The following is a 57,671-nucleotide window of genomic DNA, read 5'->3' as shown; positions in this document are numbered from 1 at the left end:
CTGGTATTACAGGAAAAGTTGTCCGATCTTCCTGAATGGCTTCAGATTGTGGTGAAGGATATTCGTCTTCATGGTGAAGCAGAGTTAGCCGTTAAGGTTGATGAGTATGGCGATCCTCGAAAATACGGGAATTATATTGAACATTGGCGCATCCGGGTAATTGAATTGCATGCAATGTAAATAATTTCAGTAAAAATTTACGTTACTTTTAAAATATAGCTCGCATGGCCGAGAGAGTGAGTGGGGCATCAATTGTATAATTATTTTAGTGTTTATTTATGTAGAGATATTAATTGTTCGGGAAAGAGGAGGAAATATGATGGATGACACCAGAGGTACCTATTTGCCGGTTTATGTGGCAACTGAGAATAATTATTTTTCTCAGGGGGGGTTTTTCTCCTTGAGGAGTTATTTGAGGATGAGTTTAGCGGCAATATTACCGTATCCTTAGTCAAAAAATTGCAGGAAGCCGATCTCATTGTGCAAGTGCAATCTCCTGGGGAAAAAGCCTTTGACTGGGTCGATTGTCAACGATTTCGCGCCCACAATGACTATAAATTTAAGCTCCCCAAGAAAAAGTGGTTAAGCGTTTATCCACGTAGTGAACACTATGATAAAAACTTTCATTGCCCGGTTGTTAGTTCAGTTCTCGCGATGAGGAACTCAGTGGCGACCATCCGGCGAAAGCTGTTCATGCTGTTTTTCGCCGATCTCATGTGCGGGCCTCCGGACTTACGTAAACCAAATTGTAATAAATGTCCTGGCCCCTACCAGTTGACATGGCGTGAACAGCTAATGCTAGGCTATTTGAGCCAGGGCTTAGGCCACGATGAAATTTCTCGCAAAATGGGCTGTAGTATTAAGGCGCTCAGTGGCTATCGACGCTCGATTATGCGGAAAGTCAATATCACCAGATACAGTGATTTCGTTTCGTGGCTGGGTACCAAATCGGTTTCTGATAAATATGCTGAGGTTGTTAATAATCACGAACGTGATGCGGATGAAGATCAGCTAATATGGAAAACCACGTTGTCCGGTGATATGGAGAGACAGCTCGATGATAAAGAGCGAGCTTTACAAAGTATAAAACGCTTGACCAAAAAACGGTTACGAAAAAGCGAACTGGATGATGAGGTATGGCTGACAACGCGAGAAATAGCCAATGAGATGGATATCAGTATCTACAGCATGCGTTATTTATTATGCCAGATGGAATCAAACGGTAAAGTGATCAGTATCAAAACCGGAAAAGGGAGAAGTCATACTCTCCGCTGGAAGCTGGCAAGTTAATTCTTGTCCAGGACAACTGTCTCGGCTAATAAGCAGGGACGAAAATGAATATTAATAATGGGTGGGGTGCAAATTTAGGAATGTTCATCATGCCATTTCTGAAAATGGATCTCCCCCTTAAAAACGCATATGTACAGATAGACATAAAATGTAAATTATCTGCTAGATGAAATAACTCTGGTCCTGTAAGTGATACGACAGGTGAAAGTATGAAACTTAAATTAACGTCTTTTCTGGGTATTCTACTGTTTACCGGAAGCCAGCATTCAGCTCAGGCTGCATTATCTGTGGAACGCTCCCGGGTTATTTTCAATGAAGGGGAGAAATCTGTCGGATTGAGCGTGAAAAATAATAATACGCAGGATCCCTATCTCGCCCAGGGGTGGATGGAAAACGAGAAAGAAGAAAAAATAAACGGCCCTCTGATGGTTTTACCGCCCGTACAGCGTATTGAGCCCGACGGTAGAACGATGATCAGGGTACAGCAGGTTGCGGATGCCTCTTCACTGCCCAACGACAGAGAAAGCGTATTCTGGCTTAACTTACGCGAGATCCCACCAAAATCCGACAAACCTAACGTTCTGATGCTGGCTATGCAGACGCGAATGAAAGTGTTCTGGCGACCAAAGGGGATTAAGGTTGATCCCCTGCTTGATGCGGTGCCCGGCGTAGAAACGCTGACCCTCGCTCGTAAGGGGGACCGCTATGAGGTTAATAATCCGACACCGTACCATTTTTCATTTGTTGAAGCGCGTGACAGCCTGAACGGAAAAGCGCTGGACGATTTCGAGCCCGTGATGGTTTCTCCAAAAGATAAAGCGGCGCTGACGCTACCCACCTTGCGGTTGGGAAATAATCCGACGCTGATGTTTATTAATGATTATGGCAGCGCGCGATTATTACCGTTTACCTGCACCGGGACGCTGTGCCGGGCGGGAAAAGTGGCACTACCAAAGGAAGGCTGATATGACGCGCCAACACTCAATAACATCCCGAGCGTATCTGATGATGGCTGGAGCCTTACTGTTTTTTTCCGGCGGACAGGCGAAGGCCGCTGAAGGAGATACCACCACTATCACCGTCAACGGCACCCTGATCGATGGGCCGCAGTGCGTTATTGACGGTAACAACACCGTAGACGTGAAGTTTGGTGATGATCTGATTACTCGTCTGGTAGACGGAGTGAATTATAAGAAAGAGATTCAATATGGCCTCACCTGTACTGGCCTGAACAGTAATGCCCTCAAACTGACGATTCGAGGGTCTCTGGCGAGTTTTGGCAGCGGTCTTTTGTTGACCAGTAAAGGGGGCCTGGGCATACGGCTGTACAGCGGAAGTGCCGGCACCACGCTCATGACTCCCGGCAATTATGTCAACTTCAATGGCACAGCCAATAAACCCAGGCTGTGGGCCGTACCCGTGGCTCAGAATAACGCCACGCTTACCGCAGGTCCGTTTTTCGGCACAGGCACCATGGTCATTGACTACCAGTGACGCGAGAGGAGAGAGACATAGTGACCCCCATAAATCTGCGTGGCCTGGTGCTTCCCCTTACGTTGTGCTTTGGCACCAGCGCGCTGGCCGACGCAACGGTTAACTTTAGCGGCACCTTAATAGAAGCGCCTCCGTGCGTGGTACATAACAATAACGTTATCACCGTCAACTTTGGCAACGAGGTGATGACCACCCGTATCGACGGGACGCAATACCGGAAGCTGATTGATTTCGATTTAGATTGCTCCATGGCGGTATCGTCAAAACAGAAAGTGCGCATAACGGGGACAGCGGCAAGCTTTGACAGCACGGCGCTGGCGGGAGGTCAAAGCGGGCTGGGCATCGCCCTGTACAATGGTGATACCCGCCTTAACGTTGGCACCTGGCTAAATTTCACCGACCCCAATATCCCCAAGCTTTACGCCGCCCCCATCAAACAAAGCGGAGTGACTCTGAGCGGTGGGCCGTTCAGGGTCATGGCTTCGCTTGTCGTGGAGTATCAGTAAATGGCGCAGGGAAACAACATGATGAAATTGAGCGGATATGCCCCCTTGCTGTTGGTCGGCCTGATGATGACGTCATCTCTTCAGGCGGCAGACCCGGAAAACCTCGAGTTTATCGGCACTCTGGTGACGCCACCGGCTTGCTCAATAAGCGAAGGCGGCCCTGTGTATGTGGATTTCGGTGATGTCCGAATAAAAAAAATCGTGGAGGGAAAATACCGTGAAACCGTTCCACTAACCCTGAAATGTGAAGACAGCACCCTTGCATGGCAGCTGCGGCTTAGCGTACGCGGTAACGCGGCCGGGTTTGATGCCGACAATGCCACCGTGGTGACCCCTGAGCAGGCCAATCTTGGCGTGAAAATCTACCAGAACGGCCAGCCGTTTAAGCTGGGCGAGGCCATCAACATCAATAGCGTGACGCTGCCGAGTATTGAAGCTCTCCTTGTTCAGCGCAACGGGGTGGAGTTGGTGGAAGGATTATTTAGCGCCACCGCAACCCTGCGGGCCGAATACCAGTAACGCTATTTTATGCACAGGAGAGTGCAGGTGAAGAAAAAGCTATTTCAGGCAGCCTTAGCGGCAGCCATGATCGTGCCGGTTTCTGTACCCGTGTACGGTGAAAACTATCGGTGGAAAACGGTCACCGCAGTAAGGTTGGTACCTTTCGGTACGGGTACTGAGTGGATTATCACCACAGGTGATATTACCGTGAGTTCAGGTAGCGTCAGCCTGGATACACCAGCGAACTTAGGCAGTAATGGCGGGCTTTTGGTTGCAAATGCGCTGACTGCGAATGGCGACTTTTGGGGGACATCGGATGTTGCCACGAGTTATCCTCCGCCCGGCGTCCCGTATAAGGGAACCTGGCGAGAAGTGCTTAACGCGAGCGTCGATAGCGTCAGAAATCAAATTTCCATCCGAAATTATAGTGTAGTGGGAGGCTCTTCCACCGTCTGCTTTGGATACACGCTTCGTGAAGCTAATGGTAACTTCAATTTTTCCGACCTTGTTTATCCGCCGGGAGCCGGTAGCGGTATAAACTGCATGACGGCGCCACCGCTAAACGAGTGGTGCGCCATGTCTGTGCCTCAGGTAACGCTAAGTTTCGGTACGCTAATGCTTGACCAGGCGGCGGGCAAAACGGCTGATAGTACGGTGGGCGTTTCCTGCACGTCTTCCTCGGTGAGCTATGTGTTAAAGCTACAAACAGGCAATACCTATATCCCGCTCAGCAACGGCATGCGTGCCAATCTGGGACTTGGGGCAGCTAACTCAGCGCCGGGTAATACCACCTATTCCGGATCTCAGTCCTCGCTACGGTTAAGAGGAACGCTGGCTGGGACGCCAACCTCAACCGGCGCCTTCAACGGAACCGGCGTGATGATGGTGGTTTATAACTAATCATGGCCGCCTCGATACCGGTACGCTAAGGAGCACAACCCTGTACGTACCGAAGCGGTCTACACCCGCTCAATCCTTGCCGGCAGCCCCTGACGCACCGCCGCGCCGGAGACCCAGTCCAGCCAGGTATTGCTGACCTCGCGGGTTGGGTCGGCAAATCCCAAATCGTTAAGGTTAATGCCGGCTTTAATCTGCGCAGCGAACGGCATGGGCTCACCGTCGAGGGTGTGCCGCGCCGCGCCCATTTCGCGATGCCCGTAGCCGTGTTCAATCGCGATGACGCCGGGCATTACGCCACTTAACAGGCTAATGACGGCTTCAACCTCGCCGCCGGGCGTGGAAATTCGTACGCGGTCGCCGTGCGCCAGGCCGTAGCGCTGGCCGTCCAGCGGATTCAGCGCCACCAGATTGGTCGGCTTAAGATGATGCAGGCGCGGGATCACCGTCGAGGCGCTGGCCATGGTATTGGATTTAAACGAGATCAGCTTCAGCGGCCACTGCTGTCGCGGGAAAAGCGCTTCGATAGCGCGTCCGTCGGACAATCTGGCCGGATACCATGCCGGGCAGCCGCTGTAGCGCTCGCCGGTGATGGCGTGGCGGTGGGCGGCAACCTCCGCGTTCCAGATCTGCAGCGGTTTTTCCCACAATTGACCGACGCGATTCTCCGCGCGACCGCTTGTGTCCGGCGCGAAGCGCCCGCCGCGGGAGTAGACAAAGGCTACCCGGCTCACTTCGTCCGCTTTCAGGGTCTGGTTGATAACCGGCAGAATACGCTGCACCCCGGTCAGCGTCAGATCCTCGCTAATGGCTTCGGCAACCGGCGCGTTACCCATAAATGCAATGTTCGCGGCCATGCGCAGGTAATAGTCCTCAGCCCGGTGGAGTGGATAGCGGTTACCCTGAGCATCGGTAATGGCGTTTTCGCCAAATCCTGGCAGATTAAGACGCTTCGCCACCGCAATGCAAAATGCTTCCATTGACGCAGGCTCACCGTCAGCGGTTTTTGCGGTGGCGGCAGGGACGACCGGCCAGCGGGCGGTGGTGGCCTTACTGGCGACGCCGGCCCACGGCGCGCTGAATCCCCAGCTTTCGAAATTATGCGTATCCGGAACGATATAGTCGGCCAGGGCGGTGGTTTCATTCATAAATGCGTCAATGGCGATAAACAGCGGCAGCCGCTGCGGATCCTTTAGCTTTTCTTCCGCAACCGCGCGTAGCCCGGGCACGCCGTACAGCGGGTTGGTCATATTGGAAATCCACGCTTTCAGCGGATAGGGATAGCCTTCGAGCGCCGAGGTCAGCAGCTCGGTCAGCTGTCCTGCGACGAACGGATACCACGGGGCTCTGGCCGGGTAGGGGGAGACGCCCGCCGCCGCCTTGCTGCGATACTCTTCGGAGGATTCATACGCGGTTTTGCTGCGCGCGATGCTGAGCCCTTTCGGCTTCACTTTACCGGCAAAGCTCTCCAGGTTGTAACGCGGGCCGTCTGTCGCGCCGTTGAATTTGCCGCCGCCGACAAACACGCCGCCTTCCAGGCTGAGATTACCGATTAGCGCATTAAGCATCATGACCGCCCAGGCGCTGTAAAATCCGTTGCCGGCCATCATGCCGCCGTGGGTAATGACCGCGGCTTTACGACCATGACGGGTAAAGGCATCCGCCAGCGCCGCGATCTTATCTTCCGCGACGCCGCACTGCTGGCTGTACTGTGTCAGGGTGAGCTTTTCAGCGGACTCTTTCAGCAGCTGGAAGCCGCTTTTGACCGTCACGCTGCGCCCGTCCGGCAGGGTTAGCTGGCGCGTTACAAAGAGCGCGCCGCGCGGGCAGCCGCTGGCGGCGACAACGTCACCGCTTTCGTTAACCACCACCGGTTCGCTGGCGCCCTCCGCATTCAGGTGAGCAAGGGTTAAATGCTGTCCGGCCAGCTCCGGCTGGTCATCGGTGATGACCAGGTGTGTCGCATTGGTCCAGCTCTTTTCAGCGGCCTGCCGCATCGCCTGCGCGCCCGGTAGCGCCAGGTAATCGGCGTTGTAGCGCCGGTTTTCGATAATCCAGCGAATCATCGCCATTGCCAGCGCCGAATCGCTCCCGGGGATCACCGGCAGCCAGTGCCCGCGATCGTCTGCCATCACCGTGGTGAGCGGCAGCGCCGGCGCGACCACCACATACTGAAAGCCATTGCGCAGGCGGGCGCTGGCGAGCTGCCTGGCCTGGCGTTTAAAGGGGTTGCCTGACTGGGCGGGCGACGTTCCCATAAACATGGCGAACTCAACGTTATCCCAGTCGGGCTTCACATGCGGGTTTTTATCCAGATCGCCCATTAAGGCGCCGGAGCCCGCGCGATAGGCCAGCCCGCAGTAGGAACCATGTGCGCCGAAGTTTTTACTGCCGAAGCTGTTCAGCGCAAAACGGCGTAAAAAGGTATCGCGCCCATCGTCGCTGGTGTTGGTGACCAGTAGCTGGTTGGTTTTTGGGCCGAATCCCGGATGCCGCGGGTCAACGGGGGCGATCGGATCGTGAATCGCGCGCAGACCATCAACGTGCCCCTCGCCAAACAGATCGCCGCCTTCAACCACCTCTTTCACCAGTTGTTCAAAGCTGATGCGCTGCCATTTCCCTTCGCCGCGTTTACCCGCGCGCTTCATCGGCTCAAGGAGCCGCAGCGGGCTATAGAGTCCCTCGAGCTGCGTGGCGCCGCGCGCGCAGGCGGTAGAGCGGGCATCAAGTCCGCTTTCACCCGCCAGCTGCGCCATGGCGGTTGAAAAAGGAATGGAAGAGTCGAGGTGGTGCTCATGAGAAAGCGGGTGATAAGGGTTGCCGGCAATGCGCAGTACCTCGCCTTTCTCGCTATCCACCCGCACCCGAACGCCGCACTGCGTCCAGCAGCCAAAACATTGGGTCATCGAGATAACCTGCCGAGAATTTTGTTGCCAGCCGGTATTTGCATTGGCTTCCGGGATCAGCGCATTAGCGAAAATACGATCGCGGGTCACTTTACCGGATGTACCGCTGAGCAGGCCGTCAAGGGCGCGCTTTGCCACCTCGCGATAGCTCAGGGCGAAAGACGCCAGACCGCCTGCGGCGAGGCCGACTTTGAGCCACTGACGACGGGTTAAATTAGCCATGTTGCCTTCTCCTTGCGAGTCCGTTTACGGTTTCACGGACAATAATGAGCAGCGCAATCCACAGGCCGAATGTGCCAAGGATAGCGAGCCAGCCGTCGGTACCGACCGGCAGGGTATAGGGATTAAACTGGGCATTAAATTTGGGGATGGTTTGCCCCTGAATCAGCAGCGTCCAGCGCATCAGCCAGCTCAGCGCCATGGCGCTGACGGTCAGCAGGGCGCGAACGGGCAGCGTCAGTGGATAACGCAGGGCAAGCGCGCAAAAGATCAATGAAATAAGCCAGCATGCCAGCCAGCCGATCGCGTAATGACGAGCTGAAGGCGAAATGACCAGCCACTGACGAATAGCCGAGCCGGAAAGGGTATCACCGCTGACCCAGATCGCCACGATGACGGCCAGCAGCATAAGCGCTGAGAGCTGCCATATCGCCAACTGCCTTTGGCATTGAAAATCATTGCGTACCGCGACAATCAGCAGGGCGAAAAAGGTTTGCAGCGCGCTAAAGAACATCGCCAGCACAAAGGCGTAGCTGAACCAGACCGGGCGGGCCTGAACCACGGAGACTTCGCGTCCGGTGTAAAGCAGCAGCCCCGTCGCGGTAAGCGCGCTGGCCAGCGCCAGCCATTTTGTGACGCTGTCACTTCTATTGCGCAGCAGACCTAACTGCCGTACCGCAAACCACAGGCCCAGAAAGAGGGTGAATAGCGGCAGAAACAGCGCCCCCCAGGGCATCCACGACCAGGGCGTGGGATAGGCGTAAAAGTGCCAGAAGCGGGCGGTTTGATGCAGGTCCGCCGTCAGCGCCAGCGGCGCGGTAATCGCGCAGGTCAGAGCAATCAGCAGCGTCAGCCGTTCCAGTTTCGCATCGTGTCTTTTGCGCCAGTGAAGCAGGCAGCCAAACAGCGCCGCGCAGGCGGCAATGCCGATGAAAAAGAAATACTGCACCGCCCACGGCAGCCAGCTCACCTCCTGCGGACGGGCCAGCACTTCCTCAATGATCATGGTTTGGCTCATTCATACCTCCTGCCAGAGCACGGGTTGGGCATGTCCCATCAGCGGGGTAACAAACGCCTCGTCCAGTCCGAGATAGAAAACGTGGGGGACGGTACCGTTTTCCGGCTTCAGCACCTTGATGGCGTCATGGTGCAGGGCGAGCGTCTGCGAGATACGGCTTTGACGGTCCTGGATATCGCCGACGATCCGCGCGCCGCCGACGCAGGACTCGACGCAGGCGGGGAGCAGCCCGGCTTCCAGGCGATGAACGCAGAAGGTGCACTTATCGGCGGTTTGTGTCTCATGGTTGATAAAACGCGCGTCATAGGGGCAGGCCTGGACGCAGTAGGCGCAGCCGACGCAGCGGGTGTTATCCACCACCACAATGCCATCCTGGCGCTGAAAGGTGGCCTGCACCGGGCAGACCGGCACGCAGGGCGGGTTATCACAATGGTTGCACAGCCGCGGTAGCAGGACGTTGGTGACCCGATCGCCCAACTGCACCTGATACTGATTGACGTGAGTACGAAACGCCCCCTGCGGCGTCTGATTTTCGATTGCGCAACTGACGGTGCAGGCCTGGCAGCCGATGCAGCGTCGCAGGTCAACCAGCATGGCATAGCGATGACCGGAGGCGCCTTCGCGGCGGGCCGGCGAAAAGGGAAATTTCGCCTCCGCCAGCGGCACCAGAGACGCGCCGGCGGTGAGAACGCCCAGCTGCGCCAGAAACTGTCGTTTACTGCTGTCCATATTTTTCCCTCGCGCAGCAATAACGAAACATTTGTCACGTCATTGTTTTGCATGTGATGAATAAACAATGTTGATGATTTACAGTGTAAAAATCGCGGCGGGGTCAGCTCTATTGTGGTTAACCACATACCCGGCGGGTTGTTGATCTAAAACAACATAATGAACAGGGATAATCGGGTGAGAGCGAAAAATGTGCAGCGTCTGGCGCTGCTGGTGACGGCGTTCCTGCTGAACAGCAGCGGGTGGGCGGCGTCGTGGAATATCGGCGTTCTGGCCATGCGCGGCGAGGTCTTAACCCGCAGCCACTGGCAGCCGCTGGAGGTGATGCTCAATCAGCAGCTAACGGATCAGCAGTTTCACATTCAGCCCCTCGATCTGCAGCAGATGCAGGAGGCGGTCAATAACGGCTCGGTGCAGTTTGTGGTGACCAATCCGGCGCAGTTTGTCCAGCTGAATAGTCATTCTTCGCTGCGCTGGCTGGCCTCTTTGCGCTCTTCGCTCGGGACAAGCAACGTTATCGGCAGCGTCATTTTGACTCGTCGCGACAGCGGTATTGCGTCGCCGGCCGACCTGATCGGCAAAACGGTAGGGGCCATCGATCCTCAGGCCTTCGGCGGCTATTTATTGGGATACAAGGCGCTGAGCGATGCCGGGCTGCGGCCGGAACGCGATCTGCATCTGCGTTTTAGCGGATTCCCCGCGGATGCGCTGATCTATCTGCTGCGTGAACGGGCAGTGCAGGCGGCGATTGTTCCGGTGTGCCTGCTGGAAAAAATGGCTGATGAGGGACTGGTAAATAAAGCCGATTTTACCGCGGTCATCGAGCGGCCGGCGGCGATACCTTGTCTAACCAGTACCCCGCTGTATCCCGACTGGTCGTTTGCCGCGCTGCCGGCGGTGAGCGACGCGCTGGCGGATCGCGTGACCCGCGCCTTGCTCAATGCCCCGGATAACGCCGTCTTTCACTGGGGAGCGCCCGCTTCGACCCGTCAGGTGGAAGCGTTGCTGAGCGAAGTTCAACAGCACCCTCAGCAGCGACGGCTGTGGCTGGAGATGAAAAGCTGGCTTATCCAGCACCGGTTAATCATGGGCTGCATCGGGCTGGCGCTGCTGTTGCTGACGCTGAATTATATCTGGGTGATGCTGCTGGTGCGGCGGCGCGGCAGGCAGCTTGAACGCAACGCTATCCGGCTGCGCGAGCAGGAGCTGGCGCTGCAAACGGCAAGACAGATGAGCGTATTGGGTGAGATGACCTCAGGCTTTGCCCACGAGTTAAATCAGCCGCTGTCGGCCATCCGCCACTATGCGCAGGGTTGTACGATCCGTTTGCAGAAACAGGATCCGCAGCATCCCTTACTGCCCGCGCTGGGCCACATCGATCAACAGGCTCAGCGCGGGGCGGAAACGCTGCGCAATCTGCGCCATTGGGTCAGCCAGGCGCACGGGGAGCCAGGACGAGCGGAGACCTGGGAACATATCAGCGTTCGTCAGGCTATTGACCATGTCTGGCAGTGGCTGCGAATGCCGCAGCAGTTTCCCGGGCTGTTGCTCAACAGCGATGTCGATCGCCCGTTAACGCTCGTCTTACCGCCGGTTCTGCTTGAACAGGTGCTGGCGAATCTGATCCTCAATGCGGCGCAGGCCGGGGCGAAGATGCTGTGGATTGATGCCGTTCGCGATGCCGGAGGCGTGAAGATCGTCCTGCAGGATAACGGCGGTGGTATCGCCGGGGCGCAGCTTGCTCAGGCATTCCAGCCGTTTATGACCAGTCGACAAGAGGGGATGGGGCTTGGGCTGGTTATCTGTCAGCGGCTGGTCCGCTATGTCCGGGGGGAAATAAGCCAGGCAAATCAAACGGCGCCCGATGGACGGCCCGGTGTCACCGTGGAACTGACATTCATGCAACAAGGAGCGCGGAGCGGCAATGGCGATAATTCATCTACTGGATGACGACCTGGCGGTGACCCAGGCATGTGCTTTTTTACTGGAAAGCCTGGGTTACGAGGTAATGTGCTGGGCAGAGGGGGACGTCTTCCTCGCGCAGGCCGATCTCTTCCGGACCGGCGTTGTCCTGCTGGATATGCGGATGCCGGCGCTGGACGGTCAGGCAGTACATGAGGCGCTGCGTCAGCGCGGCAGCACCCTGGCGGTGGTTTTTCTGACCGGACATGGCGACGTACCTATGGCGGTAGAACAGATGAAACGCGGCGCGGTGGATTTTCTGCAAAAGCCGGTGTCGGTGAAGCCGCTACAAACGGCGCTGGAACACGGCCTGGCGGCCTCAGGCGAGCGGTTTGCGCGGCAAAAGAACGTGGACTGCTATCAGCAGCTAACGCCCAAAGAGCGGGAGCTTGCGCTGCTGGTGGTGAAAGGGCTGATGAATCGGGAGATTGCGGAGATAATGAACATTGCCGTACGCACGGTGGAGGTCCATCGGGCGAGGGTGATGGAAAAGATGCAGGCGGGGAGTCTGGCGGAGTTAGTCAGCATCTTACAGCCGGTTATCGCGTGATTTTAATGATTCCGATGAATGAAGCGTGGCGAGCTCCCGGCGGGAACAAAAAACGGCGGTTAATATCAGAACACAAAAATTGGTAGGGAAGATGGAGATGAATGCAATTGCAAATGATATTTATTTTCATTAGTGTTTGCATTCCGTAAGCTACTGTAAAGAAAAATTACATGTCTACCGCATCCCTGAAGCAGGCCGCGCGCCTCGCGCTGGTCATTTCGTTTTCCCTGCATGCTCTCTCCGCCTCGGCTAAGGATTTCACCGAGCGGGACTTCCGCGCTCAGGCTCTCGGCCACGGCGTTTACGAGCTGGCCTATGATAACGGCCAGAAGACGCTCTACGCTGCCTCCGCGCCCTCGTTTGATAAAGATAAAACCGCGGGACTGGTCTTTCGACTGGCGGCGGATTCTCTGCGGATTGATGAGAAAATCGTTACCGAACGCCGCGCCTTCGCGCTCTCCCTGGATGAAGAAAATCACATCCTGTATTTGGGTAACGCGCTGGATGGCTCGCTAACGCTTCTGGATACGCTGACCAATAAGGTGATTAACACTATTCAGCTCAGCGATGATTCAGATCCTGCGAAACAGGCCCACGTCCGCGAAGTGGTGCTGGATAAGCTAAACCAGCGTTTGTATGTGTCAGGGATCGGGCGCAAAGGCCAGGGCCTGCTCTGGGTGGTCGATACCCGCAAGCAGCAGCTGATTGACACGCTGAACAACATCGACCCCGTAGGGTTTGCCGTTGATGCATCGGGCGAAAAAGTCTATGCGGTCACCGGTAACGGGGAGTTGGCTACCCTTGACGGCAAAACGTCGACGTTAATTTCCCGCGTGAAGGTCGATCCGGCTGACGCTGAGCACTATTTCCTCAATATCGCCCTGAACAGCGCCGCCGGAGTCGGATATATCGCCGATACCAACACCCGCGATGTGCTGGTGGTGCGGCTGGACTCCGGCAAGCTGGTCGATCGTATCGCTTCGCCAAACTCGGTCGCTGTGCTTTATAACGCCATGCGCGATGAAATCTACGTGACCCATCGCAACGATCGCTCGATTAGCGTCATCGATGCGCGAACCCATCGTCTCAAGCACACCCTCAAAACGGCGGCTATGCCCAACAGCCTGGTCCTTTCTGCGGATGGCGGAACGCTTTACGCCAGCGTCAAACAGGACGAAAAAAGCGATCGGCCTGACTACGTTCTCAAGATCGATCTCACTCAATTCTAAGGACTTTTTGTGGCGATGAAGACACGCATAGACGTGGCGATGGCGCTCGCCTTCGTCAATCTGCCCGCGGCAGCCTACGCCGCTGATGGCGCAGGGATAAATGAAGAACAGATGGTAGTGACCGCCACGGGATTCAGCCAGGAGAGGCGCGAGGCGCCGGCGACGATCTCGGTGCTCGATGAGAAGGCGCTGAATACCCGTTCCAATCAGAACGTCACGGAAGCGTTGCGCGAGATGCCGGGCGTGCTGGTGGGCAACGGCCACGGTAGCCTGGCGACCGGCGATGTACAGATGCGCGGTATGGATTCGACCTATACCTCGTTTATGGTGAACGGTGTCAAGCAGTCTACCCGCGAATCGCGACCTTATGGGCATCACATTGGGTCTGAAGCCGCTTTTATGCCGCCGCTGGCCGCCATTGAGCGGGTGGAGGTGATTCGCGGGCCTATGTCATCGCTGTACGGCTCTGACGCTATCGGCGGTGTGGTCAACGTCATCACCAAAAAGGCGTATAACCTCGAAAAATGGACGGGGGTGCTGGAGGATAATTACTTCCTGCAGGAGAAAAGCGAATACGGCAATACTAACCAGACAAACGCCTTCTTTATGGGGCCCGTCGTACCGGGCAAACTCGGCGTCAGCGTGGGGGCTGACTATCTTGACCGTCGCGATGATGACAGCCCGACCCAAGAACGTTTTGTTAAGCATCAGGCGGGGAATCTGGACGCCACAATTTCTCTTTCGCCAACCGATACCCAGCTCTGGGATCTGAACGCCTCCAAAGGCAATCAGGAGAAAACCCATAACGATAAAGCGTGGTACTGGGGCTTTGACCGCGATGCGGTCTCGCTGTCACAGCATGCCTGGTACGGTGATGACCTGGTGGAGGTGAAGAACTTTATCAGCTACGAAAAGGCCCGTACGGAGTACCGCGTGCCCGGCATGGACTCGCAGTTTATCAAGCAGAATAATTTTGAGGCCAATAGCGCGAACACCTTTACGCTGGCCGATCACAAGCTGACGCTAGGCGTAAACTTCACGCGCAATGAACTGAATGACACCTTTGGTATTGCGGACAAGCAGGCGCCCGGCGTCACCCCGGTGAGTAAAATCACCCGTCACGGCTGGGCGGTTTTTGCTGAAGACGCGTGGATGATTGTACCGGACTTCACGTTGACCACCTCTGCGCGCCTGGATCATGACAGCTATTTTGGCTATCACGTTACGCCTAAGCTCTACGGCAACTGGACCATTGACGAAAGCTGGGCGCTGAAAGGTGGCGTATCCGCCGGCTATAAAAAACCGGACCTGCGCCAGAACAACGCCGGCTTTACCAGCGTCTACGGCGCTTATCCCTATTCTGAGATTGGTATCGGCAACGACGATCTCAAACCGGAGCAGAGCATCAACACCGAGCTGGGCGTGTACTGGCAGCAGGATGCGCTGGCGCTCGACGCCACGCTTTTTCATACCAAATTTAAAGACAAAATCAGCGACCATACCATCTGTACCGCCTCGGCTACCCGGCAATGCCAATACAACGGCTATACCGCGGATAGCGTGTCGCAATACATTAACGTCGGGGATGCGGAGATCTACGGACTGGAGCTGAACGGCGACTGGCAGGTGACCGCAGCGCTGAAAGCGAACGCCAACTATACCTATACCCACAGTGAACAAAAAAGCGGTGAGTATAAGGGTTATGCGCTAAGCGATTTCCCCAGCAGTATGGCCAACGTTTCGCTGACGTGGAACACCGCTTCCGATCTTGAACTGTGGACCAAGGCGAGCTGGCGCAGCAGATCGCCGGATATCGGCAAGTCCAGCTCAACGGATGCCTATGCGCTGGTAGATCTAGGCGTGCGTTATCGCCTGAGTAAGCACGTCACGCTGATGAGCGGTATCTACAATCTGTTTGATGTGAACCCGGTTTACACTACCGCTTACCGGCAGAAGGCTATGCTGGAAGGGCGACGCTATAATTTCGGCGGCCGCGTGGAGTTCTGAAAATCGTGCAGGGGCCGAATAGCCCCTGCGATAAAATGCAAAAAAAGCTCTCAGGGCCTGAAGTCCAGAACCACATGACTGAATGTCTGATAGGTTTTTTCATCTGGCGCGGGCGGAATTTTGGCTTCTTTCAGCGCGGACATTACCGCCGCGCATAACGCCGGATCGCCGCTCTCGACCGCTGGATTATGCACCGTCCCGTCACGCTGTAGCGTTAAGCGCACCGAGCATTTTTGCCCCTGCCAGGACGCCGGCTGGTCTATTTTCGCGAAGATAGCCCTCTGGACCTGCGTCAGATAGCGTGAGACGTTGGCCTGCGGTGATTGATCTGAACCCGTTTGATAATCGCGAAACATCTTATCCACTTCTGCCGATACCTTCGCGTCTTCGGCGCTATCCGGCGCAGAAGCACTACCCGAGCAGGCGGAAAGAAGTAAAGAGAGAGTGCAAATGAGCACCGGGCGGATTTTCACGGACATGGTAATGCCTCCTTGCTGGTGATGATGCGTTTCTGACGCGAGACGGTTATCCTCTGTTATTCCGCGATATTATTCAAACGCCGATCGCCTGGTATGCGCTTTAAAGTGACAGTGTCACCCATTCTTTGCCTTCGCCGCGGGCGGCTACGCCATCCAGCCGCGGATAATGTCTCCGTATAGCTGCTCAGCCTCCTCCAGCCGGCTGAGCAGGCAGTACTCGTCGGTTTGATGGGCCATAGACGGCTCGCCGGGACCGAGAATAATACAGGGTGGATCGCCCAACGCAGGCAGCAGCAGCGAGGCGTCGGTAAAATAGGGCACCACGCGCGGTTCAATCGGCTTAGCGTGCAGCGGCTGGCAGCGCTGATAAACCTGTTTAATCCACGCATGATCCTCCCGGCTCAGTACGGCGGGCAGGTCGACCAGCGTGGATACCGTGACGCTTTCGCCAAGCAGCGTGGTCAAGCGCTGCCGGATAGTGGCGTGCTGTAAATTGGGCGCGCTGCGGATATCGACATCAAAACGCGTGCGGTCCGGCACGGAATTAATATTGAGTCCGCCTTCGATACGTCCGACGTTGAGGGTAGGCTGCTTCATCAGCGGGTGCGCCGCGCCAGGGGAAAAATGCTGAATCTTACCCAGCGCATCCGCCGCAAGATAGATAGCATTTATCCCCAGCTCCGGCATCGCACCGTGGGCGGTTTTTCCCCGCGTTTCGCAGCGTAGCCAGAGCGCGCCTTTATGGCCGATCGCCGGATAGTTGGCGGTGGGCTCACCGACGATCAGCGCGCCCACGTCCGGCAACGTCGCGGAGGCGATCAGCGCCCGTGCGCCGTCGCAGCCGGTCTCTTCTCCGCCGGTAATCAGCAATACCGCGCCGCGTCCGGCGAGGATCGTTTCCCGCTGATGAACGCAGGCGACGGCAAACGCCGCTATCGCCGCTTTCATATCGCTGGACCCGCGGCCATAAAGACGCCCGTCTTCTATCTGCGAGCCGAAAGGATCGTACTGCCACCGGGCATTTCCCAGCGGCACGGTATCCAGATGACCGGTAAAGGCCAGCGGTTTACCGGTCTTCGCCCCGTGCAGCCTGGCGATAAGATTGCAGCGTCCCTCGCCGAACGACGACAGCGAAACCGCAAAACCGCGATCGTTAAGCCAGTCGGCGAAGAACCGCATGCAGTCTGCTTCGCTGCCCGGCGGGTTGATGGTGTTAAAGCCCAGCAGCTGCCGGGCGAGCTCAAGGGTGGCGGCCATCAGCGACGTTCCGTCAGCCAGTCAAGGCAGTTAATCCACAGCTGGCGATAGCCGGGCCATTGAGCAAATTCTTCCGGCAGCCAGTGTGCCGACATATCGCTGGTCCACACCAGCGAGCGACCCTGTTGATACTCGCGAATGGCCAGCAGCGGATGACCGGTACCGGCGACCGTCGCCAGCAGTTTGCCTTCCGGATGCATTTCTACTTCGTTATAGCCCAGCAGCCACGGCCATTCGCCCGGAATATCATTGAACAGGGCGTGGGATTCCGTCACTTCGGCATAGCAACCCTCCGGGGTTTCAATGCGATCGTCCCACGCCAGACAGCGGACCGGCAGAACTTTCTCCACCGCGGTATGGCGATAGCGCGCGCCGCCGTTAATCCCCTGGAAGCTGTAATAGCCGCCAATCATCATCAGCGAGCCGCCGCCGGCCACGTAGTCATGCAGCAGCGTCAGACGGTTGGCGGTTCGGCGGCTTTTCAGCCAGGTGTCCGGATGCAGCAGCAGCGTATTGGCGCCAATATCCGAAAGAATAATCGCATCCCACTGCTGCAGCGCTTCCAGCGTCAGCGGAAAGTCTGTCGCCGCCGCGTGGGCGGGCATATAGGTAATGGCGTAGGCACTGTCCGCGAGCGCGGCCAGAAAATCCGTTGCGCCGGTGTGCCAGGTGGCGGTGGCAAACTGGTCGAAGCCTTTAACGTGCGTTGAGGTGCTGGTCCAGGATTCACCGACCAGTAAGATTTTTTTCTGCATTATGACTTTCCTTTTATCCGCCAAAGACCCGTTGGGGATTTCCAATCATCAAGGTTTCAAGCTGTTCGCCGCTGACGCCGTGGCGCCGCAGGCGGGGAACAAAATGCTTGAGTATGTAGCCGTAACCGTGGCCGCCGTAGCGGGTGAGCATGGTTTTCAGGAAGACGTCCTGCGACAGCAGTATTTGCTGGATATAGCCGTCGTCAATCAGTTCGCGAATCGCGCGGGCGTTCTCCTCGTCGGAGGGCGACTGCGCCGACTCGTCGGCGTAGTAATAGCTCATGCCGATCATGTCGTATTCGAGAAACGCCCCGCGCTGCGCCAGCTCCCGCTGGTAGCGCTTATCGGCAAAGCTGGGATTCATATGGCACAGAACGGTATGGCGTAAATCGGCGCCTTCCTGTTCGAGAATATCCAGCACCCGATGGCCCAGCCGCTCCCAGCCGGGCAGATGGACCTCGATCGGCACGCCGGTCGCGGCGCTGGCCCGGCCCGCAGCGCGCAGCGATTTCTCCTCATCCGGCGTAAAGCGGCTCGAGATCCCGATTTCGCCGATGAGCCCGGCGAGCACCTCCGGTTTCTCCTCCGCGCCGCCCAGATCGTAAATCAGCCGTTCGGTCAGCTGTTCGACGCTGCTGGTTCTTACCCACTCGGGGTGCGAAGGTTCCAGATAGAGGCCGGTGCCCATAATAATGTTCAGACCGGTCAGACGGGCGATGCGCGCCAGCGCTTTGGGATCGCGGCCGATACCGATATTGGTCGGGTCGACTACCGTTTCTCCGCCAAGGGCGCGATATTTCGTCAGCTCTTCAATCGCGACGTCGACGTCAAACAGCTGGCAGTTATCGCGACTCATTAGCGGGTTCAGCGACAGTTCGCCGAGGTTTTCCATTTTCACCGGCATTTCGGCAAGATGGCGATCGCTACAGCAGCAGGGCGGTACCCATTTGCCGGAGGCATCCAGCAGAATATGCTCATGCATCAGGGTAACCCCCATTTCGCTAATCGGCAGCGGGCCAAGCACCGTCATCACGTAACCGCTGCTGACGCCAAGCGGCAGCGGAGTGGGGTGGCGAAAAATTGATCCTTTCATCAGCTATCCTTTTGCCGCGGAGCGCGTGGGGTTGAGAATGCGGGTGTTCAGCCAGATCGCCAGCAGGATAATGGTGCCGGTGGCTATCTGGGTGTAAAACGGAGAAATATGCGACAGGATCAGCCCGTTCTGAATGACCGCAATCGACAGCGCGCCCAGCAGCGTACCGATAATGGTACCGAAGCCGCCAAACAGGCTGGTACTGCCAAGCACAACGGCAGCAATAACCTGCAGTTCAAAGCCTTCGCCCTGGTTGGAGGAGCCGCTGCCGAGGCGCGCGGTAATGATCATCCCCGCCAGCGCGGCGGCCATCCCGCTGATGATATAGACCTTCATGGTGACCGCTTTGGTATTAATGCCGCTGCGTCGCGCGCCTTCGGCGTTAGCGCCGATAGCGGTCACGTAGCGGCCAAAGCGCATATGATTGAGAACAATATGCCCGATAACCAGAATCATAATGCCGATCAGCGCGGGCATGGGGATACCGACTACCCACGCGCGTCCTATAAAGGTAAACAGGCTGTCAGCCGGAACCGGAATCGAGTAGCCCTGGGTGACCAGCAGCGCGATGCCGCGAACCACGGCCAGGGTGGCGAGCGTGACGATAAACGCCGGAATGCCTTCATAGGCGATAAAGAAGCCGTTGATGGCGCCCACCAATCCGCCGAGCAGCAGGCCGCCGAGCAGAACCACCGGCCACGGCAGCCCCCAGTTATTCAGGGCGATAGCGGAAAGCGCGCCGACCAGCGCGAGGGTGGAGCCCACCGACAGATCGATACCGCCGGTGGTAATGACCAGGGTCATCGCCGTCGCGACAATCAGCAGCGGGGCGCTCTGACGGATGATGTTGAGCCAGTTGGTGCCGGTGAGAAAGTTGCTGGTGATCAGCGAAAACACCACGCAGCAGAAGACGAAAAAGAGCGCGATGCTGACCACGCCGGAGTGGTTATGCAGCAGGCGGCGCGGCAGCGAATGCTGGATCATGCGGGAGCTGCTTAAGTTCATGATACTCATCCTGTTACCTCAATGTGCAGCCGCAGAGCGGGCGGTGAATTTTTCGCCCACAATCAGGTTAACGATATCGCTCAGGCTGGTGTCGGCCACCCGTCTGTCGGCGACGTTGGTACCTTCATACATCACCATGATTCGGTCACAGACCAGGAACAGGTCCTGCAGGCGGTGGGTAATCAGAATCACGCTCACCCCGCGAGCGGAAACGCGGCGAATAAGCTCCAGCACCGCTTCGACTTCCGCGACGGCCAGCGCGGCGGTGGGTTCATCCATAATCAGCACCTTCGGGTCAAAGGCCGCCGCGCGGGCGATGGCAATGGCCTGGCGCTGGCCGCCGGAGAGATTTCGCACCAGCAGCCGGGTATCGGGAATGGAGATCCCGAGCCCTTTTAGCATCTCCCTGGCATCGGCGTGCATTCTCGCCTCATCGAGGAAGGGGATACCGAGGCGTGATTTCATCGGCTCGCGGCCCATAAACAGATTGCCCGCGACGTCGACCGTGTCGCAGAGCGACAGATCCTGATACACCATCTCGATATGGCAGCGGCGCGAATCGGCCGGATTCGTAAAATGCTGCTGTTCACCGTCGATACGAATCGTGCCGCTGGAGGGGATCACCGCGCCAGAGAGCACTTTGGTCAGGGTCGATTTCCCCGCGCCGTTATCGCCCACTAAGCCCAGCACCTCGCCCGGAGCCAGCTCAAGGTTGACTCCTCGCAATGAACGTATCGACCCGTAGGTCTTGGTGATATTGATCATCTCCACCCTTGGCGGGGTAGTTTGTGGCTGCTGCATCTGATAACTCCCATCGCTGTTGCCGGGAAAATGTTCGCCATCCTGCGGGAGAGATGCTATCCGACACGGTTTACATGCTAGTAAACCGGTTTACCTGCGGAATAGAGCACTCGCCAGCACAGTCAGGACAAACGCTATGTAAGATATTTGTTCGCCAGTAAGAACATTGCAGCATCCATGCCAGGGCAGGAACAACACAGCAGCCCTGTGATTTAACCTTATGTAATAAATAGAGTTTATTCATTACGCTCCGGTAAACCGGTTTACTGATTATAGTGAATAAAATGTTAATTGATCGTTTTTTGCGCCAAAAGCGGGCGCTTTTGCGCCATTTTGGGACGTGCTTAACAGATCTTGATCGAGTCGCGGCCAATCCACTCTACCGGCAGGCGGGTTTCCGCCGGGATGTCCCGATCGTCGTTCAGCAGACGCATCATGATGTTCACCGCGGTGCGGCCCAGTTCCCGGGCGGGCTGGCGGATAGTGGAAATCCGCGGCTGGGTAAAATCGGCATAGTTGGCGTCATCGAAGCCGACTAACGATAGCGCCTCCGGCGCCTGGAGCCCGCTGGCGCGCAGACCGTCGAGCAGGCCGAGCACCAGATAGTCGCTGGCGGCGAAGACGGCGGTCGGGCGAACCGGCTGGCTGAACAGGGTCCGCAGCGCCTGCTGGCCAAACTCGCGCTGGTAGTCACCGTACATGACCCATTCGGGCGGCCAGCTCAGGCCGGCCTGCTCCATCGCGGTGCAGAAGCCCTGATAGCGCTCGCGTACGCTCATCAGCTTGTCCGGGCCGCCGACGAAAGCGATATGGCGATGCCCGGCGGCGATCAGCTTTTCGGTGGCGATCCGCCCGCCCTGGACGTTATCGGCAAACACTTTCGGCACCTTACTGCCGGGAATATCTTCATCCAGCAGGACAATGCGTTCGTGACGCTGGACTTCTTTGCGCAGCAGGCCGTTATCGGGGCGGTTGGTGGTGAACAGCAGGCCGTCGACCTGGCAGGTATCCAGCCAGCGGATAAACTGGCACTCTTTTTCCGGGTTGTTGCGGGTGATACACAGTACCAGGCTGTAACCGCTGGCAGAAGCGGCCTCTTCGGCGGCATCGGCCAGTTCGGCAAAGAAGGGGTTGGTAATATCGGGGAGCACCAGGCCGAGCGTTTCGCTGCCGCCTTTGCTAAGACGGCGTGCCAGGCTATTGCCGCGATAGTCCAGTTCGCGAATGGCGGTTTCGATGCGATCGATGGTGTCCTGCGGTAGCACAATACTGTTGTTCATATAGCGCGACAGGGTTGCCTTCGACAGCCCCGCCAGCTTTGCCACATCGGATAACAATACGCGTTTTATACTCATTTCCTGCGCCATTTCTGCCAGAATCGGCTATCTGTAACATAGTTAAGCGCGGTGGATACAGCAATTTCTCTGCTAACAATAACCGGAAATAAATGCTTGACAAAATTTAATCTGCGGAGAATTGTATAGGCAGTTTACCGCATCATCCGGGAAGTCATTCCCAAACCCGTTTAACTCATTCCAGTCGCGCACCGACACGGACCGGTTGCCGGAATGAAATTAAGCAGGTATCCGCCGAACGGTCGATGATTGTTCTGGCCATATAGACGATATTTGCCCGCCAAAAAATAATCCTTCTGCGTTCGCATGCGGCGCGGAACTCTGCTGGCTATCAACTATTCCCGACGAGGATACTGATGATGTTATTTCACACCGGAAAACTGCGTTTACTTGCTGTTGCCACCACGATGCTGGCATCAATGAGTTTTATTTCTGCCGCCGGCGCCGCCGGTCCGACTTATGCGCTGGTACAAATCAATCAGCAGGCCCTGTTCTTTAATCTGATGAATAAAGGCGCGCAGGATGCGGCCAAAGCCAGCGGCAAGGATCTAGTTATTTTTAACTCTAACGATAATCCCGTGGCGCAAAACGACGCGATAGAAAACTATATTCAGCAAGGCGTTAAAGGCATTCTGGTTGCCGCTATCGACGTTAACGGAATTATGCCCGCGGTAAAAGAAGCGGCCGCCGCTAACATTCCAGTGATTGCGATTGATGCCGTATTACCGGCCGGGCCGCAGGCGGCTCAGGTTGGCGTTGATAATATCGAAGGTGGCAGAATTATTGGTCAATACTTCGTGGACTACGTGCAGAAAGAGATGGGCGGCCAGGCGCGGCTGGGTATTGTCGGCGCGCTGAACTCGGCCATTCAGAACCAGCGGCAGAAAGGGTTTGAAGAGACGCTGAAAAGCAATCCGAAAATTACCATCGCTAACGTCGTCGACGGCCAGAACGTACAGGATAAAGCAATGACCGCAGCGGAGAACCTGATTACCGGCAACCCCGATCTGACGGCGATCTATGCCACTGGCGAACCCGCTCTGCTGGGTGCTATCGCCGCCGTGGAAAACCAGGGGCGCCAGAAAGATATTAAAGTCTTTGGCTGGGATCTGACGGCGAAGGCGATTTCCGGTATTGACGGCGGCTACGTCACCGCCGTTCTGCAGCAGGACCCGGAAAAGATGGGGGCTGAAGCCCTGAATGCGCTGAACGCTATCACCTCAGGTAAAACCGTGCCGAAAACCATTCTGGTTCCGGCCACGGTGGTAACCAAAGCGAACGTCGATACCTATCGTTCGCTGTTCAAGTAGGTCAGCGCGCGCCGTTCACGGCTAACAGAGCGGTGAGTTCGTGGCCGTCGGGAAACGCGCTGAGCGTCCCCCGACGGCTAACGGTAATGGCGGCAGCGCGGCTGGCGTGCGCCAGCGCCAGCGCATCCGGCTCGACGCCGCGCAGGATCGCGGACGCCAGCATCACCGCGAGGAACGTGTCGCCAGCGCCGGTGGTGTCTAGCGCCTCTGCGGGGACGGCGGGGCAAAACTGGCGCTGACCCGCCTGAACCAGCCAGGCGCCTGCCGCGCCCTGGGTTACCACTAAGGTTTTCACGCCGTAAGGCTTAAGCTGCTCGGCCTCGGATTCATTGACCACCGCGATGTCGATGAGCGGCCACAGATGGCAAAAGTCAGGATTGACAGGCGAGGGGTTGAATACCGTTGTCATACCGCGGGCTTTGGCGTACTGGAATAGCGCCCGGGTTTTATCCAGGGAGAAATTGCCCTGCTGTAGCAGAATATCGCCCGCGGCGGCCTCCGCCATATGCGGAATAATATCATCAAGGTTGAACGTATCGGCTGCGGCCGTCGTGGTAATGATGGCATTGTCGCCATCAGCGCTATTTAAAATAATCGAGGTGTCGCTATGTTGATTGAAATGGCCGTCGGGTAGTAGCGTCAGTGGTTCATTTTTTATCTGCTGACGGATCCACTCGCCGTTGCTGTCATTTCCCGTGGCGGCAATTAATCGTGTGTCGATTCCGCAGCGGGATAATATAATCGCCTGATTCGCGCCTTTACCGCCGATATCCTGCGAAACTTTAATGCCGTGAATGGACGCGCCTTTTTTCGGTATATCCGGAATGGACCAGGTTTCATCTACGGTAATATTACCAGTAACGTAAACACGCATAGTGTTCCCTTAACAGGATGGATAAGATGGTTGCTATCTCAGCAGAAAAAACGAATGCAATACAAGCTATTTTTTCACGTAATAAAGTTGTTATTGGTGTTATTCATTGCGATCCTTTTCCCGGCACGCCGAAATATCGAGGGAAATCAGTCTCCGGTATTGTTGAACGTGCGCTTCGCGATGCCGAAAATTATATTTCGGGCGGCGTTCACGGCCTGATTATTGAAAACCATGGTGATATTCCTTTTTCCAAACCTGAGGATATCGGTCATGAAACCTCTGCGCTGATGGCGGTGATTACCGAGAAAGTTCGCGAGCGTTTTGGTGTGCCGCTGGGCATTAATGTCCTGGCGAACGCGGCGATCCCGGCGATGGCCATCGCCCTGGCGGGCGGGGCCGATTTCGTCCGCGTAAACCAGTGGGCCAACGCCTATATCGCCAACGAAGGATTTATTGAAGGGGCGGCCGCTAAGGCGCTGCGCTATCGCAGCATGCTGCGCGCTGAACATATTCGCGTCTTTGCCGATAGCCACGTCAAGCACGGTAGCCACGCCATCGTTGCCGATCGTTCGATTCAGGAGCTCACGCGCGACGTGGATTTCTTCGAGGCCGACGCGGTGATTGCGACCGGCCAGCGCACGGGCGATAGCGCAACGATGGAGGAAATTGACGAGATCCGCGCGGCGACGGAGCTACCGCTGCTGGTGGGCTCCGGGGTGACGCCCGCCAACGTGAGTCAGATCCTCGGTCGGACCCAGGGGGTCATTGTGGCCAGTACGATGAAGGTCGATGGCGTCTGGTGGAACGATGTTGAGCTGGCCCGGGTGAAGCATTTTATGTCGGTCGCTCAGGCCGCGCTGGAGGAAGCATAATGGAAGCGTTTAGCGAACGCCTGCTGCGCGAACATCAACCGGCGTGGCAGGCGATGCAGCAGCACCGTTTTGTGACTGATATCGAACAGGATCGTCTGCCGACAGCCGTCTTTAACCGCTATCTGGCGTTTGAGGGCAACTTTGTCGCGACGGCAATCGCGATTTTTGCTCTCGGGGTTAGCAAGGCGCCGGGTATTCATCAGCAGCGCTGGCTTATTGGCGTCCTGAATGCCCTGGTTGACACGCAGATTGCATGGTTTGAACAGGTGTTATCAGAACGGCGGATAACTCCCGCTGATTATCCGGACGATCTGCCCGGTGTGCAGCGCTTTCGCGACGGCATGCTGCGGACGGCCCGGCAGGGAAGCTATGAGCAGATCGTTACTCTGATGTTCGGTGCGGAGTGGATGTATTATTTCTGGTGCCGACGGGCGAGCGAACATCGCCAGAGCGATGCTGACGTGCGCCGCTGGGTGGAGATGCACGCGGAGGACGAATTTTATCAGCAGGCGCTCTGGCTGAAGAACGAACTCGACCGCTGCGCCATGGCGCTAAGTGAAAGCGAAAAGCAGGCGCTGTCGGCGCTTTACGGTGATGTGCTGCAGTGGGAAATTGATTTCCATCACGCTGCGTACGAGGAGTAGTCGTGCGCTAAACAAAGGGGGCGCCGAAGCGGCGCCCCCTGAACGTTGATACTATGATTGGACGCATACTCAGGTTAATCACCGTTTCAGGGAAATCATGAACTATCAGGATGAATTGCAGAGATTATTGTTAAACGACCCGATAAGAATGAACGCGCTGTACGCCGTTCAGGCGCTGGAACTCAGCGATGGCTGGATTGGCGCCGGCTTTGTCAGAGATGCGGTCTGGGATCATCTGCACGGCTACGGGCAAAGGCCAGTTTCGGGTGACGTGGATGTTGTATGGTTCGACGCGAAAAGCGGCAGCGCCGCCGACGATAGGGCACTGGAAGAGAGGCTGAGCCAGCAATCATCCGCCTTTAACTGGTCGGTGAAGAATCAGGCCAGAATGCATCAACGTAACGGTAATAAACCTTATCACTCCACGGAGAATGCGTTGCTGTACTGGCCTGAAACGGCGACGGCTATCGCGGTCAGAATGGGACGTTCAGGGCTTATTGAGGTTATTGCGCCCTACGGGCTGGACGATCTGTTTGCACTCCGTCTGCGGCCCACGCCGGTATTTGCGCAGCACAAGCTGGCTATTTTCAGCCAGCGCGTCGCGGAAAAACGCTGGCTGCTGCGCTATCCAGGCCTGCAGCTGATTGTCCCGACCTGAGCCGTTTTCGCCATCACTGCGGGTTAACGCCTGATTTTATGTCATGCCCACTGGGCAGAGTACCGATTTTCCTGCCGTATCCGGGCAAATATCCTGCACGTTGACGCTTATTGATTATACTTTGATGGCAGGTTGTGCTGCTTCAGGCGGTTGCCGCTCTGGGGTAACAGAACCGACATCCTGGAAATGGGCTTAACCGGTCTGATGAATATTTGATCGTGAAACAGTAATGGAGGTATGGAACGATGGGATTATTAAATTTTGTCAAAGAAGCGGGCGAGAAAATATGGGACGCCGTCTCCGGCGGCAGCAAGGAAGATAAGGCCGACAAGCTGAAAAAACATATTGATGGTCTTAATCTGCCCGGTGCCGAAAAGGTCAATATTGATGTTGCGGACGACGGCACCGCGACGGTTACCGGCGATGTCGGTTCGCAAGAAGATAAGGAAAAAATTCTGGTGGCGGTAGGTAACGTCACCGGCGTTGGTCAGGTTAATGACAGCGTGAAGGTGGCGCAAAGCGGGGCGGAAAGTCGTTATTATACGGTGAAATCCGGCGACACCCTGAGCGCCATCTCTAAAGCGATGTATGGCTCTGCTAATGACTACCAACGTATTTTTGAAGCCAACAAACCGATGCTGACGCATCCCGATAAAATCTATCCGGGCCAGGTGCTGATTATTCCGGCGAAGTAAGCGCTGAATTCCTTCGGCAGCAGCAGGCCGATGGAATTATCTTCAAGGCCGGCCAGTGACAATATAGGTTTTGTTGCTGGCTGGGGTTGTCCCAGGCGTTTTTCTGACGTCAACGAGTTAAATTCGGTGATGACAGGGATGCGATTATTGCATCCCTGTATCGTTGGATCAGAAGAAATCAATTCGCGTATTGATACCGACGGTGCGGCCCATATTAACCTGCGCGACGGCGCTGCTGCCGTTCATATATCCATAGGTACGGTAACGACGGTCGAACAGGTTATCGACATAGACGGAAATATTCATCCGTTCCGTCGCCTGCCAGCCAATGCTGCTGTCCAGGGTGGCGTAGGCGCCTTGCCGCAGCTGGTTGTCGCCATCGAAATAGTGCGGCCCCACCAGATTAACCGCCAGCCGGGGCATCAGTGCGCCATAGCGCGTATCAATCACGCCATTCACGCTGCTTCCCGCGCCGTAACGCGGTACGAACGGCACCCGGTTGCCGTGGTACAGCTCGCTGTCGTTGGTGAATTCGGAACGGATCATGTTGCCATTGATATCCCATGACCAGCCGGGGGCAAACCGCCATTTCGCTTCCAGCTCAACGCCGGTGGCGTCGGCTCTCCCCGCATTGCTTAAGGTCTGCATTCCGACCGGGCCAGAGTAGAGCTGCATATCTTTGGTGTGGGTATAAAAGGTGGCGGCTTGCAGCGTGACATCGGCGGTTTCGTAACGGGTGCCAATTTCATAGTTGATGGATTTTTCCGCGTTGAACGGTTTGGCATCAAGACCTGCGGTAGGCACGATATTGTATCCGGAAGGTTTATATCCCTGGGCTACGCGGGTATACACCCGCCAGTCGTCGGTCAGCAGATAGCCTGCGGAGAGTTGTCCGAGCACCCGGTCGTCATTGCTTTTACCCTGGTCGCCAAATGGGTTTCCCAGCATGCTGCCGTGATACTGCGTGCTGGCTTTATCATGCGAGAAACGCACGCCGCCGCCGATGTCAAAACGTTCGGTTAAATGCCAGGTCAGATCGCTGTAGGCGGCAAGGGTTTCAGCGGTGGTATAGCCGGTGCTGCTTAAATAGGGCATCGTCGGCATATCGTAGGAGGAATTTAGCTTTTCGCGGGTGTTCTGCCGGTACAACCCAAATACCATATCCACGGTACGCGTATCGCCGAGGGTGGCGGCGCGTAGCTCCTGCACATCCTGGTTCCAGCGCTGAGGCATATTGACGATCAACGAGCCGGAAGGGAAGGTCCGGGAATAATTCTGCTGCTGCCAGGCGCCGATCAGATTGAAAACCCAGTCATCGGTAGCGTATTTACCGCTTAGCGTCTGGCTGTCAGTACAGCGCCGTAGGTACGGGTCCGGTGAACCCTCGCCGAGAGACAGCGTACGGCTCTTGAGATCATTCCATGCCACGTAGGCATCCTGTGTAGCGCGAGTGCATTCGCGCGAGGCGGAAACCCCCATTTCCCAGGGCTGGTCGTCCGGCGCCAGACGCAGTTTCACATTCCCGATACTGGCGCGGGTACCGCCTAAATCATCGCTACCGGTCGAGGGGTTAATCATCTCGCCGTCATCAACCTGGCGTAAAAGGGTCACGCTGCCGTATAACAGGCCATCCTGAATCGGGCCGCTCAGGTTGAGTTTGCTTCGATAACTGTCACGACTGCTGACGCCGCCTTCAATATAGCCGCGCGGCGTGCTGTCCGGCTGCTGGGTGACGATGTTAATGATCCCGCCCTGGGCGCTTTTGCCATATAAGGTGCCCTGCGGTCCTCGCAGCAGCTCCACGCTTTGCACATCGGTCAGCGCCTGAATGGTGTTGGTCGAAAGCTGCGGGACGCCATCGACATACAGGGTAACGGCGGGGTTATAAAAGTCCTGGGCCGAAGAGATGCCGCGTAGGGAGATCGTTGAAAAAAGCATGTTGCCGCTATTTTCAATATTCAGCCCAGGCAACACTCTGGGGAGTTTGTCACTGGCGGTAACGCCCGCGTCGCTTAACTCCGTCGCGCTGATAACGGTAGAAGAGACATTATTGGCTGATGCCGAGCGGGAAGACTGTTTGCTGGCGGTGACCACCAACGTGCTTTCATCTTGCTGTGAGGTTTGGCTATGAGCAGCGGCCGGGAGTAAAAATCCCCCCAGAACCAGAGGATAAAACCGTGTCATTTTCATTGTTATGAATCCCTGAAAAACGGCGAGACGCCAAAATACCGATAATGGTGAATTGAAAATGATAACTATTTCTAATTGCACTGCTACCCGAAACGGGTTTATTTCCACCTGTTTCGGGTAGCGGGGCGCTTATTGGGCTGAATGGCGATAACACTCAATGGCGAGCGCCGTCAGGCGCTTTTTATCTACCTTGCCGACGGCGGTGAGCGGCCAGTGGGTCAGAAACTCAATTTGATCGGGAATCTTCCACGCGCTGATCCCCATTCGGACCAGCTTTTGACGCAGCTGTTGATAGTCAGAGGGAGTGCGTTGCGCGATGATAAACGCGCATATCCGCTCGCCAAGCAGCTTGTCCGGCGCGGCGACCACGGCGCAATCCTTTACGTCTTCCAGACGCATCAGCACCGATTCCACTTCCGCAGCGGCTATTTTCTCTCCGGCGCGGTTGATCTGCTCTTTTATACGCCCCTCAACGTACAGATTTCCCGCCTCATCGAGCCTGACATTGTCGCCCGTACGGTAAAATCCTTGCGCGGTAAAGGCCCGCGCATTGTGCTCGGGAGCGCGATAATAGCCCGTAATAGTATAAGGACCGCGCGTTAATAACTGTCCCGTTTCGCCGGGCGCAACGTCGTTCTCCTCTTCGTCAACGACGTGAATTTCATCCAGGGGAGACATAGGGCGCCCCTGGCTGTGGAGAACGGTGGCCATAGGATCGTCCAACCGGGTAAAGCAGAGCAAGCCTTCCGCCATACCGAATACCTGTTGCAGGGGACAATCAAACGTCGAGATAACCTGCTCAGCAAGCGTTGGGTCAAGCCGGGCGCCGCCCACCTGAATGACGCGTAGCGAAGAGAGATCGCTGTCTTCCCACTCTCTGGCCTGCACCCAGAGCTGCGCCAGCGCCGGTACCAGGGCGACGTGGGTCACGCCTTGTTCAGCGATTAAAGGCATCACCTCATCGCAGCTGGCGCTGTCGGTCAATACCACTTTTCCGCCGCAGGCAAGGGTTCCCAGAATACCGGGGCAGGCCAGCGGAAAGTTATGCGCCACGGGGAGGACGGCGAGATACACGCTCTGTGGCTTAAGGCCGCACAGTTCGGCGGAGGCGCTGAAGTTATAGCTATAGTCAGCGTGCCGTCGCGGGATAAGCTTTGGCGTCCCGGTGGTGCCGCCTGAGAGCAGCAGCAGCGCGGTGCCGGCAGCATCGGGCTGCGGCCACGCCTGCCGTTCGCCGCGCAGCGAGAAGAGCGGCGTAAAATCGTCGCCTTCGGTCTCACCTGCGACCAGAACTTGCCGCAGGCAGGCGTGTTTGCGCGCCATCTGGCGGGCCAGGTCCGCGTGGCTTTCTCCGTGAATCACATAAGCGGCCGGTTGCGCCAGCGCCATCAGCGCGTCAATATCCAGCGCCCGCTGCGATGGCATCGCCAGAACAGGGATAACGCCCAGTCTTAACAGCGCGAACAGCAGGATCACAAATGCGTTGCCGTTGGGGAGTTGGATAAGCACATGTTCTCCCGGACGCAAACCCAGCGAGTATAACCCTGCAGCAAGCTCATCGACCCGAAGATCGAGCGCGCTGTAGGTCAGCGAGCCTTTGGCATCAACGACAGCAATTCGCGAGGGATAGCGAGCCGCCCAGTGGCGCAGCTGTTCAGCAATGGGGAAGGGATACTGTTTTATCAGAGAATCAAAGGAAGAGTGCATGCGTCACCTTTCTGAAGTGCAGGACCGATTTTGCAAAGCGGTCGTCGCAGAAAATACGTGGGGAAAATGGTGAATAATCTGCGTAAAAAAGGCCCTGGATTGTTGCAGCAGATAAAAATGGTCGCCGTCAATCACCACCTCGCCTGCGATATGGTTCAGCCACGGACGCCAGGCCTCCATCTCCGGCCGGGAGGCTTCACGATCGCGGCTGCCGCACACGAGCAGCGCAGGCGTGCGCAGCGGCGGAAAATCGTCGAGCGAGTCGTAGTGATAGTGCTCAGTAGCGTAAAAATCAGCGCGCAGAAGAGGAAGAAATAGCGACAGTAGCTCCTTGTTTTCCTGTAGTTCAGGCGAACATCCGCCGATATCGATCAATTCAGCGATAAAGTCGGCATCATCGCGGTCGCTGAGCCTGCGCCGGGAATGCAGATGAGGGGCATGGCAGCCGGAAATAATCAGCCCTTGTGGGGGAAGCCCCCGTTGTTCCAGAAGCCGGCAGGTTTCAAACGCCACCTGTGCGCCCATGCTGTGCCCGGCAAGTAAAAGCGGGGCGTCAGGCGATACGCTCTCTTCCAGTTCGTCCGCCAGCAGCGACGCCAGTTGCGTAATGCTGCTGAGCGGCGCCAGATGGCGCAGGCGATCGCGCCCCGGCCAGGTCACCAGGGAAAGCGCGATCTCCGCCATGGGGTGGTCTCGCCAGCGGCGAAACGCGCTACTGCTGCCGCCCGCGAAGGGGCACATCACCAGATGCGCCGTACTGGCGTTGCGGGCGGGCCATAACGGTATACACATGGCAGATTGCATCACCGGGACTCCTCATCGTGGCGGTAGAAAGCCGGTAACCGGTCGTGACGCGGCGGCGTCAGATGTCGGATCTCCGCATGGCCGGTCTTACGTAAAATCTGCTGCCATAACTGTGATAACGCGAGCTGATGAGCGGAGTGGCAGGCCGCCGGCAGATTTCCACCCGCCAGATGGCAGCGCAGCTGCTGTAGCAACCTACCGACCCCCTCCGGTCCGGCGGTTTCACAGCAATCACGCCAGCTCAGGGGAGCCGCGCTGCGCGTCTGGCCCGGCGGGTCGCGCAGGATCTCCGGCCTGCGGTAGAGACTACGAACATTCGCCTGATGTTCTGCGACAAACAGGCTGGATGACCAGACCACGGGGCCGTAGCTTGCCTCCAGCGAAAGATGACCTTCCGGCCAGCCCAGCAGCAAACGGTGCATAATCAGGCTGTGCATATCAGGATCGTCAGGATCGAGATAGCGCTGAAGTAGCAGACAGGCTTCTCCCGCCGGCCAGAAAAGTCTCAGACAGTGAAAGTCGCTAAAGCTACCGACCACTTCGCACGCCACGCTGGCGGCATCAACCTCTAGCGCCAGCAACAACAAATCCAGCGTGGAGTAGAGCAACTGTCGGCTGGTGGTTGCGTGAGCAACCGACGGCGCCTGATCCAGGCTGCGACGTAACCGCTGCGCATCCCCGAGCCAGGCGCGACCCGCACGCGCGTGCGGATAAAACGTGTTGACCCAATAGCAGCGGCCCCGTTCCTGCGCCAGCGCTTGTAAAGAACGGACGTCATCCGGGTGGAGGGGATGTTCCTGAATCACGTGCACGCCGCGGGTCAAAAAGTGCCGGGCAAGCTGGGTTCCGCTCCCGCCGGCGACGGTTGAGCGCACGACGATACAGGCGATATCCGGCATCTCGGCGATCTGTTCCGGCGAGGTATACAGCGGGATTCCAAACGCATAGGCCAGCTCTCTCGATCGCGCGCTTCCCTGGGACAGAAGACCAACCAGTTCCAGCCCCTCCTGGGGCTGCATAAAGGCGTTGAGGTACATTTCGCCAAATTTAGCGCCCACAATCAGTACGCGTAGCTTAGGGGCGGCGGACGGCATCATAACGTGTTCTCCGGTTGCGTTGAGGTTGCGCCGAGCCAGCGCTTTATATGCTGCGCACAGGTCTGAACGTGGGGGGGCTCCAGCATGATTTGCCAATGGCTGGCTTTAATCGCATAGCTGTCGGCGCGGTCTATCCAGGGTTGCCATTCGGTTTCCGCTGGCGTCCAGCGCGCGGGTCTCATCGCGGCATGCACGATGAGACAGGGGAGCGGAACGGTTTCGTCCGGCGTATGCTCGGTCAGTAAGCGCAGCAGATGCGCGATGTTGTCGATCCACGCTTCCGCCGCCTGTAGCGTCAGGTTTTGCGCCATCATTCCCGCCGTTCTGGCAAGGTCGATAAAATAGGCAAGCTGGCGGTCGGGCGTCAGCCGATCGAAATGTTCCGGCAGCGCCAGCGGCGTATCTCCTTCGGCTAACAGCCGCAGCAGGGCCGTCCGGTTTGCGCAACGAAAATCCTGTCGACACACGGGATCGATTAACGCCAGCCGTACCTGCTCGCCTTTGGCATCCAGGCGCTGCGCGGCGCCCGCCGCAAGAAAAGCGCCATACGACCAACCCGCCAGAACATAAGGGCCGTGCGGCTGCTGGCGGCGGATACTCGCGACATACTCATCGATCATCCGATCAAGCGTGGCAAAACGCTGCGGCGATTTTGCCTGCAGGCCGAAAACGGGCATATTCAGCGCGCTGGCGAGCGGCAGCCAGGCGCTGATATCGCCGTCTGAAGCATGGAAAACAAACAACGTTTCGCCGCCACCGCCCTGGCAAATGGGCACAGGATTCTCCTCTGCCGACGAACAGGCCTGCAGATGGGCGCAGAAGTCGCTGAGCGTTGAATGGGTGAACAGATCCTGAAGGCTGGCGCTGGCAATTCCTCTGCGGTTCAGCTGCGCGACCATCCTTGTCGCCATCAGGCTGTCGCCGCCCAGCGCGAAAAAGTCGTGATGTCTGGACACGGGGCGAGACAGCAGCGTTTGCCAGAGTTCAGCGACCTGTTTTTCCAGCGCCGGATCTCCCCCGGAGCTCGGTGTCGATTCGGCTGGCGCAATCTGTGCGTCAGGCGGGGCCGATAGCGGAGTAAATAACGTTTCTCGCTGCCGGATCTGCAACGCGGGCAGGGTGGCGCCAAAACGCTGCTGCAGATAGCGGCTCATGGCTGCTTTATCCGGGCGATTCACCCCAGGCGAACGTGCGACCAGCAGATGCTGGCGCAGCGGCGACGATTCCTGCGGCGGCCAGGCCAGTTCGTTGGCAAAACCGGCCTGCACAAGCACTTCCTGCCATGCCGAACGGGTGAGCATAGGTTTTTCATCCCGGCGGCGGAAATCGCGGTATCCGCTTAACCCTTCGATAAAGCCGACGCTCGCCAGCTGGAATACGCTGTTTCGTTCCGTCGCTTCAACGATCAGCAGACGTCCGCCGGCTTTCAGCAACCGCTTTAATCGGCGCAACGACTGTACGACATGGCTGGCGTCGTGAAGCACGTTGACGGCAATAATCAGGTCGTAACCCGCCTCGGGGTGGGCGGTAAAATCCAGCGGCTGGTTGATATCGAATAAGGCGTAAGACACCCGCGATTCATCGTGGAAACGGGTTCGGGCGTCGTTGAGGAACTGCGCGGAGACATCCGTGAAGTGGTATGACAGCCGCGTGTTTCGCGTGGCCTTCAGCACCGGTTCCGCGGTGGCTGCGGTTCCGGCGCCCACCTCGAGGATCCGTTCTGCGCCGCAAAGGGCGGCAATCTGCGCGGTATAGCGATTCAGACAAGCGCTGGCGGGGTTTTCGCGATACAGCGCGTCGGTTACGCGCAACGACTCGTTGAACAGCAGTTCCAGCGGCGAACACTGCCCGGAGAAGAGGTCGTCGTGCCGGGCGATGCAGGCGTCAAGATACTGCGCCAGCGCCTGGCTCCAGTGGGTTTGCGGGCAAGCTTCGTGAGGTTCGGGAATTTCGCTGAGCGGAATGCGGCAGCGCCAGCTATCCCCCTCGCGCACTAACCATTCTCTTTCCGCCAGACACTGCAGCCACTGGCGTAGCAGGCGCCGGTGTGACGCTTGCGCGCCCAACGCCTGTACTATTTTGCCAAATGGGTGGGCAACCTCCGGGGTGGTGAACAGACGGTGGCGATATAGCGTTGCGGCAATCCCCTGCAGCGCACGCGCCTCCAGCCAGCGCCAGGTCGCTTCCAGCTCGTCAAGTTGCGTCTGTTCAGGCAACGGCAGCGCCAGTGAGGCGAGATCGTGCTCATCATGTAACGGCGCTGAGGGCGGTGGATCCTCGGTCATAACGATATCCAGGGTTAACGCGCCATTTTCGCTTAATTCCGCTCTGGCCTGTTGGATGCAGGGGTATTCCTGCGCCGCTTGCTCAATATCCCGCAGATCGTAGTCTGTCTGCGCGTTCAGCGGCCAGCGGCGGCGGGGAATGTGTTCGGCAATCCCGCTGTCCATGGTCTCCAGGACTTCAGGGGTGGCAATGGCGGCCTGCAGGATGGCGCAGTAGTCATTAAACATCGCTTCAGCCGCGCCCGGTTCCAGCACGTTATCCATGCAGTACCAGCTAAACGTCAACGCGCCATCGCTCTCCATCACCTGATGATCCAGCCAGACCTGCGGCGTTTGCGTAAAGACATAGCAGGGTTCGCCGAACAGATGACTCATTGCCCGGTCGATAGCCATTCCTTCCAGCGTCATCCCCAGCATGCTGGTAAACACCACCGGCATCAGCGGTTGACGCTGGGATCCGCGCTGGCGCCCCAGCTCGCGGATCGCCTCAACGCCGTTCACTTCGCTGTGCGCCATGTTTTGCCAGAGACGCTGCTGGGTCCGTTGCATCTGCTCCTGCAGCGTTAGCGGCGTTGAGAAGTTAAAATCAACCAGCGTGACGGAGGTAAAATCCCCGATCAACTGATTGATTTGCGGGTGGATCGGCTGGCGATTGAAGAACGTCAGGTTCAGCGTAAATGCCGTGGTACGGCTCCAGCGCTCAAGGGTGGCGGCAAACAGCGTGAGCAGCGCGGCGGAGGGGGTGACGCCCTGCTGCTGCCAGCGTTGTTTCGCCGCCTGCCACTCTTGTCTATCAAGCGTCGAAGTGAACGTGGTGAAGTGCGGGGTTTCCGGCGGAGTCTCCACCACCGGCAGTTCCGGCGCTGAAGGCAGTTGCGGCAGTTTTTCCTGCCAGTAATCCCAGGCATCGTGCCATGCTGTTGTTTGTCGGCGCGCCTGTTCAGCCATCACGTAATCGCGGAAGGTGATATCGAGCGGCGGCAGCGTTTCTCCGCGCCATACCTGGGCCAAATCGTCCATCATGACTTTAAAGCTCTGCACATCGAACTGCAGAAGATCGAGGTTCATGTGCAGGCGGTAGCGGCAATCGTCGATTTCGCTGACCACCAGCTCAAAGAGCGGCCACTGGTCGGCAGGTAAAACGCGATAGCTCAGTTCATGGCGCCGTTTTTCCAGCGCCTGGCACTGCTCTTGCGGGGAAAGCGCGCGCAGATCGTCGCGCGGGATACGATACGTCGGGGTTGTCGCCAGAACGCGCTGTTGTCCATCTGCATCCACCACCATCCGCAGCATATCGTGGCGGGCAATGAGCTGGTTCCATGCTTTCTCCAGTACGGCGAGATCGAACTCATCGTGGCGTTTATCCCATTCAAACAGCACGTGACAGGCAACGCCGCCATAGCCAATAAGATGGGTTCTGCCCAACCAGTAGGCATGCTGAATCGGCGTCAACGGGAAGGGCGCGTAACGCTCAGCGGCATCGTGCTGCAACGCTTCCGGCGGCGATACGGCAGGCGCCGTCTCTGCCTGAGAACAGATAAGCTGTGTGAGCCCGTGCGGCGAGAGATCCTGCCACGCCCGTTCCGCGTTGATGCGTACACCCAGGTCATGTTGAATATCGCTGCTGAGTTCAAGAAAGAGCAGCGAGTCCATTCCCAGCTGTAACAGATCCTGATCTGCGTTCAGCGAAGCAGGATCGTTCAGTCTTAGCTGCACCGCAATGCGATTTTTCAGCCATGTCATCACCGCCGCTTTATCGCTGATGCTACCGTGAAAAGCATGGTTATCAGCGGGAGTCGCGGCCGGAATCGCGGCGTGTTCTGTTGCTGCGGCGTTAAACAGAGCCTGCTGCAGCGGGGGCATTTTGTCGGTGAAAACGCGCATGGCCAGTCGCCAGGCGGCGCCGCGCATCACCGCTTGTTCAAGGTGCCAGCGCCCCTCGGCATCGCTTAACGCGCCCATGCCACGATCGGCAAGGGTCGTCAGCATCTCTGTCGTAGCCGCCCGGCCGCTTTCTCCCCATGCGCCCCAGGCGATGGAGAGCACTTTCGGCGTATCAAGGGAGGAGAACTGCTGGGCGAGCCCGTCAAGATAACCGCAGGCCAGCGCATGGGCGCTCTGGCCTGGCGCGCCGAGGGCGGCGGCAGCGGACGAATAGAGAATCAGATAACGGGCGTCGTGGTTGCCCAGCGTTTGTAATAGCTGGCTTGCCGCCTGCGCTTTGACCGCGAAAACGGCGGCCAGCTGGTGGTCATCGAGTTCCTGCAAGGGCCCATCAGCCAATACGCCAGCGGTATGAATCGCTCCGGCAATGCCGCCGCTGGTCACCAGTTCATCAAGAACACGAGCCAGCTCTCCGGCATCACCCACATCACAACGGCAGACGCGAATCTCCACGTCCGCTGTGTCGCCTGGCCATGACGCATCCACGCGCGGCGCCAGTAGCGCGATGCGGCGCGCCCCTTTTTCTCTGAGCCAGTTCACGGCAAGGCGGCCCAGTCCGCCAAACGCCCCGGTCACCAGATGCCAGCGGTTATCGCCGGCAAACACCTTCGCCGGTAATTCGGCGGCGCATCCCGCGTTGGGCGCCAGCGAAGGGAGCCAGAAGCCGTTATCCCGGGCTGCAAGCCAGCGTTGTGACAATGAAACAGCGCTTAATCCTTGACGCAGCGTTTCCCACGAGGCGTTTTCAGCCATATCGATAGCGGCGATTAACCGTTCCGGCTGTTCGTTGGCCACGACGCGAAGCATAGCCCACAGCGCGTGATGGGCCGCTGATATCGCCTCGTTTTCCTCGATTCGCCACGCGCGGCGGGTGACGACAATCAAGCCGTCTGGGCTGGCGGTGAGCGCCTCTTTCACCTTTGTCGCTAACGCCAGCGTCTCCTCGCTCTCGTCGACAATCATCAGAACAGAAGGGGCCTGCGGATCGTGAAGAATGCCGTATTGCGCCAGCGCCTCTTCGTAGGCAAGGGTACCGGCGCTGAAGCGGAATACCAGCGGGCGGCTATTACTGTCGATGCTGAGGGGCCTCCAGCGCCAATGATAATGCGTCTGCGGCGCAGGAAGAGGCGCGTCGGGCGCCAGCGGCAGCCACTTGCCGTCTGGATGACGGGCTTCCACGCGCATCTCGCCGCGGGAAAAGGCTGCGTTTCGCCAGCTTAAGCGCACCTCCCCCAGCCATTGCGGGGCGGTAACGAGGGGCGGTTTCACGGGGGAATCGTCGCCGTGCCGCGCGGAGAGGCGCCGCCAGGCCTCCTGCCAGCGGGCGGTAAACCGTTCCGGCTGACCTGCGCAATCGGACCAGTCGGCGAGATAATCAGGGTTATCCGGCAACGTCTGTTCCAGCGCGGATTCTGATGACGTGGACATCTCCTGGCCGGGAAGGGTGGCGAGAATGATATGTTCGCTCATACCGGCGGTCGGGCTGTCGTCCTGCGGTAGCCACGCTACTTTGCTGAATCCAGCGCTTCGGCACTGCTGCTGCCACTGATGGGGGGTGAGGAAGAGCTCGCCTTCGCGGGCGTCGATATCCTGTAGCGGGAGGACCAGCGGGCCGAAAACGAAATCAAACAGACGCATTGGCTGGGTGATTTCGCGCATCAGCAGGCGCCCGCCCGGCTTGAGCAAGGGACGCAGATTATCGAGGGTTCGACCGATATGGCGCGTGGCATGGATCACGTTAGCCGCGACGATAAGATCGTAAGACTGCGCCGCAAAGCCCTGAGACTGCGCCTCTTGTTCGAGATCCAGCTCGTCGTAATGCACAAAGTCATAGTCGGCGAATTTCTGCTGCGCGCGGCGGGTAAATAGCGCGGAGATATCGGTGAAGTGGTACTCCAGCGCCGGTACGTCTTTGAGTTCAGGCAGCAGCCATGCGGTGGTGCCGCCGGTTCCGCCGCCGACTTCAAGAATGCGCAGCGGCTGATGGGGCTGACGCGCCTGGACGATACCCCGTAGTACCCCGGCGGCAATCTGGTTGAAATAGCGGCCAAAGCTGAATTCCTGATATAGCACCTCTACGCCGTCGGAAGCGCCTTGCGGGAAGATAATCGCCACCGGCTCTTCCGCGCCGCTCATCATGTCGTATAACCGATCGCCGGCACGGGCGATGGTATCGGGGATAGCCTGATAACCTTCACAATAATCGGCGAGTTCCGTCAGCAGAATTTCCCGCTGCTGATGTTCAATGGGGCGGGCGCGGTAGTAGCGCCCCTCAGCGCAGCGGTAGTCGCCGTCGACCACGCAGTTATTTAGCAGGCGCTGAAGCAGCTGCTGGTAGCGGGGCATCAGTCGTCCATGGCGCATAATGGTGATGGCGTCCACGCCGTTATCTATCGCATCGCCCGTACAGCGTTGTACCAGCCGATCGACATAGATGGCGTGCAGTCGCGTGGCGCACTGTTTAAGCGCCTCCAGACGGGGGAGTTCGAGCGCTGTCGCGGCGCTGTTGGCCACCTCTAATCCAGCGGCAAGCACAGCATCGGCAGGCTCGCAGGCGGAGGTGGCGCGTTCTTTCCAGTAACGCTCGGTCGCAAACGGATAGCATGGCGCGGAGATACGTTGCCCATCGCCTGCCAGAAGATCGGCCCACGGTAAGGTGACGCCGGCCGCGTATAGCTGGAGAAGCGCCTGATTCAGGACAGCGCTCGCCTCCTGTTTACGCCGGGCGCTGGCTATCCAGTAAGCGTCATCGCGGTATTCGCGCTGTCCGGAGGCAATCAGCTGGGCGTCGGGCCCCATTTCAACAAAAACGCGGGCACCGAGCTTGCGCGCCGCCTGAATACTCTGAATAAAACGTACCGGCTGGCGCATATGGCGGCGCCAGTAATCCGCCTGGTTGAGCGTCGCCTCGTCAATGAGTTCGGCGGTAAGCGTGGAAATCAGCGGTATTTGCCCCGGCTCGGCGAGCAGACCCGCGCAGGCCTCCTGGAAGCGATCGAGTATTGGTTCAAGTAAAGCGGAGTGCGCCGCGCCGCTTACGCTCAGGCGACGATAGTCGATCTCGTGTTGCGAAAGCGCGGCGCAAAACTCCGCGATACGGGCTTCCGGCCCGGAAAAGACCGTATGCCGGGTGCCATTGTTGGCGGCGAGATCCAGCTCGAACTGACGGGCCAACGGCATCAGCGCCTCTTCTTGCGCAAATACCGCCACCATCGCGCCGCTTGCGCACAGCTGCATCAGCGCGCCGCGCCGACATACCAGCGGCATGACCTGCTCAATGGTATAGTGTCCGCAGACAACGGCAGCGGCAAATTCGCCGACGGAGTGACCCATGGCGAAGTCGGCCTTCAGTCCTTCAGCGCGCCAGTGGGCCGCCATCGCGATTTCGAACGCGACAATCGCCGGCTGGGCCCAGGCCATATTGTCAAGCTGCGCTGAATCGGGATTAAACATCGCTTCCCGTAGCGAAGGCGTGAGCATGTCGCGACAGGCGGCAAAACAGCGCTCCAGCGTATCGGCAAACGCCGTTGAGTGCTGGTACAGAGACTGGCCCATAGTGCGCCAGTGCGAACCCTGCCCGGTAAACAGCCACACCTGTTTGCCGCTGGCGCCGTGGCCGCTATAGACCGGCGAAGTCGATTTCGCGCCAGCCCAGGCGCTGAGCGCGGCGGCGGTGTCATGATTTAATGGCGCCGCCAGGCGGAAGGGAAGATCGAGACGGCGCGCGCGTAACGCCGTGAAGGCCAGATTGTTGGCATCCGCGTTCTCCCTAAGCGCCGCGGCATAGTCCGCTGCCAGCTGCCGCAACGCGGTGTCGCTGGCGGCGCTGAGCAACAGCGCGGAACTCTTGCTGCCGTCATCCGCGGCGGGGTAGCTTATGTTGAGTTCGTCGGGCAGCGAAGCGACGATCATATGGCAGTTGGTGCCGCCAATACCGAAGGAGGAGACGCCCGCGTAGCGCACTTCGTCCTGCCACTCCTGCGCCGTCACCGGCACGGTAAAGGGGCTTTCCTCGAGCTTAAGCGCCGGGTTTGGCGTGTGAAAATTCAGCATTGGCGGAATTTTTCCGCGACTGACCGCCAGAACGGTTTTCAGCAGTCCGGCAATGCCCGCCGCGGTATCCAGGTGACCAACGTTGCTCTTCACGGAACCCAGCACGCAGCGCTGTTGCGGCGGGCGGGGAGCGTAGACGTTGCGCAGGGCTTCTATTTCAATCGCGTCTCCCAGCGGCGTGCCGGTACCGTGGGTTTCAATGTAGCCGATCTGCCTGTCGTCGATGGCCGCCAGCATTAACGCCTCTTCGATGACCGCTTGCTGTCCTGCCACCGACGGCGCGGTATAACCCACTTTTCTGTTTCCGTCGTTGTTGACCGCGCTGGAGAGGATCACCGCGATAATCGGATCGCCTGACAGCAGCGCGTCCTTCAGGCGACGCAGCACCACGCAGCCGAGACCGTTGCCGGCCCAGGTGCCCTCTGCCGAGGCGTCAAAAGGGCGACAGTGGCCGTCGGGAGAGAAAATCATCCCGGGCTGGTAGCGGTAACCCGCCTGCTGGGGGAAGGAAAGCGCCACTCCGCCGGCTACCGCCATATCGGATTCGCCTGCGCGCAGGCTTTCGCAGGCCAGATGGACCGCAACCAGCGAACTGGAGCAGGCGGTCTGTACCGATAACGCCGGGCCGTGCAGATTGAGTTTGTAGGCCGCGCGGGTGGCTATATAGTCCTTGTCATTGCCCATCAGAGACTGCAGGCCCTTGACCTGTGCGACCTCTGTCACGTTCAGGGCTTCGCGGCCGGGATAGGTGCTCATCCGCGAAGAGGCGAAAACGCCGGTCTTATGGGGGACGGCGCCCGGGGCGTAACCTGCATGCTCCAGCGCATGCCAGACCGCCTGTAAAAACAGGCGCTGCTGGGGATCTATCGACTCCGCTTCCTGCCGCGAATAGCCAAACAGGGTGGCATCGAAGCAGTCAGCGTTGTCTAAAACTGTTCCAATATTGACGTAACAAGGATCGTCAATAATGGCGGTATCCAGCCCGGCGGCCAGAAGCGCTTCGCGCGTAAAGCGTCGGCTGCATTCGCGGCCTTCCAGCAGATTTCGCCAGAAGGTTTCGCCATCCGGCGCTTCAGGAAAATGGCAGGCGTAGCCGATGACTGCGACAGGTTCGCAGTCCGGGTAGCGTTGAGCGATCGATGCATCAATGGAATCTGCTGTTGGCGCAGAAGAGAAGCGCAAGTTATCCATAATCGGTCCCGTTTCCTAAAATTGACAAAGTCAGTGGCGCGCCATGCGTTGGCGATGGCGTCCGGGAAAAGTCAGTTTGTTTCGCGTCAAATGCGCCGCTGACGCCGGCGAACCGGCCGCACGCGTTTGGTTTTCTCCTCCAGGGCTACGCCAGCCAGATAATTGGCCAGCGCGACAGGAGAAGGGTGAGTGAACAGGTCAAGCAGCGTCAGGGCGGCGAATTCGTGACGTTGTAACAAGACGTGCAGCTGTACCAGATTCAGCGACGTGGCGCCCGCCTCAAAAAAGTTCTCTGCGGGTGCGACAGGCTCGCCAACCACCTCGCGAAAGGCGTCGCAAATCAGGCTGACGCTGCTCTCGTCCGCCGCGATCCGCGGCTGAGCGCGCTCAGGGCGCAGCCGGCGGGCGCGTCGCTCCGTGACCTTAAGCGGGGGAACCAGGTCGGCGAGCGGCAGCTGCCAGCTGCTGTCATCCTCCGCCATTCGGTTAAGCAACGCGCAATACTGTGCAAACTGGCGCTCCACCTGCCCGTCAGGAAACAGGGCGGCGACAAAATCCCAGTTAAAGCGCAGTTCCCCTTCGGATTCATAAACCTGGTGATCGAGCCAGACCTGCGGCGTCTGGGATATACCCCACACCGGTTTGAGCAGATTGCGCCGGGCAAGGAAGTTATCCTGCTCAAAGCCCAGCGCGCTGGTAAAGACGACGGGCATTGGGACAGCCGGTACGTTTTGCCGCCGCGCCAGTTGCCGCATCACGCGTATTGCCGACACATCGCGGTGGTTGAGGCTCTCGCTTAGTCGCTGCTGTAATAACCGCGCGCTTTGCAGCCAGCTCTCGCCGGGATGCCAGCTCAGCAGCATCAGCGAAGTAAAGTCGCCCAGGATCTGGTTGATTTGCGGGTGCAGCGGTCGTCTGTCGAAAAGCGTAAGGTTAAGCGTGAAATCGGGCTGTGCGCTCCATGCAGCAAGAATCGTTGACCACACGGATAACAGTACGGCCGACGGGGTGAGATGAGCGTCAGCTGCCCGCTGTTTCAGGCGACGCCAGCGCGCGCTGTCCATTGCCCCATTGAGCCGTGCGAAGCGCGGCGTCTCAACGTCCTGAGGCAAGCAGCGTAGCGGTAACGCAGGTGCCGGAGGAATATCATCAAGCTGCGTTTGCCACCATGCCAGAGAGTCGGGATTGGGCGTCCGCAGCGCGGGTTGCTGCAGATAATCCCTGAAGGTAACGGGAAGCGGCGGCGGCAGCTGCTGCGGATAGCGATAGCCGTGTTCCAGCTCTGACAACAGGATCTGCATGCTCAACCCGTCAAGCAACAGGTTATCCAGACACAGCCACAGGCGGGCGGGCATCCCGTCGACGAACCCGACCTGGAGATCGAATACCGGCCAGACTTCAGGGTTGAGAACCTGATGCGCCAGTCTGTCGCGTACCTGCAGCGCCTCTTCGGGGCTGTGCAGGATGTGCGCGGGTATCACCCACGGGGGAGTCTGTTCGAGAACCCGCTGTTGTCCATCCCGCACTACGGCGCGCAGCATATCGTGGCGGGCGATTAACCGGTTCCAGACCTTCTCCAGCCGGTGAATATCCAGATCGGCAATTTCAAATTCAACAAAGAAGTGTGAGCCTACGCCGCCAAGGGCAAAGCCCGGCTGACGCCCGACCAGGTAAGCCTGCTGCACATCAGTCAGCGCGAAAGGCCGGTAGCGTTCTTCAGGGGAGTGGACAAAGGGTTGTTCAACAGGGAGGTCGGTTTTACGCAGCGTGGCGGCAAAATCAGCCAGCCGGGGGTGATTAAACAGGTCGCTTAATCGTGCTTCATAACCCGCCTGGTGGAGCTGTCCGATCAGCCTGGTGGCTAGCAGGCTATCACCGCCATGCTGGAAGAAGTCGGTTTCTCTGCTGACGGCGCCCATTGACAAGAGCGGCTGCCAGATGACGGCAACCTGCTTCTCAATATCGCCCAGGGGTAAATCCGCTTCAGTCCGGTTTTCAGCTTCCGGGGTATGACAGCGCTTTAGCGTCTGATAGTCAATTTTGCCGTTCGCCGTCAGCGGTAAGGCGTCAAGTAAGAAGATCCGTTTCGGTACCATCCACCCCGGCAGACGTTCGGCGAGAGCGGACTGCAGCTGACGAGGATCGCGGCGTACCTGGCTAACGGGGCATTGTACGAGAAAGCGCTGCAATCCCTCGACTTCATCGCCGTGCTGGCAGTTGAAAGCGGCGGCGGTAAATATCGCCCCCCAGTCAGCGCTATTGTGAAGTAAGGCTTCGGGCTGACCATCGGTTAACAGAAGCGTGCTGAGCAGGGCGGAGGGCGTTAACTGACGAAACTCCAACACATAGAGCAGCGCGCCTGGAACGGCCAGCTGCTGTAATGCCGCGAGGAGCCCGGGCTCTTCCGGCAGCAGACGATGCAGGGCGTTATTCAGCCAGATAATGTCCGCCGAATGAGCATGCGCCGCCAGCGTGTCTGCACTCCAGAGGGCCAGACGGGCGTCAGACCACGGTGCAAGCCGCTGTCGGGCGCTCAGCAGCAGCTCCTGGCTGTGCTCAAGCCCGACATACTCAATCTCGTCAGCGCTGAGCCGGGTTAGCAGGCACTCTGCGGCGCGGGCGGTGCGGACACCCACCTCTAGCAGGCGTACCGGGCGCTGTAAACGCCGGGAAAGCTGTTGACAGATTGTCGCCAGTTCCTCGATATACAGGGCGCTGGCCGGATGGTCGAAAGCCAGACTTTCCGGCGACCACCGCGCATCGTTCAGTAATGACAGTTCGTGGCGAGCGCCGCGAAGGATCTGCGTTAAGGTGAGGTCATGCCCGCTGAAAGAAGGAGGGTCATTCTCCGGCGCTTCCCCCGCACAAACCTGATAACCCTCAGCGGCGGGCTGCAGCCGCTGTTGGGTCACGAGAAAGGCTAACCAGCGTTCCACCACGGCCCGCCAGCGAGGCTGGATAGCGAGAGCATTCATCAGGGGAAGAGGATCGGCGCCAGGAGTTTGACCCGGTTTCAGTTTTAACAGGCGATGCTGAAGAAAATCAGCGACCTGGCCGGCGGAGATTTCCGGGGGGCAGACACAGCAGGGCAGCGTTCCGGCAAGCCCGCGCCACTCCTGGGGCAGCGCCGGGTCCCGATGATGGGTAACACAGAAAGCCGAACCCTGAGGCACAACCCAGGCCGCCAGGGTCTTTTCTTTTTCGCCGATCGCCACAACGGTTGACTGTTTCACTCCCGCCAGCTGGCTTAGCGCGCTTTCGATTTCACCCAGCTCGATGCGATATCCCCCGACTTTGACCTGCTTATCGCGACGACCGAGGAACTCTAACGTACCGTCTGGCCAGTAGCACCCGAGATCGCCGGTGCGATACCAGCGCGCGTTCGATTGCGTTACAAACTGCTGCTCGCTGCGTACAGGATCGTTAAAGTAGCCTTCCGCGACCCCGATACCGCCAATCCACAATTCGCCCGGTACCCAGTCCGGGCAGTCCCGGCCCAGTTCATCCACCACCCGGTAACGTTGGTTGGCCAGCGGAAAGCCATAAGGGATGGCGCGCCAGTGGTCAGGGACCCGGTTAATTTCACAGGCGTTAGACCAGATAGACGCCTCGGTGGCGCCGCCCATGGCGATAAACTGTCCCTGGGGGCGGAAGGCGTGATAGCGGGCAGGGAGATCGAGGCCGATCCAGTCGCCGGAAAGCATGACCGCCCGCAGTTTCTCCGGCGCGGCGTCGGCGAAACCTTCACACCAGGTCAACAGCATATCGAACAGCGCCGGGACGCTGTTCCAGAGCGTAACCTGATGACGCTGGATCAATTCGCACCATGCGCGGGGATCGCGCCGTTGATTTTCCATAACGATAACCAGCGCGCCGCCGGCGCTCAGAACGCCAAAAATGTCGTAAACCGATAAATCAAAATGCAGGGCGGAGAGGGCCAGCACTCTGTCTCCGGGACCCACCTGGTAACGGGTATTGATATCGCAGCAGGTATTCAGCGCTGCACGGTGAGAAATGACCACGCCTTTCGGCGTGCCGGTCGACCCGGAGGTATAGATAATGTAGGCCGGCTGCGTCGGCGCGCACGCCGCCTGGTCGGCTAGCGGCTCCGCCTCGATGGCCTGCTGCCAGGTCAGGTGGGAAATATCGTCTGACCAGGCGCTGGCGTCGTGCTGGCAGGTGAGCACCAGCCGGACGTTGGCGTCGGCGTAGATTTTCCCGCGCCGCGCGGCGGGCTGGTCGAGCGAAACCGGAACGTACACCGCCCCGGACAGCAGAACGGCGAGGACCGCAACCAGCTGTCCCGCGCCTTTCGACATTGTAATAGCGACATTGTCGCCGGGCTGAACCCCGCACGCGATTAACCTGCCAGCGCAGCGGCGCGCGTTCTCGGTCAGCTCACGATAATTCCACTGATAATGCGCGTCCGTTACCGCCAGCGCCTGCGGTTGCCGGAGGGCGATGCGGAAAATGCCTTCATGCAGCAAGCCCTGAGGAACGGGTGCGTCGGTTGCGTTAACCCGTTGACGTATCTCTCGCTGGCTTTGGGGCATCCTGTCCGCGAACGGCTTCTTCCAGGCGCTTTCATCATCGCAGAGTTGGTTAATCAGCTGGCAGTAGGCGTTGAACAACGTCTCGACCAGCGCCGGTGGGAACAACGCGTCATTGCTATCCCATTGTAGCCAGACCTCGCCCCGATGCTCGAACGCCAGATGATCTATCCAGACCTGCGGCGTCTGCGAGATGCCCCATTCCGGTTCGCCCAGCGGCGACTCGGCGCGGCTGCTGTACAGGGAGCGCCCCAGATTGCTGGTAAATACCACCGGGGCGCCGTGGGGATGGCTTTGCTGGCGTTTGAGTTCACGAAGGAGCTCGACGCCGGACCAGTGGCGATGCTCCCAGTCCTCAGTAAACGTGAGCTGGTTTTTACGCGCTAGGTTGCTGACGGTATCGCCATCGCAGGCGGTATCCAGCAGAAGAATATTGGTGAAGTCGGCAAGCATTTCGTCAACCGCCGGGTGCAGCGGCTGGCGGTCAAATAACGTGATATTGAGCAGCAGCCGCGTCAGGCCGCCCCAGCGCCCCAGAACGGCAGCAAAACAGGTCGCCAGCGCCATTGTCGGCGTCACGCCATTCTCACCGGCCCGTTGGCTAAAGGCGTTCCAGCGTGTTGTCGGGACAATCATGCGGCGTCGGGTATTACGGACTTCACGCAGCGTGGCGGGTTCGCAGGCTAGCGGTAAAACCGGCGCGGGTGGCAGCAACGATGCTTTCGCCAGCCAGTACGCGCGCGCTTTGTCGAGCAGCGGCTGATTGATCTTCTGCTGGTGCAGCAGATAAGCGCGGAAATCATAGCGGGGGTCGCCGGGCGGCAGCGACTCTCCGGCCAGCAGGGCGTTAAGTTCATCGAAAAACAGCGTAAAGCTGGAAGCATCCATAATCAGCAGGTCGATATTGACATGGAGGCGGTGGCGATTGTCCGGCAAGAGCGTCAACTGGAAATCAAAGGTTTCGCCCATTTCCACGCGTAAAAGACGGTGGCTCAGGCGCTGGCGCAATGTTTCCAGATAGGCCTGGCGGCTTGCCTCGTCGGTCTGGCGTAAATCATGAACGGTGACGCCGTTCCAGTATGGCTGCGGTAGCCAGACCTGCTGCCCGTCGGCGCGAAAGGCGATATGCAGCATCGGGTGGCGTTGCAGTAAGATCGTGATGGCCTGCTCCAGCTTTGGCGCCGTCAGATCATGGCCGGCAAACTCCTGATACAGATGGCAACCGACGCCGCCCAGCGTCTGTCCGGGCATTCGGCCCGTCAGATAGGCATGCTGTACCGGCGTCAGCGGGAAGGGGGTACCCTCGCTCATGACTGGCCACGCCGCGTCCGCCGGGGAGCTTGCATCATCCGGTTTTTCACCCGAACGGCTGCGCATCAGCTGGCGCCATGCTGCCAACGTGGGGGCGGCATACAGCTCGCGAAGGGTGAGGCGGTAGCCCTTTTTACGAAACCAGTGTAACCATCTCATTAATCTTATGGAGTCCAGGCCCGCCTGGATCAGATTGCTCTCTTCCTGTAACTGCTGCGGCGCTACATTCAGTTCCTGTATTAACAGTTCGCGTAATTGTTGATAATCGGCCGCTTCGCCGTTGTCCGATAACAGCGGATCCTGAGAGGGGGCGCCAGAAATCATTCTTCCTCCTGATGGCACGTCATACCAAAAGCATTGCTTATATGAGAATAATTATTATTAACAATTGAGCGCTACCCGAATCGGGTTTATTTGTGCCCGTTTCGGTTTACGGTCGGCAAAAAACAAGGCCCGGATGGCGAATCCGGGCCTTGTTAACGGAGGAGTTTCTGGGGTAAGCCCTGGTTAGATCAGACGTTTGAAGGTCGACGGGGTGACGCCAAACTGCTTCTGAAATGCGGCGGAGAAATGGCTGGCGTTGGCATAGCCTAGATCCGCCGCCACCGTCATAACGGAAGTATTGCCATTGGCCAGCCGTCTTCTTGCCTCCTGCATGCGTTCAGCCTGAAAAAGACCATAGACGCTGTTGTTGAACAGAACGCGAAATCCCCGCTTAATTTTAAGCACGCTTAAACCGGACTCTCTGGCGAGTTCGGTGACCCCCGGCGCCTGCGTCAAATCGGCCAGCAGCAGATCCTTTGCCCGCAGCAGTTTCTGGCGTTCCATCGGATTGAAGTGGCAGGAGGAACAGCTGGCGTCCTCGCGATGTTCATCCAGCACCAGGCTGAGCATCACCAGACTTTGTCCCTGTAGCCATAACGTCGACGGTTTTTGTTCATGACTGAAGCCGCCGTGCATCCGCATCAGCGCGTGACGCAGGGCCTGAGCCGTTAGGTGGGTTTCAGCATTACAACGCTGCTGCTGGCAACAGCAGTGGGAGTCGATCTTATTTTTAATGACCGAGCTAATATCCGGCACCCACAGCGCGAGGGCTTCAGGGCTGAAAGAGAGCGTAATGCTCTCGAACCGGCCGCAGTAGGAGGCGCTGCCGCGGCAGTCTGGCGTATGGGTAATGTAATGACGATCGCGCGCGAGTTCCCAGTCGGTGTGGCGGCTGAGCCCCTGGATCGCAAAGCGCGATGTGCCTTCCAGAATGCAAGAGAAGTTAATCCTGCCCAGGTCGTCGTGCAGCTGCAACGTCTCGGGCTGAGCAAAGTGGCCCCGCCAGAGCAAAATATCCATACCTTCCTGCAAAGAGCAGCGCAGCAGCTCACACTGGGCAGGAATAGCGCCATCGTTCGCGGGTTTTCCAACCACTAGCTGGTGAATAGAGATTGCAGATTGCGTTTGTGGTGACTCCGTCATGACCGGGTTATCTCCCTGTGGCTTAGACCAATGCGGGTATAAATAGAACCGAATGGGGTAGATGAGTAATTGATAATGGTTATTATTCACATTAATTCCCGGAACGCCACCTTGAAATAGTGTTTTTGGCGTCCATAAAAATTCATCAGGAAAATCAGTCGCTCCCATGTCATCTCACTCATCCAACACTGAATCGCTGTCCCGATTTCCTCTTTGGCAGGTGATTACCCCGGTTCGCCGGAAGGTGCTCCTGGCTATGGCGCTGGCGGGGCTGGCGGCCTTCACCAGCCTGGGGGCGCTGCTTTTTCTGGCATGGTGCCTGCGCGATCTGCGCGGGGCGCCTGACATCATCCCCGTCTGGCCGCTGAGCGGCGTAGTCGGCTGCGTGATAGCGACCTTTATCCTGCGCCTGCAGGCGTTCAATACCTCTCATTATGCGGCTTTCCATCTGGAGAATATTCTGCGCAGCAGATTAGCCCGCAAGACCCTACAGCTTGCGCCGGGCGCGTTACAGCAAATGGGCAGCGGATCGGTGGCGAAAGTAATGCTGGATGATGTGAAGTCGTTACATATTTTTGTTGCTGACAGCACGCCGCTCTATGCCCGCGCCATAATCATGCCGCTGGCGACTGTTGTTCTCGTATTCTGGCTGGACTGGCGACTGGCCATCGCGACGCTGGGGGTACTGGCGTTTGGTTCGGTGGTGCTGGTACTCGCCCGTCAGCGCTCGGAAAACATGGCTCAGCGCTATCATCAGGCGCGTGAACGGGTCAGCGCCGCGGTGATTGAGTTCGTACAGGCCATGCCGGTGGTGAGGACCTTTGATAGCGGCAGTACCAGCTTTTTGCGCTATCAACATGCCCTCGAAGAGTGGGTCGATGTGCTCAAAAGCTGGTATCGGCAGGCCGGATTTTCAGCGCGCTTTTCATTCTCAATTCTGAACCCCCTGCCGACCATATTCGTTCTTATCTGGTGCGGATACGGCCTGCTGCACGCTGGCAGTCTCGATTTTATCGCCTGGGTAGCCGTTTTACTGATAGCCAGCGGAATGGCCGAAGCGGTAATGCCGATGATGATGCTTAATAACCTGGTCGCGCAAACGCGTTTAAGCGTTCAGCGTATCTATCAGGTTCTCGCGATGCCGGAACTCTCGCGCCCGCGAGCCGATCGACAGCCGGAAGAGGCGAGTATCACCTTTGAGCAGGTAAGCTTTCATTATCCGCAAGCGCGGACTGGCGCCGCGTTGCAGGAGGTGAGCTTTCATGTGCCTGTCGGGCAAATTGTGGCGCTGGTAGGGCCAAGCGGCGCCGGGAAAAGCACCGTGGCGCGGCTGCTGCTGCGTTACGCCGATCCCGACAAAGGCCATATTCGTATTGGCGGCGTGGATCTGCGCGATATGCGGATAGAGACCCTGATGAAGCAAATCTCGTTTGTGTTTCAGGACAACTTTCTTTTTGCCGACACGATCGCCAATAACATCCGTCTGGGCGCGCCGGATACGCCGCTGGAATCGGTGATAGCGGCGGCCAGAGTGGCGCAGGCGCATGAGTTTATAAGCGCGTTGCCGGAGGGTTACAGCACGCGGGTCGGGGAACGAGGGGTATTTCTCTCCGGCGGGCAGCGGCAGCGCATCACCATCGCCCGGGCGCTTTTGCAGGATCGTCCCATTCTGGTGCTTGATGAAGCGACGGCGTTTGCCGATCCGGAAGGTGAAGCGGCGCTTATCAAAGCCCTCGCGGCGGCCATGCGCGGCCGGACGGTCATCATGGTCGCGCATCGTCTCTCCATGGTGACTCAGGCCGATGTGATATTGCTGTTTTCCGACGGTCAGCTCCGGGAAAGCGGGAGCCACGGGCAGCTGTTGGCGCAGGGTGGCCTGTATCAACGGCTATGGCAACGCTATCAGCAGGCGCAGCAGTGGGCGCCGGGTGGAACGCAGGAAGAGGCGGTGCAAAATGAAAGACACTAACCCGGTGGATAATCTGGCCTGGCGCGCGATCTGGCGCCAGCTTATCTCCAGCGTGGGCAGTCAGGCGGGAACGCTGCGGCGCAGTCTGGTTGCTCTGCTGCTGGCGGCATTGATGCAGGGGATCGCCTTCGCCTGTCTCTATCCGATCGTTGATGCGCTGCTACGGAATGAAGCATCGCGGCTTCTTCACTGGGCTTTGGCCTTCAGCATTGCGGCGTTGGTGACGCTGGCGCTCCGCTGGTATGGGCTGGGCTTTGAATACCGCGGGCATCTGGCGCAGGCCACCCATGAGCTGCGCCTGCGCCTGGGCGAACAATTACGCCGCGTGCCGCTGGAGAGGCTCCAGCGCGGCAGAGCGGGCGAAACGAACGCCTTGTTGCTGGGCTCCGTGGATGAAAACCTCAATTATGTGATTGCGATAGCCAATATTTTACTGCTGACCATCGTCACGCCGCTGACGGCGTCGCTGGCGACATTGTGGATCGACTGGCGGCTGGGGCTGGTGATGCTGCTGATCTTCCCTTTGCTGGCGCCGTTTTATTACTGGCGCCGCCCGGCGATGCGGCGACAAATGCAGACCCTGGGCGAAGCGCACCAGCGGCTGAGCGGGGATATTGTTGAATTTGCGCAGGGGATGATGGTATTGCGTGCCTGCGGTAGCGATGCCGATAAAAGCCGGGCGCTGCGGGATCATTTTAATGCTCTGGAAAACTTACAGACCCGCACTCACCGCCAGAGCGCGGGCGCGACGATGCTGATCGCCGGCGTTGTGGAGCTGGGACTACAGGTGGTGGTGTTGTGCGGAATTATCTGGGTGGTCACGGGCACATTGAACCTCGCCTTTCTGATTGCCGCCGCCGCGATGATTATGCGTTTCGCTGAACCGATGGCCATGTTTATCAGCTACACCTCGGTGGTGGAACTGATTGCCAGCGCCTTACAGCGTATTGAGCAATTTATGGCGATCGCGCCGCTTCCCGTTGCCGAACGCGGGGAGATGCCGGAACGTTATGATATCCGCTTTGACAATATTCATTACCGCTATGACGACAGCGGCGCTCCCGCGCTCAATGACCTCTCTTTAACCTTTCCGGCGGCCAGTATGAGCGCGCTGGTGGGCGCTTCCGGCGCAGGTAAAACCACGGTCAGCAAACTGTTAATGCGCTATGCCGATCCGCAGCAAGGGCGGATTTCTATCGGCGGCGTCGATATTCGTCGCCTGACGGCGGAGCAGCTCAACAGCCTGATTTCCGTCGTTTTCCAGGATGTCTGGCTGTTTGATGACACATTGCTGGCGAACATCCTGATTGCGCGCCCGCAGGCGACCCAGCAGGAAGTGGAAGAGGCCGCCCGCGCGGCGCAGTGTCTTGAATTCATTACCCGCCTTCCTCAAGGCTGGCTGACGCCAATGGGCGAGATGGGCGGACAGCTATCGGGCGGCGAGCGCCAGCGGATTTCCATTGCCAGAGCCTTATTGAAAGATGCGCCGATCGTCATTCTTGATGAGCCGACCGCCGCGCTGGATATCGATAGCGAGCTGGCGGTACAGAAAGCTATCGATAACCTGGTTCACAACCGGACGGTGATTATTATCGCCCATCGCCTGTCTACCATCGTCGGGGCCGGAAACATCCTGGTGATGGAGGAGGGCAAAGTGGTTGAACAGGGCACCCATGCGCAGCTGCTCTCTCTTCATGGGCGTTACCAGGCGCTGTGGCACGCGCAAATGGCCGCCCGCGCCTGGCGCGCCGAAGGGAGTTCCACGTCAGAGCAGGTGGCGCATGAGTGACGTTCCGTCGAATGTGAAATCGCTGACGTTAACCACCGGGCGGGTGATTTTCGCCATTGCCGGCATCTATGTGACACAGAGTCTGGTATCAGCGCTCTCGATGCAGTCCTTGCCCGCGCTGGTGCGCGCTGCTGGCGGATCGCTTGCGCTTGCCGGGGCGACAACCCTGTTCATGCTGCCCTGGGCGCTGAAGTTTATTTGGGCGCCGTGGGTCGAGCGCTGGCGGCTACCTCCTGGTAGCCCGCAGCGCCGTTCCCGCATGCTGATCCTGCGCGGGCAGGCTGCGCTCGCGGCGATCCTGGCGATTGCCGCCGCGATTGGCGGGACAGGGCGAGAAGGCGGATTGCCCGAAACGCTAGTCGTCGCGCTATTTGCGCTGTTTATGGTGGCGGGTACAGTCGCCTCCACTATTGATATCGCCAGCGACGGTTTTTGCGTCGATCAGCTGACCCGCGCAGGGTACGGTTGGGGAAACAGCGTGCAGGTCGGCGGCAGCTATCTGGGAATGATGTGCGGCGGCGGGGTGTTTCTGATGCTGTCGGCGACCGTCGGCTGGCCTGCGGCCATGCTGATGATGGCGGCGCTGATCCTGGTCTTATCCGTACCCCTGTGGCGCGTTGCCGAACCAACGCGCGCAGCATCTGTTCCGCATGTTCCGGCATTGGGTTATGCGCTTAGAAGGCGACAGGCCCGTCTGGGCTTAATGCTGGTATTGATGCTGAATTCCGGCATGCGGTTTGTGCTGCCTCTTCTGGCGCCGCTGCTGTTGGATCATGGTCTGAGCATGTCAGCGCTCGGTGCGCTGTTCAGCGGCGGTAATATTGCGGCGGGCATAGCCGGAACGCTGGCGGGTGGATTGCTGATGAAATACCTCTCACCCGGCAGAGCGCTGTTTGCGGCTTATGGCGTGCAGGGCATCGCGCTGCTGGCGGTAGTGATGACGCTGCTGATAGCGCCGGGTCCTCTACTGCTGCCGATTCTCCAGGGGTTGATCGTTGTTCAATCTGTTTCGCTGGCCTGCGCGTTGGTCTGTCTTTACGCCACGCTGATGGCGCTTTCTTCGCCTTTGCAGGCTGGTGTCGATTTTACGCTCTTTCAATGTACTGACGCCGCTATCGCCATTCTGGCCGGCGTAGTCGGCGGCGTTGTCGCGCAGCGCTTTGGCTATGCGGCCTGCTTCCTGTTTGCCGGCGTATTCACGTTGCTGGCGGCGTGGATTGTTTCTATCCGACTGCGTTCGGCAAAAGAACTAATGACAAGCTCAATTGATTGATCCGGGAATAACACAGAGAGGTAAGGGATGAAAATCAGTGAATTTTTACACCTGGCGTTACCAGAGGAGCAATGGCTACCGATGATTTCTGGCGTCTTACGTCAGTTCGGAGATGAAGAGTGCTATGTCTATGAGCGCCAACCTTGCTGGTACATAGGTAAAGGATGCCAGGCGCAACTGCAGATTAATGCCGACGGCACCCAGGCGACATTCATTGATGATGCCGGAGAACAAAAGTGGGCGGTAGATTCGATTACCGACTGCGCGCGTCGTTTTATGACGCATCCGCGGGTGAGAGGATGCCGGGTATATGGCCAGGTTGGGTTCAACTTTGCGGCCCATGCGCGGGGAATGGCCTATGATGCCGGCGAGTGGCCGCTGCTAACGTTAACCGCTCCCCGTGAAGAACTTATTTTTGAGAAAGGAAATGTTACCGTTTACGCGGACTCCGCCGACGGATGCCGCCGTCTGTGCGAGTGGGTAAAAGAGGTCGATACGGCGACACCATGCGGGCCAATGGTTGTGGATACCGCCCTGGACGGTGAAGCGTATAAACAGCAGGTTGCGCGCGCCGTTTCGGCGATCCGCCGCGGCGATTACGTTAAAGTCATCGTCTCACGCGCGATTCCTCTGCCAGCGCGAATTGATATGCCCGCTACGCTGCTATATGGACGACAGGCCAACACGCCCACCCGTACGTTTATGTTTCGCCAGCAAGGACGCGAGGCGCTGGGTTTTAGTCCGGAACTGGTGATGTCGGTGACGGGAAAGAAAGTGGTCACTGAACCGCTGGCGGGCACCCGCGATCGCATGGGCGATACGGCGCATAATCAGGCAAATGAGAGGGAGCTGCTGCACGACGGTAAAGAGGTGCTTGAGCATATCCTCTCGGTCAAAGAAGCCATTGCCGAACTGGAGGCGGTTTGCCAGCCCGGCAGCGTGGTGGTCGAGGATTTGATGTCGGTTCGCCAGCGCGGCAGCGTCCAGCATCTGGGGTCTGGCGTCAGCGGCCAGCTCGCGGAAGATAAGGATGCCTGGGATGCGTTTACCGTGCTGTTTCCGTCAATTACCGCGTCAGGTATCCCTAAAAAGGCGGCCCTCAACGCGATCATGCAAATTGAAAAAACGCCGCGGGAGCTCTATTCAGGCGCAATCCTGCTGCTGGAAGATACGCGCTTCGATGCGGCGTTAGTACTGCGTTCCGTGTTTCAGGATAGCCAGCGCTGCTGGATACAGGCGGGGGCGGGTATCATCGCGCAATCTACGCCGGAACGCGAACTGACGGAAACCCGTGAGAAATTAGCGAGCATTGCGCCCTATTTAAAGGTGCCCGCGTGACGGTTATCGACCCTGTTTAAGGTTAAAAGTGCCAGCAGGCTGGCACTCTCTTTTGCCGGGTTCAGGCGCTTATTGTGCGTCGGCCAGCGCCAGCTCGGCTTCTTGCTGCTGCGTGTTCTTACGCTGTTGCTCAAGCTCCAGCGCGCCGCGATGAGAGAGGTAGCAGAACAGAATGCAGCAGACGATCCCGCCCATCAGCAGATAGAACCCGCCGTGCCAACCCATTTTATCCACCATCACGCCAAACAGGCTGGTGCCTAACGATGCGCCAAAGATGTAGCTCATAAATCCGCGCAGTCCCACGGCGGAGCCGACGGCAAAGCTGGGAACAATTTCCATGGTCTGCACGGAGGCCAGAAACTGCGGCACGTAAATCAGGCAGCCCACGATCGCCGCGAACACCGTCACCATCAGCAGGGATTCGCTTTTCCAGTAGCCGATCAGGCAGACAAAAATCAGCGCCATACAGATCATGGCAAGCGGCATGCGCCGTCCTTTGAACAGCTTGTCGGAGAGCCAGCCCGCCAGCAGGGTCGACGGAATCGCCGCCCATTCAAAGAACAGGAACGCGACGCTCATCTGCTCTTTGGAAAAATGTTTCACCGTCAGCAGATAGATAGGCAGCCAGCTGATCATGCCGAAACGCACCATATAGACAAACACGTCCACAAGGGAGACATACCAGGCGTTTTTGTTGCGCAGAACGTAGGTGCAGAAGATCTGGAATGCGCTCATATTCTCCGGCGCTTTTACCGCGTGTTTAGCGTTAAGCACGACCTTTTCTTCCGGCATCATCTCTTCCAGCGCAGGCAGGCCTTCCTCGCGCGGCGAACCTTTACCCAGCGCCAGTACGCTGATGGCGAACACCACCGCCACGCAGGCCGGGACAATGTAGCTGGCGCTCTGCCAGTGCTCGGTACCGAGAATCGCAAACGCGGCGCCGACGATTGGGGCGACAATCCCGCCGCCGACGTTATGGGAAATGTTCCAGAAAGCCCCCACGCGACCGCGCTCCCGGCGAGGGAACCAGTTAGCGATGGTGATAAAAGAGGGGCCGACGCCCATCCCCTGAAACAGACCGTTCAGAACGACCAGCGCAGCGAAGATCCAGAATGCGGTGCTGAACCCCAACCCGACGTTGACGATCGCGCACAGCACCAGGCCGCAGGCCATAAAGACTTTCGGGCTGGCTTTATCCGCCAGGCTGCTCATAACGCCTTTGCTGATCCCGTACGCAATGAGCATACAGCTGCTGAGCAAACCGATCTGGGTGGCGCTCAGATCTAACTGCTCTTTCAGATAAGGCGTGGATAAGGTGAAATTGTTGCGCACAATATAGTACGCCAGATAACCCAAAAATACGCTTAGCAGCGCCTGCATGCGGTAGCGGCCATAAGTTGCCTGAATTTTCTCAGCCGGCACTTTATTTGCCGACGGCCCTTTTTTTAATATTGATAACATGTCGTCACCTGTATTTTATATTGATATGAACATCAGGAGTATTCGGCATGAAGAGTGAAATAAGTGGTCAGAAAACTCAAATCGTCGAAATGGGTCAAAACTGACTCAAATTAATGAATTCAGGGGTTATTTTTAA

39 protein-coding genes (1 of these 39 running past the window's edge) are annotated in these 57,671 nt (G+C 58.1%); 20 read left to right on the top strand and 19 right to left on the bottom strand.

What is annotated here, in order from left to right; translation table 11 throughout:
- The 7 genes from ABLV30_RS16195 to ABLV30_RS16165 form a co-directional block, all read left to right on the top strand.
- Nucleotides 1-180 carry the end of an FKBP-type peptidyl-prolyl cis-trans isomerase N-terminal domain-containing protein gene (locus ABLV30_RS16195; RefSeq protein WP_227636513.1) on the top strand. 1,143 nt of this gene lie to the left of the window's left edge, so only the last 180 of its 1,323 coding nucleotides appear in the window; its start codon lies off the left edge, out of view; it ends in the stop codon at nucleotides 178-180.
- 300 nt (nucleotides 181-480) lie between these two features.
- Nucleotides 481-1,290, top strand: a complete 810-nt coding sequence (locus ABLV30_RS16190; protein ID WP_348865627.1) for a LuxR C-terminal-related transcriptional regulator — start codon at nucleotides 481-483, stop codon at nucleotides 1,288-1,290.
- Nucleotides 1,291-1,499: 209 nt separating this feature from the next.
- Nucleotides 1,500-2,255 carry a fimbria/pilus periplasmic chaperone gene (locus ABLV30_RS16185; RefSeq protein WP_047723935.1) on the top strand — a complete coding sequence of 252 codons (756 nt, stop codon included), beginning with the start codon at nucleotides 1,500-1,502 and terminating at the stop codon, nucleotides 2,253-2,255.
- Between the two features lies 1 nt (nucleotide 2,256).
- Entirely contained in the window at nucleotides 2,257-2,784 is a 528-nt protein-coding gene (locus ABLV30_RS16180) for a fimbrial protein (RefSeq protein WP_049083945.1), read from the top strand.
- Between the two features lie 20 nt (nucleotides 2,785-2,804).
- Nucleotides 2,805-3,290, top strand: a complete 486-nt coding sequence (locus ABLV30_RS16175) for a fimbrial protein (RefSeq protein WP_025106313.1) — start codon at nucleotides 2,805-2,807, stop codon at nucleotides 3,288-3,290.
- 18 nt (nucleotides 3,291-3,308) lie between these two features.
- Complete coding sequence (locus ABLV30_RS16170) at nucleotides 3,309-3,809, top strand: fimbrial protein (protein ID WP_025106314.1); 501 nt, start codon at nucleotides 3,309-3,311, stop codon at nucleotides 3,807-3,809.
- Between the two features lie 27 nt (nucleotides 3,810-3,836).
- Entirely contained in the window at nucleotides 3,837-4,691 is an 855-nt protein-coding gene (locus ABLV30_RS16165; RefSeq protein ID WP_048262843.1) for a hypothetical protein, read from the top strand.
- Nucleotides 4,692-4,750: 59 nt separating this feature from the next.
- On the opposite strand, the gene ttrA is transcribed toward ABLV30_RS16165, so the two are convergent.
- Genes ttrA through ttrB form a run of 3 tightly spaced genes read right to left on the bottom strand, consistent with a single transcriptional unit; the run spans nucleotide 4,751 to nucleotide 9,560 of the window.
- Nucleotides 4,751-7,816: a tetrathionate reductase subunit TtrA gene (gene ttrA / locus ABLV30_RS16160; RefSeq protein ID WP_122116801.1), complete on the bottom strand. Its 3,066-nt coding sequence runs from the start codon at nucleotides 7,814-7,816 to the stop codon at nucleotides 4,751-4,753.
- Entirely contained in the window at nucleotides 7,809-8,831 is a 1,023-nt protein-coding gene (gene ttrC, locus ABLV30_RS16155; RefSeq protein ID WP_109240374.1) for a tetrathionate reductase subunit TtrC, read from the bottom strand. The genes ttrA and ttrC overlap by 8 nt, the downstream gene beginning before the upstream one ends.
- Entirely contained in the window at nucleotides 8,832-9,560 is a 729-nt protein-coding gene (gene ttrB / locus ABLV30_RS16150) for a tetrathionate reductase subunit TtrB (RefSeq protein ID WP_265799964.1), read from the bottom strand.
- Nucleotides 9,561-9,737: 177 nt separating this feature from the next.
- Between ttrB and ttrS the strand changes: the two genes are divergently transcribed.
- The 4 genes from ttrS to ABLV30_RS16130 all read left to right on the top strand — a co-directional run bounded on the left by ttrS (nucleotide 9,738) and on the right by ABLV30_RS16130 (nucleotide 15,308).
- Nucleotides 9,738-11,510, top strand: coding sequence for a tetrathionate respiration histidine kinase TtrS (gene ttrS / locus ABLV30_RS16145; RefSeq protein WP_265799963.1), 1,773 nt, complete (start codon nucleotides 9,738-9,740; stop codon nucleotides 11,508-11,510).
- Complete coding sequence (gene ttrR / locus ABLV30_RS16140; protein WP_046877947.1) at nucleotides 11,485-12,072, top strand: tetrathionate respiration response regulator TtrR; 588 nt, start codon at nucleotides 11,485-11,487, stop codon at nucleotides 12,070-12,072. Before ttrS ends, ttrR begins: the two co-directional genes overlap by 26 nt.
- Nucleotides 12,073-12,242: 170 nt before the next feature.
- Nucleotides 12,243-13,301 carry a YncE family protein gene (locus ABLV30_RS16135; protein WP_046877946.1) on the top strand — a complete coding sequence of 353 codons (1,059 nt, stop codon included), beginning with the start codon at nucleotides 12,243-12,245 and terminating at the stop codon, nucleotides 13,299-13,301.
- Between the two features lie 9 nt (nucleotides 13,302-13,310).
- Nucleotides 13,311-15,308, top strand: a complete 1,998-nt coding sequence (locus tag ABLV30_RS16130) for a TonB-dependent receptor (RefSeq protein WP_139153606.1) — start codon at nucleotides 13,311-13,313, stop codon at nucleotides 15,306-15,308.
- 50 nt (nucleotides 15,309-15,358) lie between these two features.
- Here ABLV30_RS16130 and tolA read toward each other — a convergent pair whose 3' ends face one another.
- From tolA to ABLV30_RS16095, 7 genes are all read right to left on the bottom strand, one after another.
- On the bottom strand, nucleotides 15,359-15,787 hold the full coding sequence (gene tolA, locus ABLV30_RS16125; RefSeq protein WP_014838514.1) for a cell envelope integrity protein TolA: 429 nt from the start codon (nucleotides 15,785-15,787) through the stop codon (nucleotides 15,359-15,361).
- A 144-nt stretch (nucleotides 15,788-15,931) separates the two neighbouring features.
- The gene (locus ABLV30_RS16120) at nucleotides 15,932-17,044 is read right to left on the bottom strand and encodes a M20 family metallopeptidase (protein ID WP_348865626.1); all 1,113 of its coding nucleotides are present in this window, start codon (nucleotides 17,042-17,044) and stop codon (nucleotides 15,932-15,934) included.
- Nucleotides 17,044-17,799, bottom strand: a complete 756-nt coding sequence (locus ABLV30_RS16115; RefSeq protein WP_014838512.1) for a glutamine amidotransferase — start codon at nucleotides 17,797-17,799, stop codon at nucleotides 17,044-17,046. The genes ABLV30_RS16120 and ABLV30_RS16115 overlap by 1 nt, the downstream gene beginning before the upstream one ends.
- A gap of 13 nt (nucleotides 17,800-17,812) precedes the next feature.
- Complete coding sequence (locus ABLV30_RS16110; RefSeq protein WP_014229400.1) at nucleotides 17,813-18,892, bottom strand: phosphotriesterase-related protein; 1,080 nt, start codon at nucleotides 18,890-18,892, stop codon at nucleotides 17,813-17,815.
- A 3-nt stretch (nucleotides 18,893-18,895) separates the two neighbouring features.
- Entirely contained in the window at nucleotides 18,896-19,897 is a 1,002-nt protein-coding gene (locus ABLV30_RS16105; RefSeq protein ID WP_014229399.1) for an ABC transporter permease, read from the bottom strand.
- 18 nt (nucleotides 19,898-19,915) lie between these two features.
- Nucleotides 19,916-20,662, bottom strand: coding sequence for an ATP-binding cassette domain-containing protein (locus tag ABLV30_RS16100; RefSeq protein WP_025106325.1), 747 nt, complete (start codon nucleotides 20,660-20,662; stop codon nucleotides 19,916-19,918).
- A gap of 380 nt (nucleotides 20,663-21,042) precedes the next feature.
- Nucleotides 21,043-22,065: a LacI family DNA-binding transcriptional regulator gene (locus tag ABLV30_RS16095; RefSeq protein ID WP_038424520.1), complete on the bottom strand. Its 1,023-nt coding sequence runs from the start codon at nucleotides 22,063-22,065 to the stop codon at nucleotides 21,043-21,045.
- A 344-nt stretch (nucleotides 22,066-22,409) separates the two neighbouring features.
- Between ABLV30_RS16095 and ABLV30_RS16090 the strand changes: the two genes are divergently transcribed.
- Nucleotides 22,410-23,363, top strand: a complete 954-nt coding sequence (locus tag ABLV30_RS16090; protein ID WP_048262825.1) for a substrate-binding domain-containing protein — start codon at nucleotides 22,410-22,412, stop codon at nucleotides 23,361-23,363.
- Nucleotide 23,364: 1 nt separating this feature from the next.
- On the opposite strand, the gene ABLV30_RS16085 is transcribed toward ABLV30_RS16090, so the two are convergent.
- On the bottom strand, nucleotides 23,365-24,237 hold the full coding sequence (locus tag ABLV30_RS16085; RefSeq protein ID WP_064374677.1) for a PfkB family carbohydrate kinase: 873 nt from the start codon (nucleotides 24,235-24,237) through the stop codon (nucleotides 23,365-23,367).
- 26 nt (nucleotides 24,238-24,263) lie between these two features.
- On the opposite strand from ABLV30_RS16085, the gene ABLV30_RS16080 reads away from it, so the two are divergent.
- The 4 genes from ABLV30_RS16080 to lysM all read left to right on the top strand — a co-directional run bounded on the left by ABLV30_RS16080 (nucleotide 24,264) and on the right by lysM (nucleotide 27,106).
- Nucleotides 24,264-25,109, top strand: a complete 846-nt coding sequence (locus ABLV30_RS16080; protein ID WP_004850952.1) for a BtpA/SgcQ family protein — start codon at nucleotides 24,264-24,266, stop codon at nucleotides 25,107-25,109.
- A complete protein-coding gene (locus ABLV30_RS16075) occupies nucleotides 25,109-25,753 on the top strand; it encodes a TenA family protein (protein ID WP_265799962.1) in 645 nt (214 codons plus the stop codon). The genes ABLV30_RS16080 and ABLV30_RS16075 overlap by 1 nt, the downstream gene beginning before the upstream one ends.
- Before the next feature lie 97 nt (nucleotides 25,754-25,850).
- Nucleotides 25,851-26,411, top strand: coding sequence for a nucleotidyltransferase family protein (locus ABLV30_RS16070; protein ID WP_048262816.1), 561 nt, complete (start codon nucleotides 25,851-25,853; stop codon nucleotides 26,409-26,411).
- Nucleotides 26,412-26,656: 245 nt separating this feature from the next.
- The gene (gene lysM / locus ABLV30_RS16065; protein WP_004850940.1) at nucleotides 26,657-27,106 is read left to right on the top strand and encodes a peptidoglycan-binding protein LysM; all 450 of its coding nucleotides are present in this window, start codon (nucleotides 26,657-26,659) and stop codon (nucleotides 27,104-27,106) included.
- A 168-nt stretch (nucleotides 27,107-27,274) separates the two neighbouring features.
- Here lysM and fyuA read toward each other — a convergent pair whose 3' ends face one another.
- The 7 genes from fyuA to ybtA form a co-directional block, all read right to left on the bottom strand.
- Nucleotides 27,275-29,296 carry a siderophore yersiniabactin receptor FyuA gene (gene fyuA / locus ABLV30_RS16060; RefSeq protein ID WP_348865625.1) on the bottom strand — a complete coding sequence of 674 codons (2,022 nt, stop codon included), beginning with the start codon at nucleotides 29,294-29,296 and terminating at the stop codon, nucleotides 27,275-27,277.
- A gap of 129 nt (nucleotides 29,297-29,425) precedes the next feature.
- Nucleotides 29,426-31,003, bottom strand: coding sequence for a yersiniabactin biosynthesis salycil-AMP ligase YbtE (gene ybtE, locus ABLV30_RS16055; RefSeq protein WP_265799957.1), 1,578 nt, complete (start codon nucleotides 31,001-31,003; stop codon nucleotides 29,426-29,428).
- A gap of 3 nt (nucleotides 31,004-31,006) precedes the next feature.
- Nucleotides 31,007-31,810, bottom strand: coding sequence for an alpha/beta fold hydrolase (locus tag ABLV30_RS16050; protein ID WP_048262810.1), 804 nt, complete (start codon nucleotides 31,808-31,810; stop codon nucleotides 31,007-31,009).
- Entirely contained in the window at nucleotides 31,807-32,904 is a 1,098-nt protein-coding gene (locus ABLV30_RS16045; RefSeq protein ID WP_265799954.1) for a Gfo/Idh/MocA family oxidoreductase, read from the bottom strand. The genes ABLV30_RS16050 and ABLV30_RS16045 overlap by 4 nt, the downstream gene beginning before the upstream one ends.
- Nucleotides 32,901-42,377: a yersiniabactin polyketide synthase HMWP1 gene (irp1, locus tag ABLV30_RS16040; protein ID WP_348865624.1), complete on the bottom strand. Its 9,477-nt coding sequence runs from the start codon at nucleotides 42,375-42,377 to the stop codon at nucleotides 32,901-32,903. The genes ABLV30_RS16045 and irp1 overlap by 4 nt, the downstream gene beginning before the upstream one ends.
- Nucleotides 42,378-42,463: 86 nt before the next feature.
- A complete protein-coding gene (locus tag ABLV30_RS16035; RefSeq protein ID WP_265799951.1) occupies nucleotides 42,464-48,562 on the bottom strand; it encodes a non-ribosomal peptide synthetase in 6,099 nt (2,032 codons plus the stop codon).
- Between the two features lie 183 nt (nucleotides 48,563-48,745).
- Nucleotides 48,746-49,705 carry a yersiniabactin transcriptional regulator YbtA gene (ybtA, locus tag ABLV30_RS16030; RefSeq protein WP_025106339.1) on the bottom strand — a complete coding sequence of 320 codons (960 nt, stop codon included), beginning with the start codon at nucleotides 49,703-49,705 and terminating at the stop codon, nucleotides 48,746-48,748.
- A 256-nt stretch (nucleotides 49,706-49,961) separates the two neighbouring features.
- On the opposite strand from ybtA, the gene ybtP reads away from it, so the two are divergent.
- From ybtP to ABLV30_RS16010, 4 genes are read left to right on the top strand one after another with little or no spacing between them, the layout of a single operon-like run.
- Nucleotides 49,962-51,674: a yersiniabactin ABC transporter ATP-binding/permease protein YbtP gene (gene ybtP, locus ABLV30_RS16025; RefSeq protein ID WP_046877587.1), complete on the top strand. Its 1,713-nt coding sequence runs from the start codon at nucleotides 49,962-49,964 to the stop codon at nucleotides 51,672-51,674.
- Nucleotides 51,661-53,463 (top strand): yersiniabactin ABC transporter ATP-binding/permease protein YbtQ, encoded by a 1,803-nt coding sequence (ybtQ, locus tag ABLV30_RS16020; protein WP_265799948.1) that lies wholly within the window; start codon nucleotides 51,661-51,663, stop codon nucleotides 53,461-53,463. Before ybtP ends, ybtQ begins: the two co-directional genes overlap by 14 nt.
- Entirely contained in the window at nucleotides 53,456-54,736 is a 1,281-nt protein-coding gene (gene ybtX / locus ABLV30_RS16015) for a yersiniabactin-associated zinc MFS transporter YbtX (protein WP_049079822.1), read from the top strand. Before ybtQ ends, ybtX begins: the two co-directional genes overlap by 8 nt.
- A 27-nt stretch (nucleotides 54,737-54,763) precedes the next feature.
- Nucleotides 54,764-56,074: a salicylate synthase gene (locus tag ABLV30_RS16010; protein WP_265799946.1), complete on the top strand. Its 1,311-nt coding sequence runs from the start codon at nucleotides 54,764-54,766 to the stop codon at nucleotides 56,072-56,074.
- Nucleotides 56,075-56,143: 69 nt separating this feature from the next.
- On the opposite strand, the gene pgtP is transcribed toward ABLV30_RS16010, so the two are convergent.
- A complete protein-coding gene (gene pgtP, locus ABLV30_RS16005) occupies nucleotides 56,144-57,535 on the bottom strand; it encodes a phosphoglycerate transporter PgtP (protein WP_009652152.1) in 1,392 nt (463 codons plus the stop codon).
- Between the last annotated feature and the right edge of the window lie 136 nt (nucleotides 57,536-57,671).

This window comes from Klebsiella sp. CN_Kp113, assembly GCF_040064585.1.
In the GTDB taxonomy this organism is placed as follows: domain Bacteria; phylum Pseudomonadota; class Gammaproteobacteria; order Enterobacterales; family Enterobacteriaceae; genus Klebsiella; species Klebsiella michiganensis.
Note: the sequence above shows the minus strand (reverse complement) of the source record. Positions and strands in the feature narration are given on the sequence as shown.

Bases quoted from the DNA above. Each gene is read 5' to 3' on its own strand.
- ABLV30_RS16090 (WP_048262825.1), top strand. From the start codon at position 22,410: ATGATGTTATTTCACACCGGAAAACTGCGTTTACTTGCTGTTGCCACC.
- ttrA (WP_122116801.1), bottom strand. From the start codon at position 7,816: ATGGCTAATTTAACCCGTCGTCAGTGGCTCAAAGTCGGCCTCGCCGCA.
- ybtA (WP_025106339.1), bottom strand. From the start codon at position 49,705: ATGACGGAGTCACCACAAACGCAATCTGCAATCTCTATTCACCAGCTA.
- ABLV30_RS16010 (WP_265799946.1), top strand. From the start codon at position 54,764: ATGAAAATCAGTGAATTTTTACACCTGGCGTTACCAGAGGAGCAATGG.
- ABLV30_RS16105 (WP_014229399.1), bottom strand. From the start codon at position 19,897: ATGAACTTAAGCAGCTCCCGCATGATCCAGCATTCGCTGCCGCGCCGC.
- ABLV30_RS16035 (WP_265799951.1), bottom strand. From the start codon at position 48,562: ATGATTTCTGGCGCCCCCTCTCAGGATCCGCTGTTATCGGACAACGGC.
- fyuA (WP_348865625.1), bottom strand. From the start codon at position 29,296: ATGAAAATGACACGGTTTTATCCTCTGGTTCTGGGGGGATTTTTACTC.
- ttrB (WP_265799964.1), bottom strand. From the start codon at position 9,560: ATGGACAGCAGTAAACGACAGTTTCTGGCGCAGCTGGGCGTTCTCACC.
- ybtE (WP_265799957.1), bottom strand. From the start codon at position 31,003: ATGCACTCTTCCTTTGATTCTCTGATAAAACAGTATCCCTTCCCCATT.
- tolA (WP_014838514.1), bottom strand. From the start codon at position 15,787: ATGTCCGTGAAAATCCGCCCGGTGCTCATTTGCACTCTCTCTTTACTT.
- pgtP (WP_009652152.1), bottom strand. From the start codon at position 57,535: ATGTTATCAATATTAAAAAAAGGGCCGTCGGCAAATAAAGTGCCGGCT.
- ABLV30_RS16170 (WP_025106314.1), top strand. From the start codon at position 3,309: ATGATGAAATTGAGCGGATATGCCCCCTTGCTGTTGGTCGGCCTGATG.
- ttrR (WP_046877947.1), top strand. From the start codon at position 11,485: ATGGCGATAATTCATCTACTGGATGACGACCTGGCGGTGACCCAGGCA.
- irp1 (WP_348865624.1), bottom strand. From the start codon at position 42,377: ATGGATAACTTGCGCTTCTCTTCTGCGCCAACAGCAGATTCCATTGAT.
- lysM (WP_004850940.1), top strand. From the start codon at position 26,657: ATGGGATTATTAAATTTTGTCAAAGAAGCGGGCGAGAAAATATGGGAC.
- ABLV30_RS16045 (WP_265799954.1), bottom strand. From the start codon at position 32,904: ATGATGCCGTCCGCCGCCCCTAAGCTACGCGTACTGATTGTGGGCGCT.
- ttrC (WP_109240374.1), bottom strand. From the start codon at position 8,831: ATGAGCCAAACCATGATCATTGAGGAAGTGCTGGCCCGTCCGCAGGAG.
- ABLV30_RS16080 (WP_004850952.1), top strand. From the start codon at position 24,264: ATGGTTGCTATCTCAGCAGAAAAAACGAATGCAATACAAGCTATTTTT.
- ABLV30_RS16095 (WP_038424520.1), bottom strand. From the start codon at position 22,065: ATGGCGCAGGAAATGAGTATAAAACGCGTATTGTTATCCGATGTGGCA.
- ABLV30_RS16135 (WP_046877946.1), top strand. From the start codon at position 12,243: ATGTCTACCGCATCCCTGAAGCAGGCCGCGCGCCTCGCGCTGGTCATT.
- ABLV30_RS16085 (WP_064374677.1), bottom strand. From the start codon at position 24,237: ATGCGTGTTTACGTTACTGGTAATATTACCGTAGATGAAACCTGGTCC.
- ABLV30_RS16070 (WP_048262816.1), top strand. From the start codon at position 25,851: ATGAACTATCAGGATGAATTGCAGAGATTATTGTTAAACGACCCGATA.
- ybtX (WP_049079822.1), top strand. From the start codon at position 53,456: ATGAGTGACGTTCCGTCGAATGTGAAATCGCTGACGTTAACCACCGGG.
- ABLV30_RS16185 (WP_047723935.1), top strand. From the start codon at position 1,500: ATGAAACTTAAATTAACGTCTTTTCTGGGTATTCTACTGTTTACCGGA.
- ybtQ (WP_265799948.1), top strand. From the start codon at position 51,661: ATGAAAGACACTAACCCGGTGGATAATCTGGCCTGGCGCGCGATCTGG.
- ABLV30_RS16120 (WP_348865626.1), bottom strand. From the start codon at position 17,044: ATGGCCGCCACCCTTGAGCTCGCCCGGCAGCTGCTGGGCTTTAACACC.
- ABLV30_RS16180 (WP_049083945.1), top strand. From the start codon at position 2,257: ATGACGCGCCAACACTCAATAACATCCCGAGCGTATCTGATGATGGCT.
- ybtP (WP_046877587.1), top strand. From the start codon at position 49,962: ATGGCGCTGGCGGGGCTGGCGGCCTTCACCAGCCTGGGGGCGCTGCTT.
- ABLV30_RS16110 (WP_014229400.1), bottom strand. From the start codon at position 18,892: ATGAAAGGATCAATTTTTCGCCACCCCACTCCGCTGCCGCTTGGCGTC.
- ABLV30_RS16075 (WP_265799962.1), top strand. From the start codon at position 25,109: ATGGAAGCGTTTAGCGAACGCCTGCTGCGCGAACATCAACCGGCGTGG.
- ABLV30_RS16100 (WP_025106325.1), bottom strand. From the start codon at position 20,662: ATGATCAATATCACCAAGACCTACGGGTCGATACGTTCATTGCGAGGA.
- ABLV30_RS16115 (WP_014838512.1), bottom strand. From the start codon at position 17,799: ATGCAGAAAAAAATCTTACTGGTCGGTGAATCCTGGACCAGCACCTCA.